This is a genomic window from Kitasatospora sp. NPDC051984 (assembly GCF_044593455.1).
GTDB lineage: Bacteria > Actinomycetota > Actinomycetes > Streptomycetales > Streptomycetaceae > Kitasatospora.
Window position 1 is genome coordinate 54,572 of the sequence record NZ_JBIUCB010000019.1, and the last position, 57,671, is coordinate 112,242.

Sequence of the window (57,671 nt, forward strand, 5' to 3'; positions counted from 1 at the left end):
GTGTCCCGTAATTTTGAGGTGGTATCAGATTGACGAGCCGTCAACCAGCTGTCGGGTCCGCCGCTTTCCGCGCCCCGCGTGTTCATCCGTACGGGCGAGGGCGGAGAGCCTGCGAGGCCGTTCACGTGAGCGGCGCGGCTCCGCTCAGAGGCTCAGCCTGAAGCCCTCGTGGTGAACCAGCCCGCACCCACACCGCTCGGCCCGCTCGACCGCCAGCCCCATCAACTCCCGCCCATGGGGGCCGACCCCAGTGCGTCCAGGGTGCCCTTGATCACTGAGTCGCCGACTCGCACCGCTCGAGCCACTCGAGGTACCAGGTGCCAAAGGTGTGGCGGTTTCCCGCCGCGTCGACGCACGGCTCGAAGGGCGGGTTGATGGCCTGCTCCCGGTCGCGGAGTTCCCCGCGATGCGGGCCGACGACGATGAGCCAGCCGGTTGCCCCACACCCGTCGTTGCTGATGTGGATCGCACCCCGCCCGCGCTCCCGGTACCGGCGTTCGTCGCCGGCCCTGCCGAAGGCCCTGCGGAAGTCGGAGCCGTCGTCTGCGCCTTGGGGCGTGGGCTCGTATCCGGCGGCTCGAAGGATTTCCGCCTGGCGGGTCGGCCAGTCCTCGGTCTCGACGAACGGCCCGCTGGAGTCCAGCAGCCAGCGCAAGGTCTCGTCGTCGTCCCAGACCCACCCCCACCTGCCGTCGACTCGGCGCAACGAGGTGAGCTCGAACCACGGACCTGGGCCGTTCACCCCGACCTCGGCCAGGAACGAGCGGTAGTCGGCGGGGAGTTCGACACCGCACTGCGCCTCGACCTCCGCGATCTCGTCGGGAGTCAGGACGGGTTCGAACGTCGGATGCCGAGAGGGCGCGAGGCCACGCGCACGCCGATCCGCCTCCTCCACGGCGATGACCCGCTCCCGGACTGACGACCAGTCGATCCTGCTGTTCACGACGCTCCTTCTCGACGACGGGCGGACTGTAGCGCCCGCCACCGACACACTGGGCGGACGTACCGAGGCTGTAACAACGATTGCGCAGGTCCGGGTGCGCGCCGCACCGTCGGCCGGGTGCCGTGCCCTGGGGGAGGTGAGGGCGTTAAGCAGGGCAGCTGGATCAGCGTGAGTAGGAGGACTCCTTGATTGCACCTCAGGTCCGCAGGGTTGCCCTGGCGGCGGCTGCGGCGGCCGTGGCGATGATGACGGTGATGCAGCCCGCGACGGCTGCCGGTCCGGTGCGGCGTGCGTTCGCCGACCGGACGGACAACGGGTTCCAGAGCGACTGCCTCACGGCCATCAACGCGTACCGGGCCAAGCACCAGGCGCCTCCGCTCGCAATCGATCCGGAGATCGTGGAGTACGCCAAGTCCCGCGCACAGAAGATCTCCCAGCCGGGCGGCTTCCAGCACGACGGCCTGGCCCGTGCGTATGGCGAGACCCTGAGCTGGAGCTCGTTCGCCGGCGACAACCCCGAAGGCGGCTACACGCCGGACGGTTGCAAGGACGCGGTGGACTCCTGGTACGCGGGGGCCGCGTCCTACGACTACAGCAAGCCCGGTTTCTCCCGCGAGACCGGCAACTTCACCCAGCTGGTGTGGAAGTCCACCACGAAGATCGGCTGCGCCCGGGTGGGCGGACTGCGTGCCGGCGGCCCCGACAAGGACGGTTACTTCTGGTTCGACACGTACATCGCGTGCGACTTCGCACCGCGCGGGAACTCCGCGGCGGATCCGAAGGACCCGGGCAAGTCGTACCGGGAGAACGTCCTGCCGGTGGTGAGGTCGTAGGGCGGTCGTCAGAGCTGAATTCCGGCCGAGAACCAGGGCGGTGTTCAGCCGTCCCGCAGGATGCTGTGGGCGATCGGCGGGTGCACGCGCAGCAGCGCCAGCAGGGCGCGGGAGGCGCCACCGCGACGACGGGGCGGCCACGTTCGATGCCCCGGACGGTCGCGGTGGCGGCCTCGGCGGCCGAAAGCTTGCGGACCGCGCCCGTCCGGCCCGCCGTCATCGCCGTGTCGACCAGGGCAACACCACCTCCTGCACCCGCACGGACGGCGTGTCGGCCTGCACCTGGTAGCGCCGCGACTGCACCAGCGTGTGCACGGCGGCCTTGGGTGCGTACCCCCGTGCTCGAACACCTGCACCGCGAACTGCTCGCCCACCTCCACCGCGCCGGCTGCCCGACGGCGCTCGCCGCCGCCCGCCGGCCGTGGACGCCGAGACCGGACGGCGGCTGTGGGAGCTGTGGGAGCTGTCGGAGCGGCTGACCGGCGTCCGGTTCGACGTCTGAACCACCGGGGCCGTCAGCCCGACAGCTCCGCGCGGAGGGTGTGGGCGGCGGCGACCAGGCTGTGGAGCGCGGTGCGGGTCTCGGGCCAGCCGCGGGTCTTCAGGCCGCAGTCGGGGTTGACCCACAGGCGCTCGGCGGGGACGGCGGTGAGCGCCAGGCGCAGCAGCAGGACGGTCTCGGCGGGGAACGGAACGCGCGGCGAGTGGATGTCCCACACGCCCGGGCCGACCTCGGCCGATCAGTCGGCGGCGGCCAGCTCGTGGGCGACCCGCGTGTGCGAGCGGGCCGCCTCCAGGGAGATCACGTCCGCGTCCAACTCGCCGATGGCGCCCAGGATTTCGCCGAACTCGGCGTAGCACATGTGGGTGTGTGGATCTGGGTGTCGGAGCGCACCGGCGAGGTGGCCAGCCGGAACGCCCCGGTCGCCCAGTCCAGGTACCCGGGCCACCCGGCCCGGCGCAGCGGCAGCGCCTCGCGCAGCGCCGGCTCGTCCACCTGGATCACCGCCGCGCCCGCCGCCTCCAGGTCGGCGACCTCGTCGCGCAGCACCAGCGCGACCTGCCGGGCGGTGTCGGCGAGCGGCTGGTCGTCGCGGACGAACGACCAGGCCGGCATGGTGACCGGTCCGGTCAGCATGCCCTTGACCGGGCGGTCCGTCAGGTTCTATGCGAACGCGTACCAGCCGACGGCATCGGGGACGGGCGGGAGATGTCACCGGCCAGCACCGGCGGCCGCACGTACCGGGTGCCGTAGGACTGCACCCAGCCGTGCCGGGTGGTCAGGTAGCCGGTGAGCTGTTCGGCGAAGTACTGCACCATGTCGCTGCGCTCGGGTTCGCCGTGCACGAGCACGTCCAGGCCGGCCTGTTCCTGGCAGGCGATCACCTCGCGGATCTCGTCGGCCATCCGCGCGCGGTAGTCCGCCTCCTCCAGCAGTCCGGCGTTCAACTCGGCGCGGGCGGTGCGCAGTTCGTCGGTCTGCGGGAACGAGCCGATGGTGGTGGTGGGCAGCGGCGGCAACTGGAGCCGGGCCCGCTGGGCGGCGGCGCGGACGAGGTGCTGGTCGGCGCGGCGGGTGTCGGCGTCGGTGACGGCGGCGGCGCGGGCCCGGACGGCCGGGTCGCGGGTGATCGGGGATGCCGCGCGGGACGCCAAGTCGGCCCGGTTGGCGGCGAGTTGGGCGACAATGGCGGAGGTCCCCGCGCGCAGGGCGCGGGCCAGCAGGGCCGTCTCGACGGCTTTCTGCCGGGCGAACGCCAGCCAGCGGCCGATCTGCTGGTCCAGGTCGCGCTCGGCGACCACGTCCAGTGGGACGTGCAGCAGCGAGCAGGACGGGGCGACGTCCACCCGGTCGGCCAGGCCGAGCAGGGTGGAGAGGGTGGCCAGCGACTTCTCCAGGTCGTTGATCCACACGTTGCGGCCGTCCACGACGCCCGCGACCAGCCGCTTGCCGGGCAGGCCGCCGACCGCGGCGAGATCGGCGAGGTTGCCGGCGGCCGGTCCGGTGAAGTCCAGCGCCAGACCCTCGACCGGGGATTCGGCAAGTACCGGCAGGGCCTCGCCGAGGCGGTCGAAGTGCGAGGCGACCAGCAGTTTCGGACGGTCCGTCAGCGCGCCGAGGTCGCGGAACGCGCGGGCGGCGGCGTTCAGTTCGGCCGGGGTGTGGTCCTGGACGAGCGCCGGTTCGTCCAGGAAGCGGACGGGTGGGGGAGTTGGGCTCCGCACCCGTCCGCTCGATGGGGTGTGCGGGGTCAGTCCTCGGTGCGGCGCAGCAGGTAGCTGTCCATGATCCAGCCCTTGCGTTCGCGCGCCTGCTCGCGCAACTCCGCGATCCGGTCCGCCTGTTCGGCGAGCGGACCGGAGGCCAGGATCTCGTCCTCGGTGCCCAGGTAGGCGCCGTAGTGGATGTGCACGCCCGCCGGGTCGATCTTGGTGAACGCGGCCTGCCCGTCCAGCATCACCACCGCGTCCTCCGAGCCCGGCCCGAAGCCTTCGGCGGCGAGGCGGCGCCCCGTGGTGATCCGCACCGGCCGCGCGGTGCGGGTCAGGGTGGTGCGGTGACGGGCGGCCAGGACCGAGATGCTGCTGATGCCGGGGATGACGGTGTACTCGAACTCGGTGCGGCCGCGCGCCAGGATCCGGTCCAGCACGGCGGTCACACTGTCGTACAGCGCCGGGTCGCCCCAGACCAGCAGGGCACCGGTCTCGCCGTCCGCCAGCTCCTCCATCACCGCCTGCTCGACCAGATCGGCCCGCCGCTCCCGCCACTCCTCGACGGCCTCCCGGTACGCCGCAGTGCTCCGGTCGCGCGCGGGGTCGATCAGCTCGACCACCCGGTGCCCGGGCCGCCCGTGCTCGGCGATCATCTGTCGCCGCAACCGGATCAGGTCCTGGCGCTCCTCGGGCTTGTCCAGGAGCAGGAACGCATCCGTGCGGCCGATCGCCTTGACCGCCTCCAGAGTGAGGTGGTCGGGATCGCCCGCGCCGATGCCGATGACGAGAAGGGTACGCATGACGCCGATTCTGCCTGGTCCCTCCCGCGCAGCCGCAGGTGGGAGGCACGTTGGGGAACGGATGCCCCGTCAACCAGCTGCCGCCTTCGAACTCGGCCGGGTGTCGTCCTTCCGCGGGGGCCGATCCCGAGGGGCGCGGTGGACCACGGCGGTGCAGGGGTGGGCGAACGGTTTTCGGCCCCGATCCGGCGGTAACGCCGCAGGTGGGACGCGGTCTGTTCACGGACCCGGCGGCCTGCCAGGCTCACCGCGCCGGACACCGACCAAGAGGGGCAACGGAGATGACAGGACTTCGGCAGACACTGACCAGATGGATCGCGGTGATGGCCGTCCTGCTGGGCGCCGTCACGCTTGTGAGCGCGCCGACGGCGCAGGCCGCCACGGCAGTGGCACAGGGTGCTCCGGCGGTGGCACAGGCCGCTCCGGCAGTGGCGCAGGGAGCGACGACCACCATCTGCGGGTACACCCCCGTCCCCGCAGGCTGGGTGATCACCAGCGAGAACTGGGCCGGGTGCAGCGGCTACGGGCTGTTCACCATCACGGAGTTGGGCGACGCCACCACCATCCAGGCCTGCTCCAACTCGCCCGTCCCCGACCACTGGGTGATCACGGCGATGCAGACCGGCCCGACCTGCGGCAGCAGTTACCCGCTGTACTCGCTGCTGAAGGTCACCACCCAGACCACGCTCCAGGACTGCGCGCAGTCCGCGATCCTCCCCGGCTGGGTGATCACCGCGGTCCAGACCGTCTCGCCCGCCTGCGGTACCTACGGGACGTACACCGTGACGCTGATCCCGCCCACGGCGACCTCGTACCAGGCCTGCGCGATGTCGCCGATCCAGGACGGCTGGGTGATCACCTCCTCGCAGAACGGCGCCGGCTGCGGCAACTACCCGCAGTACTCCCTGCTGAAGGTCACCACCCAGACCACGCTCCAGGACTGCGGCCAGTCCGCGATCCTCCCCGGCTGGGTGACCACCGCGATCCAGCCCAACTCGCCCGCCTGCGGCACCTACGGGACGTACACGGTGACGCTGGTGACCACCCAGACCTCGCTCCAGGTGTGCTCCAACTCCCGCATCCCCGACGGCTGGGTGATCACCACGATGCAGAGCGGCGCCGGCTGCGGCAGCTACCCCAGGTACTCGCTGGTCAAGGTCGCCGACCAGACGACGCTCCAGGTCTGCGGCCAGTCCGCGATCCCGGCCGGATACGTCATCACCCAGGTGCAGAGCAACAATTCGGCCTGCGGCACCTACAACGTCAACACCCTGACGAAGGTCACCACCCAGACCAGCCTGACCGTCTGCGGACAGTCGCCGATCCCCGCCGCCTGGGTGATCACCCAGGCGTTCGGCAACTCCGGGCTGTGCGGGGTCTACACCGTGTACACGCTGACGAAGGTCACCACCCAGACCAGCATGGTGGTCTGCGGCCCGTCCCCGATCCCGGCCGGCTGGGTGGTCAGCAACCAGGTCAACGGCTCCCAGTGCGGGACGTACACCGTGCTGCTCATCACCAAGACCTCCTGACCCTCCGCCCCGCGCGCCGGGCTCTCACCTGCGGGGCCGGCGCGCGGGCTCCACGGTTCCCACAGCGGGAACGGGTTTCAGCGGGCATGAGTGGAACGGCTTCGGCTCGCCGGAGTGAACGGGACGGGCGGACCCGGGTCCTGGTACGCGGTCGGCGGTCGGCAGACGGCTGGTGCTGACGTCCGCGCATGTCGTCGTCGACCGTGTGGAGCCGCTGTTCGCCTGCGCCGAGGGGTTGGCGGTGCGGCGGGGGCTGTGCCGGCATGGGTGGTGACGGCGGTCAGTGGCAGGTCGGGTCCTGCTGGTTGCAGATCCTGAGGTTGCTGACGCCCGGCAGGCCGGCGACGGCCCGCCGTAGTTCGGCGAGGTCGGCAGCCGGAGTGCGGGGGGCGAAACGGACGTGGAGTGTGCCGCCCGGCGCCCCGCCGGTCTCGGTCAGGTAGACGCTGACGGCGCCGTGGCCGAAGTCCGAGGGGACCGGGGTGCTGTGGCCCCTCTTCAGGAGGGGGCTGCCCTCCTGGACGGTGGCGAGGAGAACGTCCGGCTCGAGGAAGAACGGGGTGCCGAGCGCCCAGCCGGCGAAGCCCAGGGTTGCTGCCGACACCACGATGCCGTACGTCATCGGCAACCGTGGGGGCCGGGGACGGGCCTGGCTTGCCGCGATGAGAAGGACGAAGCTCGCCGGCATCAGCACGAACAGCGCGAAGAGGAAGCCGAGAACGGAGACGGCGAACAGTGCCCAACCGGTGATCAGGCAGCTTGTCCGGAAGGCGGCCGCGTCCCGCGTGAACAACGGCGCGGTGGTGGCCGCGGCTCCGAGCCCCACCATGCCGTCGAAGGGCGCCCCGGGGACGTAGACCACTATCCAGAACACGGCAGGTGCGGCGCACAGCACCGCCAGCGCCGCCAGGATCCGCCCCGATCGAGGTACCCGGTCCGACTGCTCCACAGTGTCGACGGCTTCCATGTTCCCCCCGCTATTGAACGCGTTCAAATCCGATGGCGGGACGGTATCAGACCCGTCCCGCCGCCGACAGCGGCACCGGACCGCCGAGGGCTGAGGGGGCGTCAGTTGACGGTGTCGGCTGCCGAGTGGCGTGGACCTCGGCCTGACGCTGGAGCAGTTCCGGCGGGGGGAGACGGTGACGGAGGGGCGGCTTGTCGAGCGTCCGGCGGGGCCGATGCCGCGGGAAGCGGGTCGGCGAGCGTCTTGAGGGTTTCCCGGAGGCGGTTCACTGACGGGGCGTCGGGCGGGTGGCGCCGCCGCCACCGCCCGTCCCCGACCGTTCATCGCCTGGCGTCCTCGTCGCGGTGATTCCGTAGTACCGCGGGCGGGCGGACGTTGCGGCGCAGCAGGTAGATGCCGGAGGCGGCCGCCAGGGCGGCCATGCAGGCGGCGAAGACCAGGCCGGCGTGGGTGAGGCCGAGCGGGCCGCTGAGCAGGCCGATGCCGATCACCGGTACCGAGATGCCGAAGTACGCCACCACGAACAGCGCCGACAGCACCCCGCCGCGCTCCTCGGCGGGGGCCGCGTCCGCCACTTCGCCGACGGCTCCGCGCAGCCCCATGCCCTGGCCGGTGCCGCCCACCAGCGCGGCCAGGACGAGTGGCGTCAGGGTGTCGGTGGCGAGGGACAGGGCGAGCAGGCCGAGTCCGGCGATCAGCACCAGGCAGCCCAGCGGGATCGCCCGGGCCGCGCCGAGTCGGGGCACCAGCAGCTGGCCGCCGGTGGACGCGAAGAACGCCAGGCAGACGATCGCGCCGACCGCGGCGTGGTTGTGCACGTCCAGGTCTTCGGCGAGGAACGCCGGGCTGACCGAGGTGAACACCCCGAGCAGCGAGAACCCGGCGAACGCGGCGATCCCGGCCGGCACGAACACCCCGCGCACCTGCGGCGGCAGACTCGGCCGGCGCGGGCGCGCCGCGCGCAGCGGTTCGGCGTCCGGCACCGTCTCGGGCAGCGGCCAGGTGACGGCGAACGAGGCGGCCAGCAGCGCCAGATGGACCAGGTACGGCAGCGTCAGCGGGTGGGAGGTGTACTCGGCGAGCAGCCCTGACAGCAGCGGGCCGAGGCCGAGGCCGCCCATGTTCGCGGCGGTGGCCACGAACCCGGCGCGGGCCCGGCGGCCGGGCGGGGCGAGTTCCAGCACGTACGCGGTGGCGGTGCCGGTGAACAGGCCCGCCGACAGTCCGGACAGCAGCCGGCCCAGGAAGAGCAGCGGCAGACCCCCCTCCGCCAGGAATGCCACCGCGGCCGCCGCCGCGCAGCCGAGCCCGACCAGCAGCACCGGGCGCCGCCCCACCGCGTCCGAGACGTTGCCGACCAGCAGCAGCACGCCGATCACCCCGAACGCGTAGACGGCGAACACCACCGTCACCATCAGCTCGGAGAAGCCGATCTGCTCCTGGTACAGCCCGTACAGCGGCGTGGGCAGCGTGGTGCCCGCCATGCAGACGGCGAACGCGCCCGCCGCCCCCAGGTACCCCGAACGCTGACGACCGGTCATGCGCCCCACGTAACCACGGGCCCGCCGCCCCCGCTCCCGGGCGGAGCGAAGGCACAGGTCAGGGGTGTCGGTGACGCACTGTTGAATGGGCGCCATGACTGTTCGTGAACTGGTGTCCCTGCTGCCCGAACCCGCTGTGCTGCGCGACCGCTGCCGGGCGATCGCCATGCTCGACGTGATCCTCGACGGGTACGAACTCGTGCACACGTTCGTGCCCGGCTGGCGGGAGGGCGTGGATCTGGCGCGGATGGAGAACGGCGGGGGCGACCTGTACGCGATCGTGTTCGACCCGGCCGGGGTGTTCCTCTACGGCTTCGACCACGAGAGCGACGCGACGCCGTGGCGGGAGGAGGACCGCGCGCACTGGCCCGGGTTGCTCGACGGGCTGCCCGCTTCGCTCGCCCGCTACGCGAAGGAGCCGGAGTTCCAGTTCGAGGGGTTCTTCGACGCCTCGGTGTGCGCGTGGCGCGAGGCCGGTGACAGCGCCTGGCGGTGCGGGCCGGTGGAGTTCGGCCCCCACGAGTCGGACGGCGGCGGCTGGCTGTTCGACCTCGTCGTGGACGGGAGCCCGGACGCCTTCGTGGGTTTCGCCGAGTACTACTACGAGCGGCCCGTCGATCGGGACGCGGTGGCAGCCGTCCTGGCGGGCGCCCCGCTGACCCCGGCCGTCGTCGCGTCACTCCGGGCCTCGGCGGACTTCGACATCGTCGCCGGGCAGGCCCGCAAGCTGGGTTGGGCCGTCGTGGGGGAGGCTGCCGCCGGGTGAGTGAGACTCGGGGATTCGGGGCCCGGCCTGCGGGGGAGTGGGTGGGGCGGGTGGCAGAGTGGCCGGGTTCCGATCATCCGATGGATGTGCGGCGGCCGGTGGGTTCAGGGGGCCCGACCGGTCAGTGGTGCGTCCGGTGCAGTTGAACGAGGGCGGTGGACTCTCATGTCCCGTGGCACCTCCCGGTCCTGGCGAGCGACAGTGCTGGCGCTGGTCGTGGCGCTGCTGCTGACGATTGCCGCACCCGCGGTCGCCGAGCCGCTGCCCGTTCCGGACAACGAGACCGTCCAGGAGGCGGCCGACGGCGAGACGGCGGGCGAGCAGGCCGGCGAGGAGGCCGGCCAGTCGGTGGGGGAGGAGGTGGCCGGTGGCGAGGCAGCGGGGGAGGAGGTGGCCGGTCAGCCGGCCGGGGCGGCGCTCGACCAGTTGGGCAAGGACCTCGCCGAGGTCCGGCACGAGGCCGAGACGGCGGAGCAGCGTTCCACCGCAGCGGGCGTCCAACTCGAGCGCAGGAAGAAGGAGTCGGCGGACGCGGCAGCCGAGGCCGACCATCAGCGGGCCAGGGTCGAGGAGGCGGAGACGCAGGCCGCGCGGCTGGTCGCCGAGCAGTACCGCAACGGTCCGCTCGGGTCGCTCGGCCCGCTGGCCCGGCTGTTCCTCTCCGAGCGGGCCGAGGATTTCCTCGGCCACCAGCACCAGGCGTTCGAACGGTCCCACAGCGCCGCCGACGTGCTGAACGAAGTGCGCGAGGCCCGCGGACGGCTGGTGCTGGCGGCCGAGCAGGCACGGCAGGCCGAGGAGGCGGCGGCCGCCGCCGCGCAGGACTCCCAGCAGGCCGTGGAGCGGGCCCGCACTGCCGCCGCCCGGACCGCCCAGCTGCTCGACTCCACCCCCGCCGACCAGCTCGAACTGCTGGAGCAGCTGGACTACGACCGCGCCGACGAGTCCCGTCAGCAGATGCTCGCCGCAGGGGTGTTCGGCCCCGGTGGCAGCGCGTCCGAGGCCGGGCGCAAGGCCATCGCCTTCGCGCTCGGCCAGCGCGGCAAGCCGTACTTGTGGGGCGGCACCGGCCCCGACGCGTTCGACTGCTCCGGCCTCACCTCGCAGGCCTGGCTGGCGGCCGGCGTCCCCGTCCCGCGCACCAGCCAGGAGCAGTGGGCGGCGCTGCACCGGATCCCGCTGCGCGACCTGCGGCCCGGCGACCTGATCATCTACCAGAACGACGCCAGCCACGTCGCGCTCTACGTGGGCGGCGGCACCGTCGTGCACGCCCCGCACCCGGGGACGGTGATCAAGCTCGCGCCCATCACCATGCTCCCCATCCTCGGCGCGGTCCGTCCGGACCCCGAGTCCTCGTCCGCGTCCTGACCGGCTGCGGGCTCAGCGGGTGGCGGTGACCGGACGGACCTGGGTGTCCGGCTGGGTGGTGGTGCGGTGGTCCTGCGGGTTGGCGCCCTCCCAGTGGACGGTGAGGCTGCCGGTGTCGTTCGGCGGGGTCAGCACCATCGAGGTGACCTTGAACTCGGACTGGCCGCGCTGCCCGCGACCCCGGTACGGCTGGTAGTCGATCAGCACGTACGCCGTCCCGCCGGGCGGCAGCGTCACCTGCCGGGCCTGCGTCGAACGGGAGCGCGGCAGGCTCCAGGTCGTCCCGTCGCTCACCAGGTCGACGCCTGGGAAGCCCTGCATGGTGCAGGTGGCGGCGCTGCGGTTGGCCAGCTCGATCCGCTCCACCGCGGGCCGGTCCGCGGCCGACACCACCGAGCCCGCCGCCACCGTCGCCCGCAGGTCCGCCGCCGTGCACGGGCGCGTCCCCTTCGTGGCGGGCGTGGCGGGCGTGCTGGGCGTGGCGGGCGTGCTGGGCGCGTTCGCCAGGACGGGCGACACCGGGAGTTCCGCCGAGACGGGCGCCACCGGGGCGGTGGGCCCGGCGGGCGCGGCCGGGGCGACGGGGCCGGACGGCCGGTCGTCGGCGCACGCGGCGAGGGACACACCCAGGGCCGCCACCACGGCGGCGACGGAGAGCTGACGGACACGCATGATCTGTTCCACCCGTGATCTCGGCGGCCCCGCAGCGGGGCCGCGCCGAAACTGATGGCCGATCACCACTCGAACCCACCCCCGGGACCGGCACGTCCCCCATGCTGGCCCCCGCCGATCAACAACGGATCAACAGCGATCGGACGCCCGGCCCGGGAAGAATCGAACGGCTGCCACCGGCCGTTCGCGGCAAGGGACTTGCGGCCCGGCCGAGCCCGCCGAGAGGGGCCGGAAGGCCCGGGGCGCGGGGACGTACGGGACCTGCGGCGGCGCGGGCGGGGTTCGTAGCGTGGAGGCACGACCGTGCGTGGGGTCCGTCGGCCCCGGGGCGCGAGGCAAGAGTCCAGGAGGACCGCATGTTCTGCTACCAGTGCGAGCAGACCGACCGTACCGGGACGGTTCCCGGCTGCGCGGCCGCGATCGGCAACTGCGGCAAGGACGCCGCCACGTCCGATCTGCAGGATCTGCTGATCCACGCGGCGAAGGGCATCGCCCAGTACGCCGTGGAGGCTCGCACCCTCGGGGCGGCGGACGACGAGGCGTCGCGGTTCGTGCTGTACGCGATGTTCACCACGCTCACCAACGTGAACTTCAACCCGTCGCGGTTCGGCGCGCTGATCCAGCAGGCCGTCGCCCACCGCGAACGCGCCCGCGCCGCCTACGAGGAGGCCGCCCGGGCCGCCGGACAGGAACCGCGCGAACTCACCGGCCCCGCCGCCTGGCAGCCCGCCGACGACCCGGACGCGCTGCTGCGGCAGGCCGCCGAGGTGGGCGTGGACGCCGGCCTGGCCCTGGTCGGACCGGACGTGGTCGGCCTGCGCGCGCTGCACCTGTACGCGCTGAAGGGCATCTGCGCGTACGCCCACCACGCGCACGTCCTCGGCAAGGAGAGCGCCGAGGTGTTCGGCGGCGTGGAGAGCGCCCTCGCCCACCTCGCGGGCGAACCCACCGACGTCGCCGACCTGGTGGAGCGCGCCGTCGGCCTGGGCCGGCTCAACCTGGCCACCATCGAGCTGCTCGACGCCGCCAACACCGGCGCGTACGGCGCCCAGCAGCCCACCGCGGTGCGCACCACGCCTGTCGCGGGCAAGGCCATCCTGGTCAGCGGCCACGACCTGCACGACCTGGAGCAGCTGCTCAAGCAGACCGCCGACCAGGGCATCAACGTGTACACCCACGGCGAGATGCTGCCCGCGCACGCCTACCCGCTGCTGAAGGCCTACCCGCACCTGGTCGGCAACTACGGCGGCGCCTGGCAGGACCAGCAGCGCGAGTTCGCCGCGTTCCCCGGCCCGATCCTGATGACCTCCAACTGCATCATCGAACCGCACGGCAGCTACCGGCGGCGGATCTTCACCACCGGCCCCGTCGGCTGGCCCGGCGTGCGCCACCTCGCCCAGGGCGACTTCGGCCCCGTCCTGCAGGCCGCCCGCGCACTGCCCGGCTTCCCCGCCTCGCCGGAGGAGGAGCCCGAGCGGATGCTCACCGTCGGCTTCGGCGCCGACGCCGTGCTCGCCGTCGCCGACCGGGTCACCGCCGCCGTACGCAGCGGCGCCATCCGCCACTTCTTCGTGGTCGGCGGCTGCGACGGGCCCACCCCCGGACGCGACTACTACACCGACTTCGCGGTCGGCGCGCCCGCCGACAGCGTGGTACTCACCCTCGGCTGCGCCAAGTACCGTTTCAACGGGCATGACTTCGGCGACATCGACGGCATCCCGCGGCTGCTCGACCTCGGCCAGTGCAACGACACCCACTCGGCGATCCGGATCGCCGCCGCCCTCGCCGAGGCCTTCGACTGCGAGCTCAACGACCTGCCACTGACTCTGGTCCTCTCCTGGACCGAGCAGAAGGCCGTCGCCGTACTGCTCGCCCTGCTCGCCCTCGGCATCCGCAACATCCACCTCGGCCCGACGCTGCCCGGCTTCCTCACCCCGAACCTGGTGGACGCGCTGGTCCAGCGCTTCGACCTGCGGCTGATCGGCGACCCGGCAGCCGACCTCGCCGCCGCGCTGGAACCGGCCGCGAAGTGACCGATCAGCAAGTGGTGCTGACCACCACCGACGGCGCCCGGCTGGAGCTGAACTGCCCACCCGGCGGCACCGTCCTGGATGCGGCCGCCGAGGCCGGGGCCGCACTGCCCGCCTCCTGCAAGCAGGGCACCTGCGGCTCCTGCCACGCCACCGTCACCTCCGGCGAGTACGACCTTGGCCCGCACAGCGACCAGGCCCTCCCGCCCGACCAACTCGCCTGCCGCGGCGTCCTGTTGTGCCGCACCGTCCCACGCGGGCCGCTCACCGCCGAACTCCCGTACCCGCAGTCGCGGATCCTGTACGGCGGCGTACCGGAACGGCTGGCCGAGGTGGCGTCGATCACCACCGTCGCCCGGGACACCGTCCGGCTCGAGGTCACCCTCACCGACAGCCCCGACTGCCAGTTCGACGCCGGCCAGTTCGCCGAACTCGAACTGCCCGGCACCGGCGTCAAACGCGCCTACTCGCTCGCCAACACCGGCAACTGGGAAGGCCGGATGGAGTTCTACATCCGGCTCCGCCCCGACGGCGCGTTCTCCGGACCACTCGCCGAACGCGTCCGCCCCGGCGACCCGCTGACGGTCCACGGCCCGCAAGGCGCCTTCGGCCTCCACGAGACCGGGCTGCGCCCCCGCTGGCTGCTGGCCGGCGGCACCGGCCTCGCCCCCCTCCTCGCCATGGCCCGGCAGATGGCCGAGTGGCAGGACCCGCAGCCGGCCCGGCTGTTCCTCGGCGCCAACACGCCCGAGGAGCTCTTCGGGGAGGACGAGCTCAAGGCAGTGGCCGCCGAACTCCCAGCGTTCCGCCACGAGTTCTGCGTCCGCGAGCCCGACCCCACCTGGACCGGCCCGGTCGGCACCCCCGCCGACCTGCTCGCCGCCGCCCTCGCCGAACACACCGGCCCCGCCCCCGACCTCTACGTCTGCGGCCCCCCACCCATGGTCGACGCGGTCCGCCGCGCCGCCCCCGACTGCCAGGTCTTCCACGAACGCTTCCTGGCCACCTGAAAGCCCGCGGCCACCTGACGGGCCCGGCACCCACAGCCCGGGCCGTCAGGTGGCCGCAGGCACTCCAGGGCAGTCTCATCGTCGAGGGAGCAACGCCGACGAGCGCGGGGATGGCTGCCCGGCCGGTCCGGCTGGGAGGTGATCGGCCTGCTGCACCACGACTACGTTGCCGGACGCGGGGCGACGACCACCCACTTGGCATGGATGGCGAGGAGCTACGTCGGTCGGTCCGGCAGGCTGACCTGTCGTGGAATGCCGGCTCCCGGCTGCCGTTGGCGCGTTGAGCTGGAACAGGTCGCAGAAGGGGGAGCCTGGCAATGGCGGAGATTGAGATTCCCGGGCCGAAACGGGAGTGGGAGCCGGCCGTTCGGGGCCCCTACCCGGGCAGGAATCCGGCGCTCCAGCAGAGCCTGCTGGTCCTCGCCTCCCGGAACTACCGGCTCGTGGCGTGCTTGCGCGTGCCGATGGAGGCAGTCGTCCAGCGCCTGCGGCTGACGCTGGAACACGGCTGGGACGACCTCGGCGAGGTGGAGGGCGCCGGCTTCGGGATCAAGGGCGTCAAGTTCATGGTCAGCCGCTTGATGTATCCCGACCAGCTTGTCGAGCTCGCGGTGGAGCGCTCGTACGAGGACGTCGACGGCGCGGTCGATCTCTTTCTGGGTGTGCTCGGCGCCGACCGCCGTGCACTGTCCTACCTGATGGACCTGGAGACCGGCTGCCTGGAGCCGGTCGCCGGTCGCCGGTCCTCGCTGACCGCGCCGGTGCACGTCCGGCCTGCGCGGTTGGCGGACGGCCCGGGCGTCGGGCCCGGGGCGGTCCGACTCGTGAGTCAGGGAGTGGTGCAGACAGCGAAGGCGCGGATGGACTCGGTCTGGGAGCTGGTGTTGGTGCCCGCCACGATCCAGGAGTCGCCGTTCGGGTGGGAGTCGGTGAGGAAGATGTCGATGTCGCTGGTCGCGGCGCCACCGCCGATGGGTACCTCGCCGGGCGGGCAGGTCGCGGTGGCGAATGCGTTCCCGTGGGAGCCGGCCACGTCGACGAAGTCGCTGACGACCTGGTCGTACGTGGCCTGGGCCGAGCGATCCCCGGCGGCCGGGGCGTCGGGGGCGGCAATGGCGGGTTTGCCGGCAGGCTTGTCGACGGCCCCGGCGACGGCGGCGGTCGCGGCGCCTGCGGCCAGGACGCCGAGGGCGGCGAGGGCGATCAGGACGCGGGGCTTGGTGCGGGCCATGGCGGCCTCCTGAGGTTCTGGGTGGGGTGTGTCGGACGGGGACGGTCCCCGTCGAGCCCGATGCGTACCCGGAAGCCCGCCCGGCTGCGAGGACGGCCGCGGCGGTGACTCGGTCGGTGGAACACCGCTGCCTGGCCGGGCTAACAGGGCTGACGGCCAGTTGTGGTGGGGACAGCGGCGCGCGGTCGGCAGCCCGCGCCGCAGTAAGAGAGGCGAAGTGCGGACAGTGGCGGGCCTCGTGGTATTCGGGGTACCCCCGAGGGCCCGCCACTGTCCCCTGTCGGGCAGTTACCGGCTCAGGCCCCTGAAGCGCCGCACCGCGAGCGGGAGGAAGACTGCCGCCAGGGCCAACGGCCAGGCCACCGCCAGCAGTTCGGCGTGGGTCGTGGCCCAGGAGCCGTCCGTTCCGGGCGGGGTGCGAACAGGGTGCGGACTGCGGTGGCCGTGGCGGACATGGGGTTCCATTCGACGGTTGCGCCCAGCCAGGCCGGCATCGAGTCGGGGGAGGCGATGGCGTTGGAGAGGAAGCTGACGGGCCAGACCAGGATCTGGACGGCCTGTACCAGTTCGGGGCGGCCGGCGAGCATGGCCAGCTGGATGCCGATCCAGAGCATGGCGAAGCGGAGGAGCAGGAGGAGGCCCACCGCGCCCAGGGACGAGGCGGGGGTGCTGTGCGGGCGCCAGCCGATCGCGTAGCCGACGGCGAGCATGACGGTCAGGCCGAGGGCGGACTGGAGCATGTCCGCGATGCTGCGGCCGATCAGGACGGCGCCGGGCGTCATCGGCATGGAGCGGAAGCGGTCGATGATGCCCTTGCCGAGGTCCTGGGTGACGGAGAGCATGGTGGATTCGAGGCCGAAGGCCATGGTCATGGTGAGCATGCCGGGCAGCAGGTAGTTCTTGAACTCGCCCTCGACACCCCGGCCGCCGCCGATCAGGTAGTGGAACATCAGCAGCATCATCACCGGGAAGGCCAACCCGACGACCACCCGCACGGGTTGGCGTGCCCAGTGGGCGAGTTCGCGCCTGGTCATGGTCCAGGAGTCGGCGGTGGCCCAGTGGAGGTTCGTTACCGTGCTCATGCTGTCTCCGTCTTGGTCAGGTGGAGGAAGACTTCGTCGAGTGTCGGCCGCCGTACTGCGATGTCCTCGGCGACGATGCCGGCAGCTTCCAGGGCGCGCACGGCCTCGGTCAGGGCGGCCATCCGGTCGCGGACCGGGGCGCTGAGCAGGCGGCGGTCCTCGTCGACGGTGGTCTCGCCGGGCAACAGGGCGGCGGCGAGGGCGAGTTGGCCGGGGTCGCGGAGGACTACGTCGATGCGGTCGCCGCCGGTCGCGGTCTTCAGTTCGTCCGGGGTGCCCTGGGCGATGACCTTTCCGTGGTCGATCACCGCGATGCGGTCGGCGAGTTGGTCGGCCTCCTCGAGGTACTGGGTGGTCAGCAGGACGGTCGTGCCGCCGTCGACCAGGGAGCGGACCGCGTTCCACACCTCGGTGCGGCCGCGGGGGTCGAGGCCGGTGGTGGGTTCGTCGAGGAAGAGCACCTGGGGGTCGCGGATGAGGGAGGCGGCCAGGTCGAGGCGGCGTCGCATTCCGCCGCTGTAGTGCTTGACGGCCTTCGGGCCGGTGTCGGTGAGTTCGAACCGGGTGAGGAGTTCTGCCGCGCGGGCGGCGGCGCGGCGGGTGCCGAGGTGGTGGAGGCGGCCGAACATCTCCAGGTTCTGCCGGCCGCTGAGTTCCTCGTCGACGGCGGTGTACTGGCCGAGCAGGCCGATTCGCGAGCGGACCTCGGCGGCGCGGGTCAGGGCGTCGATTCCCGCCACCTGGACCCGGCCCGTGTCGGGGCGCAGCAGGGTGGACATGATGCGGACGGCGGTGGTCTTGCCGGCGCCGTTCGGGCCGAGGATGCCCTGGACGGTGCCCCGGTGGACGGTGAGGTCGAGGCCGTCGAGGGCCTGCTTGCGTCCGTACTTCTTCCGTAGGTCCTCGACGGCGATCGCCGGGTCGTGGTCGTTCAAAGCGTTCCCCTCCCGCAAGTGATCCAGGCAGTAGTGCAGTAATCAAACTTGACTAGCCTGGGACGGTAATCTGTTGCGCGCAGCTGGTCAAATTTGATTAGTCTGATCCCGGCAAGGTCTTGGCGAGTAAGGAGCCACTCATGTCCGCCATCCGGCTACTGGTGCTCGGCGCGGTCCGTCAGCACGGACGGGCGCACGGCTACCAGGTGCGCAACGACCTGGAGTTCTGGGGGGCGCACGAGTGGTCGAGCGCCAAGCCGGGCTCGATCTACCACGCGCTCAAGCAGATGGCGAAGCAGGGGCTGCTGGTCGCGCACGAGGTCGCGCCGAGCGCCGTCGGCGGACCGCCGCGGGTCGAGTACGAGATGACCGAGCAGGGCACCGCCGAGTACTTCGAGCTGCTGCGTGAGGCGCTGACCTCGTACGACCAGAAGCTCGACGTACTCTCGGCCGCCATCGGGTTCATCGTCGACCTGCCACGGGACGAGGCCGTCGCGCTGCTCCGGGAGCGGATCGCGGGGCTGGAGCGGTGGCGGGCCGAGGTCACCGGGTACTACGTGCCGCAGGACGGGCCCGAACAGCTCGGGCACATCGGCGAAATCATGAACATGTGGGTGCACTCGGCCGACAGCGAAGCGGAATGGACGCACGGCCTGATCGGGCGGATCGAGGGCGGCGCGTACACCTTCGCGGGGGAGGGCGAACCGTTAGTGGGGGTGCTCGCCGAGGGCGAGCCGAACCCGTACATGACCGGGCCGCACCCCGAGGATCCCCAGTAAGGGGCTTGAGGGCAACGGGAGTTGAGATCAGGGCAATGCAGGGGGCGGAACAGATGACGGGAATGCCGCGCGAGCAGGCGGAGCTGCTGGCGAAGTGCGCGGTGGCCTTCGAGCCGGGCGATCCGGCGCGCACCGGGAGGCTCGTGTACCGGTACGCGGGTGCGCGGCCGACGTTCGGCGAGCCCGGCGAGGCCGACCTGGTCACCGCCGACGGCGGCGCGCTCGCGGTGCGCCGCTGCCCGGTGCTGCGCCTGACCGTCGCCGAGGCGCTGCCCGCGCTCACCCTGGCCCGCCGGCTGCACCGCGAATCCAGCACGCCCAGCGCCGCGTTCTGGGGCGCCGCCACCGCCCTCGCCCTGCACCTCGCCGCGCGCGAACGGCTGCTGCCCGGCGTGTCCGAAGCCGGCTACGACACCTGGCGGGTCGGCCCGCTCGACCCGGAGGACGTCCGGCGCCTGCGCGAACTGGCCGCGGCGGCACCGGCGGAGGTGCTCGCCGTTCCGCTGCCCGTGCCGCCCGGTGGGCCGCTGCTGCTGCCCGACGTCGACGGGCTGCTGCGGTCCTTCGTCGACGCGGTCGCCGACACTCTGCCGCGCACCGCCGACGCACCCGCGCTGGCCGGCCGCCAGGCGTTTGCCGCCGTCGAACCGCAGTACGTGCCCCAACTGCGCGGCTGGGCCGAGGAGATCTCCGCCGGCCTCGACTCGGGAATCCGGCTGACGCTGCGCCTGGACGTGGTGTCCGGCGGCGGGGAGACCGGCCTGCGGCCGGTGCCGCAGGTGGCCAGCCTGGCGGAGACCGGCCTGCGGGTGGTGCCGCAGGTGTCCAGCCTGGCCGATCCGACCGTCCGCGCCGACGTGCACGAGCTGTTCACCGGGGTCGGGGCGGCCGGGTTCGGGCCCCGGGCGCAGGCCGACACCGTGCTCGCCCTGCGGCGGGCCGCCGACATCTGGCAGCCGCTCGCCCGCCTGCTGCCGGTGCCCTCCGCCGTGGAGTTCGCCGACCACGAGGTGCAGGAGCTGCTCGGCGACACCGCCGACCGGCTCGCCGCCCACGGCGTCGAGGTGCAGTGGCCCGAGCACGCCGTCCGCTCCCTCACCGCCCGTGCCGTCCTCGGCGGCGAGCGGGCCGCGCCCACCGACCCGCGAGGCTTCTTCGGCGGTGACGGCACGGTCGATCTGCGCTGGCAGTTCGACCTCGACGGAGAACCCCTCACCGAGCAGGAGACGGCCGAACTCGCCACCAACGAACGGCCGTTGGCCGTGCTGCGCGGCCAGTGCGTACTCATCGACGCCGACCTCGCCCGCAAGCTCCGCGAACGCGAGCTACCGCCGCTCACCGCCGTCGAGGCACTCGCCGTCGCCCTCACCGGGTACACCGAGATCGGCGGCACGCAGGTGCGGATCGCGTCCAGCCCCTGGCTGCTCGCGCTGCGCCGACGGCTGGCCGAACCCGACGGCGGCACCGAGCCGGTCGAGCCGCCCGCCGCGCTCGCCGCCACCCTGCGCGACTACCAACTGCGCGGCCTGCGCTGGCTGGACCGCCTCACCTCGCTCGGCCTCGGCGGCTGCCTCGCCGACGACATGGGCCTCGGCAAGACCGTCCAGCTGATCTCGCTGCACCTGCTGCGCCAGCAGCACCCGGACAGCGCCGGCCCCACCCTCGTGGTCTGCCCGGCCTCCCTGCTGGGCAACTGGCAGCGCGAGGTGGAGAAGTTCGCGCCCGGCACGCCCGTCCGCCGCTACCACGGCCCCGACCGGACGCTGGACGGCGCCGACTCGGGCTTCGTCCTGACCACCTACGGCACGATGCGCCTGGACGCCGGGCGGCTCGCCGCGCACCGCTGGAGCGCGGTCGTCGCGGACGAGGCCCAGCACGTCAAGAACCCGCACTCCGACACCGCGAAGGCGCTGCGGCTGATCCCCGGTGGCGCACGGATCGCGCTGACGGGCACCCCGGTCGAGAACAACCTCTCCGAACTCTGGGCCGTCCTCGACTGGACCACCCCCGGACTCCTCGGCGCCCACGGCCAGTTCCGCCGGCGCTGGATCGCCGCCATCGACGCCGAACGCGCGAAGTGCCAGGCGGAGTCGGGGGAGTGCCAGGCAGAGCCGGGGGAGTACCAGGCACAGTCGGGGGAGTACGGGCCCACCGCCGAGCGGCTGGCCGAACTGGTCCGGCCGTTCCTGCTCCGCCGGAAGAAGTCGGACCCGGGCATCGCCCCCGAACTCCCGCCGAAGACCGAGACCGACCGCCCGGTCGCCCTCACCCCCGAGCAGCGGACCCTGTACCAGACCCAGGTCCGCGAGGTCATGGCACAGATCGCGGCCACCGACGGCATCGCCCGGAGCGGACTGGTGCTCAAACTGCTCACCGGCCTGAAACAGATCTGCAACCACCCCGCGCAGTTCCTCAAGGAACCGGCCGGCACCCCACTGGCCGGCCGTTCCGGAAAGCTGGAACTGCTCGACGAACTGCTCGACGCCATCATCTCCGAGGGCGGAGCAGCGCTCGTCTTCACCCAGTACGTCACCATGGCGCGGCTGCTGGAGGCACACCTGCGCGAGCGCGGCGTTCCCACGCTGCTGCTGCACGGCGGCACCCCGGTGCCGCGGCGGGAGGAGATGGTCCGCCGGTTCCAGGACGGCGAAGTGCCGGTCTTCCTGCTCTCCCTCAAGGCCGCCGGCACCGGACTCAACCTCACCCGCGCCGACCACGTCGTGCACTACGACCGCTGGTGGAACCCGGCCGTGGAGGCGCAGGCCACCGACCGCGCCCACCGCATCGGGCAGACCCGCCCCGTCCAGGTCCACCGGATGATCGCCGAGGACACCGTCGAGGACCGGATCGCCGCCCTGCTCGAAGCGAAGAAGGGCCTGGCGGACGCGGTACTCGGCGCCGGGGAACAGTCATTGACGCAGCTGACCAACGAAGAGCTGGCCGACCTGGTCGAACTGAGGAGTGCGGGATGAGCGGGAACGACACGGGCGCACGGGGCTTCCCGGCCTTCACCGCGCGCCGGGGCAGCCAGGTACGCGGCCAGTCCTGGTGGGGCAGGGCCTGGGCGGACGCGCTGGAGGACACCTCCCTCGGAGAACGCACGTTGAAGAAGGGCCGGGCCTGCGCGCGGACCGGCCGGCTCGGACCGATCACCGTCAGCCCCGGGCGCCTCTCCACCACCGGCCACGAGGGCGACACCCCGTTCACGACGGTGCTCACCCTGGAGCAACTCGACGAGGACGACTGGGAGTTGCTCTGGGAGAAGGCCGCCGACCGGCCGGACGTCATCGAGCAGCTGCTCGCCGGAGACCTGCCGCCCGACCTGCTGGAAGCCGCCGAGGACGCCCGGGTCCGGCTGCTGCCCGGCTACGGCGACCTGGAAGCGGACTGCGACTGCGACGCGTTCGACCACCCCTGCGAGCACACGGCCGCGCTCTGCTACCAGCTGTCCTGGCTGCTGGACGACGACCCGACGCTGCTGCTCCTGCTGCGCGGGCGCGGCGCGCAGCAGGTGCGGGAGGAAGTCCGGGCCGCCGTGCTGATGCAGGCGATCGTCGGCAGCCTGGGGGAGGAAGAGGCGGAGGTCGAGCTGCCGGACGGCACGCCGGCCGAGGAGGTGTTCGGCCGCCGGCCGGCACCGCTGCCCGACCTGCCGCCGCTGCCCGCCCCGCCCGCCCGGCAGGACGCGGCCGACCCGCTGGAGCGGCTGGTCGCCGACGCGGCGGTGCGGGCCCGCGAACTGCTGGCGTACGCCCACGGGTTGGACGACCAGGCCGGTGCCCCCGGGTGACTACGGCCGGGGCGCTTCAGTTGCCCACTCCAGGTCGTGGACGGCCGTCAGCCCGCCCGGCGCAGGTGGCGGGGGCCGGCCGGGCGGGGTTGCGGACAGCGTCGGCGGCGCCGACAGCACGGACCGCTCTCGCCGATCGCGTTCAACGGCAGGACCATCACGACCACTGCGGACGGCTGTTCGTCCCCCTCCCCGGCGGCCGGGGTCTCGTGACGGCTCCCGTCCGGCTGATCGAGCCCGCTGCCGGGAACGGCTCGTGCGGCGCGGAGGAACCATTCCAATCGCGAGGACCCCAGGCCGAGCGCCTCCGCGAGCTGCTGGACGGAGCGGCGCTGCGGTCGGCGTACCCGGCCCCGCTCGATGTCGCTGATCGTCCTCACACTCACCCGGGAACGCCGGGCGAGTTCCTCATGTGTGAATCCCACTTCACGACGGAGCGCCCTCAGCATGCCCCCGAATGCCGAATCCCCTTGTTGTGCCTTCGACACGTCACCCCCCAGAATCTTGGTGATGCATGGGAGCGATCCCACACGGATCGGGAGCGTAGCAGCACCTAATGTCCAGGTCAGCCGCGACACGCGCCACTGGTTCAGCAAGGAACAACGGGACGTGACGGCCTCTCAGCAACGGTGAGAGCGCTCCCACCGGCGCTTCCGCGGACCCGGCCCGCCGGCCGGTCGGGAAGGTGCCCGACCGGTCGGCGGGACCGGCGGTCACAGGGGCATGGCCTGCCAGCCGCCGAGGCTGGTGGGCGTCGTGCCCGTGCGGTAGTAGACGCGGCCGTCCGTGCCGATGGCGAAGACGTACAGGACACCGGCGCCGTCGACGAGGGCGGTCGGGTAGTCGAGGACGGTGCCGCCGAGGTCCTGCCAGGCGCCGTAGCCGGCGTTCGGGGCGGTCTGGGCGGTGGTGCTCACGCCGCCGCCGCCGTTGCGTTCGAACAGGACGACCCGCCCGCCGAGGTTGGCCATCGCCGGCTCGCCCACGCCCTGGTGGCCGCCGAGGCTGGTCGGGGACTGGCTCCACGGTCCGCCGGGCTGGGTCTGGTAGCTGACGAGCATCGCGCCGGTGCCGGCCTCGCGGTAGGCGAGTTCGATGCGGCCGTCCTGGTCGAGCGCGGCCCTGGGCGGGCTGGCCGGCCGGGAGTTCGGGATCGGGCCCGGGCCGTTGAAGGCGTCGTTCGGAGCGGTCTGCCACCAGTTGACGACCCCGTCGCGGGTGCTGGCGAAGACCTCGATCCTCCCGACGCCGTTGCGGATCGCGGTGACCGGGTCCTGGATGTCGGTGCCGTGCAGGTCGTCCCAAGTGGTCGTCCAGGCGCCGTTCGGGCTGGTCTGCCGGATCGCGCTGAGGCCGCCGCCGCCGTTCTTGACGAAGAGCTCCAGCCGGCCGTCCTGGGAGGCGACCACCGCGGGGACGCCGACCTGGCCCGCGTTGCTGAGCCCGGCGTTGGGGTTGCCGAGGTCGGCCCAGCTGTCCCGCCACACGCCGTTGGGCGTGGTCTGTGGGACGGAGACGATGTGGTGGTCGGTCAGGCGGCGGGCGAAGACCTCCATCCGGCCGTCCGCGTTGGTGCCGACGGCGATGCCCGGCGCCAGCCGCCCGCCCGGGTCGGCGAACCGCGCCGGGCCGCCCCAACTGCCGTCTCCCTGGCGCCAGTACGTGTAGAGGGAGCCCGCCCGGACGACGAAGACCTGCGGCCGGCCGTCCTGGTTCAGCCCGGCCCAGGAGGTGCCCCGCGACCAGCGGTAGTACATCCGGGAGAACCAGGCGGTCTCGTAGTTCCCCGAGTGGTCGTGGCTGGCGTACTCGGAGACGAACACTCCCTTGGCGCCGACCGTCGCCGGGTCGAGGTTCACCGGGCAGTCGCTGATGTTGTAGTCCCGGTAGTTCACCTGGATCAGCGAGCCGCCGTACTGGCTCGCCGCCATGCCTGCGAACTTCGCGGCGGAGACGTGGTCCGAGTGGTCGTCCTTGTAGCGGGTGTCCGGGAGTTCGTCCTGGGCCCGGAGCACGGTCGGCTGGTACGTCACCATGATCTGACGCAGCACCTCGACGACGTCCGCCGCCGTGTAGGCCGACGGCCCGGACAGCGGGCTGTCCTTCGGGACGACCGTGGTGTCGGTGCCGCCGTTCAGCACGTTGGCGAGCCCGGCGTCGTGCAGGTTGAGGAAGATCAGGTGAACCGACCGGTCCCTGAGCATGTACCGCTCGACCTGCTTGCCCGCGACCGTCCACGCCTCGACCACCCAGTGCCCGATCTCGTCGGTCGCCGGGTCGTTGTCGCCGACCCCGCTCATCCGGGAGTAGGCGTTGACGGCGCCCATCTGGCGGTTCCAGGTGCGCAGCGGGTCGCCGGCCGGGTCCCAGCAGCCGCCCGCGCACGGGTCGCCGGTGATGTTCCCTGCGGTGACGAACACCGTGACGGACGGCGTGCCGTTGGCGAGGGCGTTGGACAGGTCCGGGTTCATGAACAGGATGTCGTCGTCCTCGTGGGCGACGACCTGCATGAACAGCGGCCCGGAGCCGGCGGCCATCCGCGCGGCCGTACCCGTGCCCGTGCCCGTGTCCGTGGCCGTGGCCGCGGAGGCGCGGGTCGTGTTCCCCTTGGCCAGGACGGGTGCGGCGAGGGCGGTCAGCGCGACGGAGGTGAGGAGTTGCCGTCGTCCGATTGCCATGTGATTTCCCCTCATTCGAGATTCGAGGTCGGCAGGTGATCACGCCAGGACGAGATTGGCGGATTGCCGGGCAGGAAGTGCCCGGGACGGTATATCGCAAATCCCGTCAGGCGCGACAGTCGACTGACGTACGATCAAGCCACTCCGGCTGTTTCTCGCCGATCTTGCCTGTTCAGTGCGTCTTCTGCTGGAACTTCCCCATGGTTTCCGCCTGATGTTCCTCCTGGCGGAATGCGGGCCGAAGGTGATTGCATGGCGGATGGCGAGCGGGCTCCGAGATTTCTCGGCGCATTCCCGGGCCTCCTCCTCCGGGAAACGGGTCGCCGTCATTTTCTTCGTCACGCGAACCATGCGGGCAAAGGGTTTCTCCGCGCCCGGCGAAAGGACTCCTGCGCACGTCGCCCACCGCCCGCCGGGGGGCTGCCGAGGTAGCCGCCGCCGACCCGGACCAGCGCCAGCAGGTGGTGCGCGGCGGCGACTCGGCCGAGCAGCACCCGGGCGGCGGCGCGGTCGCCGATGTCCGCCGCGGTGACCATCACCCCCAGCGGCAGGCCGAGGGTTTCGACCATCGCGTGCCGCTTGCGGCCGTTGACCCGTTTGCCGCCGTCGAGGCCGCGGCTGTCAGGGCCGACGACGGCGTCCGCCTTGGCCGACCGGGAGGCGATCACGCCCGCGCTCGGCTCCGGATCCTGCTCGGCCCGCGCACCCCGGCAACGGCAGCAGCGGCCTCTGCATCCGACACCTCCTCCTGGCACCCACCAACGAAGGCTGGTACGTCCCCGCCGAACTTGAGACACGAGTACGACAGACGACGTGTGTCTCAAGCTCGTCGGGTGCGCGTGACGCGGACCGTCGGCCCCCGACGAACTCGCGGGTGGTGGAGGGCCTCGTAGCCGACGACGAACCGGCGGACCGTGCGCAGGCTCGGCTCCCGGGGCGGGCGCGGGGCGCGGTCTTCGGCGGGCGATGGCGCCGGCTTCTCGGCCTACCGAACCTCGGTGGGCGGCTGCTGAAGCTCCTCCTCGGCGGTGGTCGTGGTCATGGCAATCTTCCCGGGGTGTTGGTCGAGAGGGTGGTGGGGTGTCACCGCGTGGTCAGTTCGGTGAGGTCGGCGATCACCTCGGAGGCGATCACCGGGTCGAGCTCGGCGAAGGTCGGGAAGGTGCGGTTGTGGGTCCGGTAGTCGCCCGGGCGCCTGTCGAGCCACACCGTTTCCAGTCGCTGCTCGGGGTAGGAGTCGTGGGTGCCGACGGCGATGCCCTCGTCCGGGGCGATCACTACGTAGAGGTCGGGCCCGATCCGGCGGGACAGCCAGCGTTCGATGCCGTTGTCCTGAGGCTCGCCGCGGCGCCAGCCGCGCCGTTCCATGCCGACCAGGCGGGCGGTGGGCAGCACCGGGCCGTTCTCGAAGCGGGTCAGGCGGTGGCCGGCCCGCTCCTCGTCGGTCAGCGCGTACACCGGGCGGCCGAGCTGACGGAACGGCTGCCGGATCTCGTGGTGGGCGAACAGCTCCGACCAGTCGGCGAGGCCGTCGCCGAGCAGGAGCGGGTGCGCCAGCCGGACGGAGGCCGTGGCCGTCAGCGCGAACGCCTCGTTCCGGACGTCCGCCAGGGTGCGGTCCTCGGCGAGGCGGAACGCCGTCACCCTGCCGTCCGTCTCGGACAGCCACACCAGGCGGCGCACCAGGTGCCACAGCAGCGGATGCCCGATGTAGAGCTGGTCGAACTCCTGTGCCGTCCAGGACCGCCCGGTGACCATCGCCTCCTCCAGGCGCCGGATCTGGTCCCCCGCCACCGTGCGGACGTCCTTCTTGAGCGCGGCGAAGCGCTTGCGCTCGGCGGGCGCCAGCTCGGCGTCGTCCCGCGCCCCCGGGGCGGGCAGGTCCTTGCGGCGGGTGCCGGCCGCGTCGAGCACGTACGGCTTGAGCTGCTCGTCGAAGCCGACCGTGAACGTCCGGGTGCCGTAGTCGATGACGGTGGTCCCGTCGGCGTCCAGCCCGAAGTCCGGGACCAGGCGGTCGGACAGCTGCTCCCCGGTCAGGCCGAGCCCGGCCGCCACCTCGGAGATCTTCTCCTGGGCCCGGGTCTTGAGCGCCTTGAACTTCACCCGCTGCGCGATGCCGTGCAGATGCAGCAGAGCCACGTCGGTGCCGATGGCGGCCAGCACCTCCAGGCCGTCCACCGCACGGTGGTGGGCCCCCTCGCCCGGCCAGGCGCGGAGCACCGGCGTCAGCCGGCGGACCGTCCCGTCGTCACCGAACCGGCCGAGCACGTGCAGCGCCCAGCCATCCTGGGCGGGCATGCCGGCCAGCCGCCACTGCTCGAACACCGCCCAGCAGAACTCCGTCAACGACTGCGGCTCGCACAGCCCGGCCACCTCGTCGAGGCCGGGGTAGAACGCCTTGGGGCCGGACAGCGCGAGCATGGTGAGCACGTGCCGCACCGCCTCGGCGGGCAGGGCGCCCTCGCCGCCACGCAGCAGCAGCTGCGGCAGCGTCACCGGCTCCGCCCAGTCGCAGGGCGGGGGCAGCTTCGCCGGGAGCGCCGTCACCAGCGGGTCGGCCGACAGCAGCGTGCCCACGGCCTCCTCCGCCTTCGGCCCGAACTCGCCGGCCACCGCCCGCACCGCCGCCGCGCCGTGCGCCTCGGCGATCACCCGCAGGGCCTGCTCGGCGCCGAGCCGGGCTGCCCCGGCCTTCCCGAACGCGGCGGGCACCAGCAGCCGGGCCGCGTCCACGCCGTGCCGGACGAACCAGGAACTCGCGGTGTTTCCGGCCGACTTGAGGCGCACCAGCCAGTCCGCCATGGTCTCGGCCACCCGGGCGTCCAGGTACGGAAGCAGCAGGGGCGCGAGCGTGGCCGGGTTCCTCATCGCCGCGGCCAGGATCGGTTCGAGAGCGTCCGTCCCGAAGCGGGCGGCGACCCGGCGCAGGTCGTCCCCGGCGTACCCGACGCGCTCACCGACGCTCCAGTGCGCGATCAGGGGCCGGGCCAACTCCTCCTTGCCGTGCACGAACAGCCCGAGCTCGGCGTACTGTTCGCCGTGCAGCCGCAGGGTCTCGGGCTGCCCGATCCTGGCCCGGATCGTGGCCGCGACCCGCTGCCAGTCGTCGTCCGACCAGTGCGTGTACCCGGGCCTGGAGATCACCGCCCACGCCTCGCGCTCACCCGGCAGCCACCGCATCTGCGGTTCCTGCGGCGTGGCGAGGCCGGTCAGCGCGCGGGGCTTGCCGGCGGAGCGCGGCCGCGTCCACGGCGGGCTGGCGAACAGCTCCGGCAGCGAGTCGGGGCCGACCTCCGGCACCCGCTCGCCGAGGTCGGTGAGCGGCTCGACCAGGGCCGCCTGCTCCGGCGTCAGCTCCGGCAGCAGTTCGAGCGCGGTCGCGCGGTGAACCGCGACGTGGCCGGTGAGGAGCTGCCGGGCGAGCTGCTGCGTGGCCGGGTCGGTGGAGGCCACCGCGGCCTCGGCGAGCAGGCGCAGGGCACGCCGGGGGAAGCGGCGGACGCCGGCCAGCAGGGCGGCGCGGGTGGACTTGATGCCGTCCTGCTGGGCCAGCAGCCCCCGGAAGCCCTCGTCGGAGGGGAGCTCGGCGAGCGCGTCCAGGATCCGCTTCCTGCCGTCCTTGTGGTGGTAGCTGGTGGTCAGGTCGTGCAGCATCACCGGTGCTACGCCGCCGCCGAGGCCCTCCACCACGGTCGCGATGATCTCGGTGGACCAACCGTCATAGCCCAGGCTCGGCAGCGGGGGGAGCTTCTCCAACGGTTCCGCCGAGGAGAGCGAGCACAGCAGCATCGACCACTCGACGCCGTCCAGTCGGGAGCCCGACGCGACGCACTCCTCGACCCAGGCGGTCTCGGACGGCACCAGGTACGCCGCCACCACCAGGCGGGTCAGGTCGTTCCGGCAGCCCGTCAGGGCCTCGACCGCCGCGCGGTGGGTCTCCTCGTCACAGTCCGCCAGCAGCGACCGGACCCGGTCCGCGGCGGGACGGTACCTGCCGCGCCTCTGGTCGGCCCCGCGCCGGGCGCGGGGGTGGACGGACATCTGGTTGTTCCAGTCGGTCTCGACAGCCGTCGTGAACAGCTCGACGGTGGCCCTGGCCGCGAACGGCAGGCCGAACTCCGCCACCCAGGCGTCCACGGCCACGCCGACCTCGTTGCAGCGGGGATACGAGAACATGGCGGCGAGCACTGCCGCACCGAGCGGGTCCCGGCTGCCGGACCGGTGGGCGCGGGCGGCCGCGACCAGCTCCGGGTCACTGTGCTCCGAGGTGAGCGCCTGCTCCAGCCAGTCCCCCCTCTGCCGCAGCCCGTCGCGGTACGAGGTCACCGGGCTCTGCCCCGGCGCGGCCGGCTTCCGGGGAATGCCGCCCCGGCGCGGGATCAGGGCCCGACGCCAGGCGTCCGGCATGACGAAGACGTCCTCGTCCTCGGGGCCGACGGCCTTGTCCGAGCCGCCCTCGACGAACTCCGAGCGCCGCACAGCCACGCCCCTCTCCTCGAACTGATGATCAGGAGACGAACGCTAGCGAGTTCCACCGACAAGCCCCTGGCCGACTGCCCCCGAAGGCCAGGCGGTTCGGTCGCGGATGTGGTCGAACTCCTCGACCTCGCCGGACAGGACGTCGAAGTGGGGGAGTGGGGCCCACAGGGTCCGTTCCCCGATGACGTAGAGGCGGTGTTTGGCGCGGCTGGCGGCGACATTGAGCAGGTGTGGGGTGCGGGCGGCCCAGCCCCGGGCGCCGGGCCGGCCGCCGCCGAGGACGAGGATGACGACGTCGGCTTCCTTGCCCTGGGCCCGGTGGACGGTGGCGCAGCGTTCGTCGAGGACCTCGAAGGTCCAGCCGGGGCGATCGCCGCAGATCTTCTTGCACTCGGAGACGAGTGAGCGGAAGGGGGCGATGATGCGCAGCCGGGTGAGGTCGATGCCGTGCTGGTGCAGGCGGTCGAGGACGAACTCGAAGGCACGGCGGTCGCGTTCTCCCCAGGGGGCGTCCGGTGGCCGGGTGGGGTCGTCGGTGTTGAGCCAGCGGCTCGGCAGCAGGCCGTCGCGTTCCTCGTCGGGGAAGGCCTTGCGTGGCGTGCCGTAGACCATGAGGCCGCCATAGGCGACCTCGTTGCTGATGGTGAACATCGGCTCTCCGCAACGGCGGTGGACGCGCAAGGGTGAGCCGACCCAGACGTGTTCGTCGTCGCCGTCAGGAGCGGGCAGATAGGTGCCGTAACGGTTGGTCCGGTCGGCGACGGCCTGGGCGGAGGTGGCCGAGGGCAGCCACTGGTCGTCGACGCCGTAGGCACCGAGCAGCCGGCGTTGCAGGACGGTGGGCATGGTGACGACGGGTTCGAGCTGGAGGGGGTCGCCGACGAGGACAGCGCGGCGGGCGCGCCACAGGGCGCCGACGGCGGCCTGCGGGGTGGCCTGGCCGGCTTCGTCGACGAGGACCCAGCCGATGGTGCCCTGGCCGAGACGGGCGAACATGCTGCCGATCGAGGAGAAGGTGGTGGAGACGACCGGGATCAGGAGGAAGAGGGTCTGCCAGGCGCGCTCGACCTCCTCGTCGGGGATCGGCCCGTTGGTGTTCGTCATCAGCTCCATGAGGACCTGGAGGTTCCCGTGGACCTGCTTGGCTGCCCCGGCGACGAGGGCGCGGTGCAGGTCGAGGGCACGCAGGAACAGGTCACTGCGGGCGGTCGACCAGGCCTCGTCTGACCATGGCGAGCCGAGTTCCTGCTCGGGCTCGTCGAGGTGGAGCCAGTCGAGCGGCAGGGAGGGCAAGGTCGATGCGGCATCCCGCAGTTGGCGGTGGCGGACGCTGAGGTCGGCGACGGCGGCGTCCAGGTCGCGCCGGGCCGCCGTCGCGGCGGTGCGGGCGGCCGCGAGGTCGGCGGTGGCCGCGTTCTCCCGGGCGAGGGCGGCCTGCTCGCGGGTCTGTGCGTTGGCGAGTGCGGTCGCGGCGTCGGCGACCACACGGTCGGCGTCGGCGTGGAGCCCGACGGCCAGGGCTTCGGAGCGGACGGCGTCGGCGACCTGCTCCACGGCGTCGTCGAGGGCGCGGCGCTGCTGGACGAGCAGGTCCAGGATCTCGGCCTGGGTGCGGTCGCGATGCTGCTCGGCGGCCTGCCGGTCGGCCGTGCTCTGCAGCAGTCGGCGCAGACCGCCGCGCACACCGCGTTCGACGGTCGGGGGAGCGTCGTAGCGGGTGGTCAGCGCGTCCACGTACTCGCGGTGGTGGGCGGCCCGTTCCCGCGCGCCGGACAGCCGTGCGCGGGCGGCTGCCAGCTCCTGGCGGGCTGCGGGTACCAGTCCGCCGGCCGCGCGGAGCTCGGCCTCGGCCGTCGCGGTGGCGGCACGGGCGGAGGCGACGGCGGCGTTGGCCGCAGCCAGGCGGGTCACGGAGGTGGCCACCCGTTCGTCGGCCGGCGCGATCGCGGCGTCCAGATCCGTGATCCGCTGCCGGGCGCGCGGGGATTCGACGGCCTCCAACTCGGTGGCCAGGCGGGTTCGTTGACCGCGCAGGCGCTCCACCTCGGCCTCGGCCACGCGGAACGCGGCGACGGCCTCGCTCCACGACGGTACGGGCCGGGCCGGGGCTGCGGTCGTGGTCGGGGCCGCGGTCGCGGCAGCGCCGGCCCCAGCGGCCGGGCGCTGTCCGGGGGTTGGCGAGTTCGGCGGGATCCAGCTGCTGAGGATTGCCTTCATGCCGCTGAGCGGCGGCAGTCCGGCAGCGGTGCGGGCGTCGGATTCGTTCTCCGGCAGGCGGCCCCACCAGAACCGCTCGCCGAACTCCTTGCGGTTGGTCTTGTTGCCGAGTACGGCTGCCACCAGGCCCCATGCCGGAGCGCCGCGGAGGAGTGCCGAGGCGAGATCGGAGAAGTGGTCCGGGCCGCCCCGCCAGGGCTCGGCGAGCGCGTCCAGCCCCGGCAATTCCGCAGTGATGTTCTCCACCGCGCCGTTGTTGGAAGAGGTGACCACGATCTCGAACCCGGTCAGCCGCGGGTCCAGCCGGGCGACGTAACGCCGGTGCTTGCCCTGCCGGTCCAGGCCCCGCCAGGCACGGCCGGTGAATGCTTGCCCGGGTCGGTCGAAGCCGGCCATCACCGTTGCACGCTCGACCACCAGGGCGGCCACCAGGTCGCGCAGCATCGTGGTCTTGCCGGTGCCCGGCGGACCGTTCACCGAGAACAGCCCGCCCTCGGTGCCGTCGCGGTCGGCGAGCATCCGGTCCACGGCGAACTGCTGGCTCAACGCGAGAGGAAAACGAGCCGGTGAGGGCCACCGCCCGGCCGGAACCAGAGCCGGAGCCACCCCGGCCAGGACGGCCTCGCGCACCTGCCGTACATCGGTGCGCGCCGCCATGTCCACCGAGCCCTGTTCGGTCAGGTAGGCGTCCAGCGCAGGCCCGAGCCCCTGGCCGGCCGCCGCGCGCACCCGGGCCAGGTCGGGCGGAAGAAGGCTGTTCAGGAACGGCGCGGCGGCGGCGACCTTTGCCCGCGGATCACGCGGACGGTGGACCAGTCGGCTACGCACGCGGATCACCCGGGGACGCAGGTGTGCTTCCACCCCGCACAGGTCCGCGATCTGCGCGGTCAGTGCCACCAGGTCGGCAAGACCCACAGGCCGGGGACCCGGCGCATCCTCCCCGGCTGACGGGCCAGGGGCGGGTGCCGCAGGGGCGGGTGCCGCAGGCACGACGGAGGAGCCGCGCTCGGTCTGGCCCGGTCGGCCGTCGTCCGCGCACTCCGGTGCGACACGGCGGGCAGCAGCCCAGTCGGCGGCGCGCCGTACCAGCGGCTCGGTCGCGCCCTTCAGCGCGGCGCCGGCGACCTCGCCGAACAGTGCCCCCACCGCGCCCACGGCGGCGCCACCCAGGATCTTGGCCAGCAACTCCCGCCATCCGGAGGCCGTCGACGCCGGTGCGGGAGCCGCCGGGGCTTGCGGGTCGGGCTGGTGCTCAGGCACCGGTCCGGAGCCCGAGGTGTAGGGAACCGGGGTGGCGGCCAGCGTGTCGATCGCGCTGCCGAAGGCGTCATTCAGGTCCTCGAAGCCGTCCAGCCACTCCGGCACGGACGGTCCGGGATCGAAGAGTCGACCGGTCGCCCACGCGCACGCGGAGATCACCGAGGTGTCTTCGATCGGCCGGCCCTCTTCGTCCAGGACCAACGCGAACATCGCACTCTGCCCCGGCAACACCAGCTCGGCCTGCGGTACCCCGGGATCCGGGTCGGTTCCTTCGGGCAGCATCGCGATCATTGCCTGGCGCAGCAGCTCCAGGTCGAAGACGCCCCCGTACACCTCGTGGCGCCACATCTTGCCGTACGGGGCCCGGCGCTTGGCGGTGTCCGGGTGCTGCGGATCCCACGGCAACGGCAGCCGTTCCCGGCCCGGTTGCGGATTCGTGTCGACGACGTACTCGTCCGCGGGTCCGGAGCGTGCAGCGCGGCGCCGGCGCGGCGGCGCAGGGATGGCCGGCGGGCTGAACAGCTCGATCGCTCGCCAGCACTCCAGCAGGGCCTCCCGGCGACGGTCCTGCGCGTGTCCGCTCCGCACCCACTGCCCCCGCGTTGAACGTGCGGCATGTGGCCGCCCCTGTGTCGATCAGCTGCTTGCCGAATCTACCGGACGGTCACTGGGCCGATCGTCGCGTGTGGGCCGTTGGTCCACCGTGCGAGGGCCTGCTCTCGTCGCCGGCCGCACCCCTGCCCGCCGAACGACTGCCAGTCCTGTGCCCCGACCGGCGCTCCGCGTGGGTGGCGGCGCGTTCGACGCGGGCCTCGACGGAGCAGGGGGGCGAGGGCGGGGGTGGCCAGCCGGTAGTCGATGCGGCAGCGGACAGAACAGCTCGTCGGATCGTTCGAGGATCTGGACGCGTCGGCGGAGATCACGCCATGGAAGCGTCCGGGCCCGGGGCCGTGGCTGACCGATCGGCAGGGCGAGTGGGACGCGATGGTGTGGGCGAAGGTCGACCGGGCGTTCAGGTAGGCGAAGGACTTCGCGGACGTGGCGCATTGGACGGAGGAGAACCGGCGAAGAAATCGGGTCGATCCTGGGCGTTCGGCGACATGCGCCCACCTCTTGACAGGCACTGCCGATGCTGGATTACTTGGCCGAAATCGAGACGGGTAACCGAATGTTCGGTCGGGCGACAAGAGTGGTGAAACGCATATGAATCGACCACCCGACGGCACGGTCGCGGCAGGACCCGCCCAGCTGATGTTCGCCGCGGACACGGCGTCCCGGAGCCTGGGAATCCAGCTCCTGGCCGCCGCCGACGGAACGGCCTCGGCGACCATGACGGTGACCCCGCAGATGGTCAACGGCCACGGCATCGCGCACGGCGGCTACCTGTTCCTGCTGGCCGACACCACCTTCGCCTGCGCCTGCAACAGCCACGGTCCGGTCACCGTCGCGGCGGGCGCCGACATCACCTTCGTCGCCCCGGCACGCGAAGGCGACGTGCTCGTGGCGACGGCACACGAGCGCACCAGATTCGGCCGCAGCGGCATCTACGACATCACCGTCCTGCGCGGCGACGAGGTGATCGCGGAGTTCCGCGGCCGCAGCCGCAGCCTCAAGGACGTGAAGGAGACACGATGAGCACGACCACCGGCACGACGCGTCCCGTCGGCGGGCCCCGGCGACTGGGCGACGCACTCCCGACCGGTCTGCGGGACAAGGGCGAGCGCCTGGACCCCGAGGAGCTGAAGGCACTCCAGCTCACCCGGCTCCGGAGCACCCTGGAACACGCCTACCGGAACGTCGATTTCTACCGCCGCAAGTTCGACGAGGCCGGCGTCCGGCCCGAGGACTGCCGCACACTCGCCGACCTCGTCCGCTTCCCGTTCACCACCAAGGCCGACCTGCGCGACAACTACCCCTTCGGCATGTTCGCCGTCCCGAGGGAGGACGTCCGCCGGATCCACGCCTCCAGCGGCACCACCGGCCGCCCCACCGTGGTCGGCTACACCGCGAACGACCTGTCGATGTGGGCGGACATGGTGGCCCGGTGCATCCGCGGGGCCGGCGGCCGCCCCGGCGACATCCTGCACAACTCCTACGGCTACGGACTGTTCACCGGTGGCCTCGGCGCCCACTACGGCGCCGAACGCGCGGGCTGCACCGTCATACCGGCTTCCGGCGGCATGACCGCCCGCCAGGTCCAGATCATCCAGGACTTCCGGCCCAGGATCATCATGGTCACCCCCTCCTACATGCTGACGCTCCTCGACGAGTTCGAGCGCCAGGGCATCGACCCGCGCACCAGTTCCCTGGAGATCGGCATCTTCGGCGCCGAGCCGTGGACCGAGGAGATGCGCCGCGAGATCGAGGAGCGCCTGGACATCCACGCCGTCGACATCTACGGCCTGTCCGAGGTGATCGGCCCGGGGGTGGCCGGCGAGTGCGTCGAGACCAAGGACGGCCTCCACATCTGGGAGGACCACTTCTACCCCGAGGTCGTCGACCCCCTCTCCGACGAGGCGCTGCCCGAAGGCGACAGCGGCGAGCTGGTCTTCACCTCCCTCACCAAGGAGGCCCTGCCGATCATCCGCTACCGCACCCGCGACCTCACCCGGCTGCTGCCCGGCACCGCGCGGCCCGCCTTCCGCCGCATGGAGAAGGTCACCGGCCGCTGCGACGACATGATCATCCTGCGCGGCGTCAACGTCTTCCCCACCCAGATCGAGGAGATCGTCCTGCGCATCCCCGCCCTCGCCCCGCACTTCCAGCTGGAACTGACCCGGCGCGGACGCATGGACCACATGACCGTGCGTGTCGAAGCACGGCCGGACGCGACCGCCGACGAGCGCGGGGCCGCCGCCGCAGCCCTCGCCAAGGGCGTCAAGGACGGCGTCGGCATGACCGTCGGCGTTGATGTCGTCGACCAGGACACCCTGGAACGCTCGCTCGGCAAGCTGCGCCGGGTCGTCGACTCACGGAAGTCGTGATCACACGTCCGGGACCCTGATGGCATGACCCGTCCTCCGTCCGACGGCGTCCCCCGGCCCGGCGCCCCCGTCCCCGACCGGACCCCCACCGAGGCCCGGCGACGGGGCCCGCCGGGTCGCTCGGCGGGGCGCGGGCCGCACCCTGTGCTGGGCGCGGGCCGCACCCCGTGCTGGGCGCCATGACACCCGGACCCCGCCGCGCTGAGGACTCAGCCCGGCGGATCCACCGGAAGCGTTCGGGTGGCTCCGCCGGGCCGTGGGGCTCAGCTGGTCTGGATCGCGGTGTCGTCGATCACGAAGGAGGTCTGCAGCGAGGCGTCCTCGACGGCGTTGAACTTCACCGTCACCGACTGGCCGGCGTAGGCCGACAGGTCGATGGTCTTCTGGGTGTAGCCGGTGTTCTTGTCGAGGTTGGAGTACGTGGCGACCGAGGTGCCGTTCGCCGTGACGGTGAGCTTGTCGTACGCGCTCGAGGTGGTGGTCTCGGCGGTGTCGATGTGGAGCCAGAAGCTCAGCGACGCCTTGCAGCCGGCCGGGATGGTGACGGTCTGCGAGATGCTGTCGGTGTGGCTGGAGCCGTAGCCGTCCATCCACGCCTTCCACGAACCGCTGTGCGCGGCCTGCGAGGCGGAGCTGTCGACCACACCGGAGGTGGTGGTCCACGGGGCCGCGGTGCCGGTCTCGAAGCCCGCGTTGCCGAGGAGCTGCGCCGGGGTGCAGGTGCCCTGGTTCGTGGTGACCGTCCAGGAGAACGTGACGGAGGCGGTCTTGTTGGCCGCGTCCTTGACGGTGACGGTCACCGAGGAGCCGCCCGCAGTGGTGGCGGTCCCGCTGATCAGGCCGGTGGAGGCGTTGATCGACAGGCCGGCGGGCAGGCCGGTGGCCGAGTAGCTCAGCGGCGCGGTGCCGCCGGATGCCTGGATCTGCAGGTTGACCGAACCGTTGACCGCAGTGGACTGGTTACCCGGGTTGGTCACCGACACGGCCGCGCCGGCCGGCTTGGTCAGCAGGCAGCCGCTGACGTTCAGGTCGATGACCCGGCCGGTGCCCAGGCAGGTGGTGAACCAGTACGTCTCCTCACCGTAGCTCTGGCCCTTGGTGACGGTCGTGGTGCCGTCCGCGGCCACCTCGCACGGGTTGTTCATGGTGCACATCGCACCGTCGTCGTTGCCGGTGTTGTTGATGCCGACGACCTTCCTGCTGGCGGCGTCGACAATGGGCGAACCGGACGTGCCGTGCGTGGTGTTGCAGCCCGCGCTGTAACGCAGCGAGTCGTGCCAGGTCCACTGGTCCTCGCGCAGGGTTCCGACGAACCCGTTGATCGAGCAGTTCCACACCTGCTTCCAGTACGAGGACGGTATGTACATCGAGGACCCGTCGACCGGGTGGGTGTCGCTGATCGTCAGCGCAGTCGCCCCGTACTTGGAGGTGACGGCGGCGAAGGTGTCGGTGAGCTGGTACAGCGCGACGTCGGTACCGGTCATCGTCGCGTACAGCACCTTGTCCGCCTGGACGGTGCCGAGCGAGGTGCCGGCGGAGTTGAGCAGGGTGCCGCTGCGGCTGGCGCTCGCGTTCTGGATGACCTGGCCGGCCGACGGCATGGTCGGCAGGCAGTGGCCGTTGGTCAGCATCATCGCCCGGTCGGTGTCCACCGAACTCGGGTAGCGGACCAGCGAGGCGGAGCAGTTGCTCAGCGCGATGGTGGAGGTCAGGTCGCCCGCCTGAACGGCCTGCGCGGGAGCGGCACCGAAGGTCAGGGCACCCGCAACGACCGCGCCCGCGCCGAGCGCGGCGGCGAATCTCTTGAACATGGCTCTCCTCGTGGGGGATTGCGGACGTGCGGCCGGTTGGTGCACGTCTGCGCCGCACGAAAATGCCATGGCCACTTCAATGCGGTCAACCATGTCGACGGAACTCGCAATCGAAGCCCTCCGCAGACGCCCCCGTCGGGCCGGACTTCTGACGCACCATCAAATCGCGCATGACCGAAACCCGTGGCCGCGCGCCGAACAGCGGGTGGTCGTCGCCGTCGACGACAGCACCCGGCAGGTGGTCGGCGTGCACGTCGTCCGCAGCTACCCGCACCGCCGGGAGATCGGCTACATCCACGACACCTCGGTGCTCGCCGCGCACCGCGGGCACGGCCTGGGCCTGGGGGTGAAGGTCCGTCAGACGTGGCTGATCGCCGCCGAACGGCCGGACCTGGAGCTGATCTGCACCACCACCAGCACCCACATGACCGGCATCAACCACGCGCTCGGCTACGAGACGGCCCGGACGATGAACTGGGTCGAGACCACGGCGGCGGGGCCAGCCGGGAAGCCGGCCTGAACGACCGGGTCACAGGCGGTGGATGGTGGACGCGTCCTCCGCCCAGAGCCAATTCACCGGCTGGTAGCGCTTCTTGGCGGCGTTGCGGGCCTTGGCGATGCCGGACAGCGCGGCCTCGACGGCGGCGGGGAGGTCGGCGAGGTCGGCTGGGACGGGGACGCGCAGTACGAAGTGCTGCTTGCGGTGGGCCAGGAGGAGTTCGCCGGCAGGGGTGCAGTCGAGCAGGGTGAAGTGCACCAGCGGCTTGAACGGCTTGTCGGCGGTGGACACCCGGGCCCGCAGCGCTCCGTCGGCGGTCCAGGCGTACAGGCCGTAGCGGTTGAGGTGGAAGGCGCGGGCGCGGTACGGGTCGGCGGCGACGGTGAAGTCGAAACCGGTGAACGGGCTGTCGTTGTGGAGATGCAGGCCGCCGAGGCGGCCGCGGACCGTGCCCCGGTCGTCGAGCAGCGCGAAGCTGAATTCCTGGCCGCGGCTGCCGGAGCGGAAGGTGTGGCCGTACACCGGGACGACGAACAGGTCGTCGCCGAGCGCGGACGGCCGGGTCATGAACGACCGGTCGTAGCCGTAGAGGCTGCGGTGCGTCCCGGTGAGCTCGGTGAGGGCCTCGGCCAGCGACGGCGACGGGCGGTTGGCCCCCAGCACCGGCGCGTCCCCGAACACGACGTGCGGCTGGGCGTCGGCACCGGTCTGACGGGGCGTCCGGGAGGTCAGCGTGGCGATCGCGCGCAGCCGCGGCTTGTGCCCGGGGGCGAGCACGTCGCCGGGCTCGGTGACGGCGACCAGGTTGAGGATCGCGCCCGCCCAGTTGTCCACCTTGTACTCGGAGGTCGTGCACAGCAGCCGCCCGCCGGGCGTGACCGCGACCGACGCAGCGAACGGGTCGCCCGCCGGCCCGTCCGCGAGCACGCCCGCCGTGGGCATCGGCCAGCCGGCCCGCACCTCGTCCAGCCCGGGGGAGATCAGGTGGGTGCTGCCGGGCCTGGTGCTGACCGCCAGCGAGCCGTCCGGGAGCACCGCCAGGTTCGCGTCACTGCCCCAGCCGACGGCCCCCACCCGGCCGTCCGAGTGCTGCCCCAGCACGGCGGTGGCGACGGGCGTCCCGTCGGCGTCGTAACGGGTGATCATCCGCTCGCTGAAGCGGGGCACCGCCGGATCGCGGGGGTACCGGTCGTGCCGCCACAGGATGCTCAGCACGTAGGTGTCCCCGGCGGGGGTCGCCACCGCGTGCTCCGCCTTCATGCCCCAGTCGTGGGCCTCCGGGTCGAGGGCGTGGCGTCGGACCAGCGAGGCGGGCGCGGTGACGGGAAGCAGTGTCATGCCGGACATCCTTTCGGATGCCGCCGACAAACCTTCTTCGTTCTCACCTACGCAGCCACCCACACGCCCTCCTGCGCGGTGAGGGCGGTGGACCGAGGCAGGCTCATCCGAGTTTTTTACAGATCGAGTCGTTTCCCTTGCCGGTGTCCGGCCCGTCGGGTGTGAACTGTGCGACCTCCGCTGTGTGGTCTGCGGTGGGGTGATGGGCAGGCGAGCGCCCTGGTTCTGCCCCGGTCGGATGTGGCTGTGGCCGAGGGGCCTCACCAGGGCGCTCGCCATCTGCCGTCAGCGCTACGGGAGTTGGCCGAAGTCGAAGACTGTGGTGACGGGTGCGTGGTCGGACCAGCGTTCGGCGTGGGAGGCGGCGCGCTCGACGTACGCCTCGGTGCAGGTGGCCGCGAGTTTCTGACTGGCCATCAGATAATCAATCCTCCAGCGGAACGACGCGTTTTCCAAAAGAGTCCACCCGTTCGAGTGGGGGTGGTTCGTATGCGTCGGCTGGCGTGGGCGGTTGGGGGCTACCCGTGGGCAGTATGACGACTTTGGCGCCGGTTCGGGCGGTGGTTGGTTCGCGTGTCTCGGACACGCACGGGCAGGACGGGAAGGTCTCTCACCTGATCCAGGCGGAGTCGGCGGCGCGGCATGCCCTGTCAAAGGAGTGGGAGATCGTCGGGTCGTTCGAGGATCTGGACGTGTCGGCGGAGGTCACGCCATGGAAGCGCCCTGATCTGGGCCCCTGGCTGGGTGGGCCGGCTGACCCCCGCTCGCGCGGGGAAGACTAGGTGCCGAGGTGGCGGTCGACGCGGTACCGCGGGTGACCCCCGCTCGCGCGGGGAAGACCGGTCACAGGCCGGCCTCGATCGCGTGGATGCCGGGTGACCCCCGCTCGCGCGGGGAAGACCGCAGGAACTTCGCGAGGTCCGCCGGGGACTGCGGGTGACCCCCGCTCGCGCAGGGAAGACAACGACGCCTGCGAGACGAGTCCGGCGGTGGCCGGGTGACCCCCGCTCGCGCGGGGAAGACCCACCGGACAGCATGGCGAACACGCCTGGATACGGGTGACCCCCGCTCGCGCGGGGAAGACGCGGGCGGCCTGGAGGACGCGCCCGACTCCGACGGGTGACCCCCGCTCGCGCGGGGAAGACAAGCCCTGGAACAGGGCCTGCTGGACGTCGAACGGGTGACCCCCGCTCGCGCGGGGAAGACGCCGGCCTCGTGGGCGCGATTGTCTGGGGGGGAGGGTGACCCCCGCTCGCGCGGGGAAGACGGTGTTGGAGTTGGTGCTCATCGGGTGACCTCCGGGTGACCCCCGCTCGCGCGGGGAAGACGATCACGAAGCGGGAGCGGGGCGACTGGACCCCGGGTGACCCCCGCCCGCGCGGGGAAGACCGGACCGACAGCCGAACCGTCCCAGGGTGTGGCGGGTGACCCCCGCTCGCGCGGGGAAGACGCTTGACACGGCACCGAAACCTGGACCGGAACCGGGTGACCCCTGCTCGCGCGGGGAAGACGTTGAAGGCCTCCCACAGGCTGTCGGCGACGGCGGGTGACCCCCGCTCGCGCGGGGAAGACAGGTCGCCGACCGCGTCGTTGATGACGGCGAGCGGGTGACCCCCGCTCGCGCGGGGAAGACGTCGTCGTGTGGCGGCAGTCGAAGGCCCAGACCGGGTGACCCCCGCTCGCGCGGGGAAGACATATCCGACTTGAACCGTTGCCAGAACGGGGTCGGGTGACCCCCGCTCGCGCGGGGAAGACTGGAACGCCGAGTGCCAGTTGCCGTCCGCGTCCGGGTGACCCCCGCTCGCGCGGGGAAGACCTGCGGATCACCGACGACTGGTACCCCGAGGGCGGGTGACCCCCGCTCGCGCGGGGAAGACGCAGCACCACCGCTATGCCCGGACCGGGATCGCGGGTGACCCCCGCTCGCGCGGGGAAGACATGACCGTCCGCTCGTGAATGGCCCTGATCGGCGGGTGACCCCCGCTCGCGCGGGGAAGACTCGACGGCCGGGAGGGTATCCCAGCCGTCGACCGGGTGACCCCCGCTCGCGCGGGGAAGACGACACCGGGGCGGACCTCTATCCGGGGCTCGACGGGTGACCCCCGCTCGCGCGGGGAAGACGCGGTCGTCTCCCCGGTGGGCAGGACGTCGGGCGGGTGACCCCCGCTCGCGCGGGGAAGACGTGCCCAGCGAGTCCGTCCGCCCCGCGGAGTTCGGGTGACCCCCGCTCGCGCGGGGAAGACCAGATGACGTACGGCACGTGATCCGGTGCCGGTGGGTGACCCCCGCTCGCGCGGGGAAGACGTCCGCCTGTGCCATCACGAGCGGGTCGATGCCGGGTGACCCCCGCTCGCGCGGGGAAGACGCTTCGCGACCTGCAGCGTTATGACGGCTTTGCAGTTTCTTTGCCATGTCCGGCCACTGGTGGAGCTTCAGGTATCAAGGAGCGGCATAGGCCCCTGCTCGCGCGGGGAGGACCGGCTGTGGGCGAACGCCGATTTCAGCAGAGGCGGCCGACCCCCGCTCACGCGAGGAGGAGATGGTGCCCACGCCGGCGACTGCCCCTCGCTCGCGCGGGGAAGACAAGGTCAGCGACGTAATGCGCAACGCCCACAACGGCAGACCCCCGCTCGCGCAGGGAGGAGCGACGCCCCCGAGTTAGTGACCTGCCCCGCCACCTTCCAGGACCCGGCCTTCCGCGCCCCGGCACCCGCCGAAACGGCCCGCGTCCACCGCGAACTCGGTGCCGCGCCCGCCGTCCTGGTCGCCTTCACGGCCGATGCAGGCGGCCCCGCCCCGGCCGACGGGCTGATCGCCGGGGGAGGGTGGCGCCTCGTCCGAGGCATTGTCTACCGGTACTGGCGCGGCGAGTTGGGCGCGGGGGAGCGCCACACACCATGGGTGCGGCCGCTGGAGTGGCCGTGCACGGGGGCGGGAATCGGGCCGCGCCCTGGACGGACGTTGGGCGGACGTTGAACGGACTCCGGATCAACTCTCGGCGTCGAACCAGTCGTTGCCCGCGGCCCAGCCGGCGAAGCCCGGAGCGGCCGTGGTCACGCCGAAGGGTGCGCCGAACGGGTGGGCGCCCTCGCCGGTGACGAGCCAGATGTGACTGCGGTGCCGGCCGGTGACGACCAGGTGCCAGTACATGCAGCAGCCCTCGGTGCCGAGCACGATCGAGCCGCGGTCGAAAACCTGCTCGATCGCCTCGTCGAGGTCCTCCTCCGGAGTGCTCTCGTCGTCCTCCCGCGGCCAGGCTTCAGTGAGCGGGAACGGCCGGGACAGCACCCGCTCCGGTCGGCCCTTCCCCCAGTCGCGGCAGCTCGGCGAGCGGCACCAGCCCGTAGTGCGGCGGCCCGAGGCGCGAGCCGTCCGCGATCTCGGCGACGAAAGTGCGGTAGGGCTCCGGCAGGGCGACGCCGTGTTCCGCCTCGAAGGCGTGCACTCCCGCCCAGCCGAGAGCGGAGTCCTCGGTCGTGGCGAAGGCTTCGCGGAGGGCAGCGAGTTCGGCCGCGTCAGGGTGTTCAGCGTGCACGCGCCCATGCATAGCAGCAGGGGCGCGTGCACGCTGAACACCCGGGCACCGCTCACACGGGGAGGACGCTTGCTGCCGTGCGGCGGTGGCGGCCGGTTGCGGCTGACCCCCGCTTGCGCGGGGAAGACCGGCTGGTTTTCTGGTAGGCGGTGTAGGAGAGCGGCTGACCCCCGCTCGCGCTGGGAGGGTACGCCCCAGGACGTGCAGGCGATGGCACAGCACGGCTGACCCACGCTCGCGCGGGGAGGATTCCGGCGCGGGCCCCTGACCGTCCGGACTCGGCGGCTGACCCACGCTCGCGCGGGGAGGATCTTCGCGACCTGCAGCGTTACGGCGGCTTTGTATTTTCTTTGCTGTGCGTAGTTGTTGAGGGAGGTTCAGATGTCAAGGGGCGGCCGGATGCATCGTGTCACGGCGGTACGACGATGCCGCCGGTGCGGACCTCGAGGCCTGCGCCGGCTGACCCCGCTCGCGCTGGGAGGACAGGACGCCAACACTGCCATACGCCGCGCCAGCGGCTGACCTCAGCTCGCGCTGGGAGGACCGGGATATGTCGCTCCAGGCGCCTGATAGCGAGGCGGTCTCCGGTACGAGCAGAGTGAGCGCGCCGCGAGTGGGCTCGCCGGGGCGCTCGATCTTCCCGACGCGAGCCGGGTGCGAGCGAGGCCAGTGTGGTCGCATCCGGCGGAGCGGAGGCGGCCGGGCCGAACTCGGCCTGTTCAAATGAGCTTCATGCGCGCGAACCTATCGACGCGACCGTTTGTGGTGGCAGGGCGTGCCAGAGCACCCGGGCGCGCGCGAAGCCCGTCACGGGGACGGGCGCAGCACTCGCGCCGTCCAGCCGGAGGGAAAGGCAGCCACGCCCCGGGGATTGGCTGATCCTCGCTGGCACCGAGAGGATGCGACGGCGAGGTCTTGCGGGGGCTGTGCGCCTGCCTGCCCCCGCTCACGCAGCGAGGCCCCGGCCGCGTCCCCTACACACTGCCGGCCGACCTTCGCGCGCGTGGGGAGGTATTTCCGGAGTTGAAGAGAAGTCCACTACCTGACGCGCAAGCGGCGGTAGAGGTAGGGGGAGCAGGACCATGGGCAGAGTGCCTGGCATGGAAACCGTTGATGACGACACGGCAGTAGTCCGCCAACTCATCTCCCGCGCACCGCAGGTGGGCTGGGACTGCGACCAGATCCCCAAGGAATCGCGTTGGCTGACAGGCCGTCGGTTCGGGTGGCGGCAGGGAAGCTTTACGGGACCTTCGTTGGGCACCCCCTGGAAGGACGCACCATCGTCAGAGCGCTCAACTTGGCGCTGCCGTGGCGCGTATCTCAACGACGAGCCGGTGTTTGAGGTCGACTACCGCACTTGCACTCGATGTCGCCTCGGCTGGGTCGAACAGCCATACACTCAGCAACGGTATCGACGGCTCGGCCTCGCCGCTGCATGCCTGGCCCAACTGCGCGACGAGAACCCGGCGCTGTCCTGGCACACGCTCGGCGGCCATACCCATGGCCCAGGGGTTCTGGGAATCGGTGGGTACAGGAGTGGCCGGCAGTTACGCACAGAGCAGAGTGTGCCGCCATGTGACGTCCGGATCAGTCAACTCGTCCCTGCACGGTGACCATAAGCCGGGCCTTCTCCTCGCCGTTCAGCTACTGCTGTACGCACCTGCCGGCGTGAACAGGATGGGCACCGGTGTGGACGTGTTCACTCAAGAGGGTGGCCGAGTTATGAAGTTGGTTGACCTCCGCTTGCGCGGAGAGAACGCACCTTGAACCGCTCCTGCTCCGCACAGAACGGGCAGACCCACGCGTGAGCGAAGATGATGGCAGGTTATCGCAGTCACAAGGTTCTGTGCGCCGAAGGTGCGGTAAAGCCCATTTCCGCCAAGGGACAACAAGGGGATCGCTCGTGTGAGAGGAACGGTTCCGGGCGTATGGTCAGGAACGACTGATAGCCGGGTCGCGCAGCCCCAGCGAACAACCTGCATCGGGCGTCGGCGATAGGCCCGAGGGGTGCCGTTTTTGTTGAATCTGAAGGGCGGCACCCCTCGGGGGGCTCACTGAAGGTGATGGAGCACCGTCTCAGTGACGCGCATCAGGTAGTACGTGGCGGCCACCACCGGGTACCCGGTGGTGGCCGCCCTTCGGACCACCTCCCACAGGCGCCTGAACCAATTGGTCATGGCACCCTCCTCTCCCCTGTCGCCGTTTTTCTGTCTGATGCGACGGCAGGCTCATCTTTAGGGCGAGGATCAACCGGAGGTTACGACGCTGGCGGCCGCAGCCAGCGGCCCGGTAATAATATTTTCGAGCTTGCATTCGACGATCGGGTGAGTGTTTGAATTCGTCCGATCTTCTACTGCAGCAGCAACTCTGCGCCGCCGCGGGGCGGTTGGAGGACGGAGTTGCTCTCGCCAAGGTGTCGCCGCGATAATTTGCCCCCAGGTGACTCTCCGGCGATTCACCCTCTCCCGGTGGTGCGCAAGTTGACGACGGCGCGGAGTCAGGAAGCGAAATGGGCGTAGATGCAGCCACCCCTGAGGATCGACGATCGCCTTGGCTGTGCACTGCGACACGCAGGAGCTAGGCGCGGATTGGAGGTCTCGGTGCATCGACATCGGCGGTAATTCTGACTGCAATCGCGCAAGCTTGATCAGATTTGACAATTTATGATCGATTTCTATGAGTGGCTCGCGGTTTGTCAGTGGGGGCTGATACCTCCTTCGGCATGAGCAATGAGTTCGAGGCCCGCCCGTTCTGCGGTATCGACATTTTGTTGTGGGGGAAGGAAGACGGGCTGGATAAGGCGTATCCGCTGATCTGCCACCTTCTCGACACCGCCGCGGTGGCGGGCGCGGTGTGGGATGCGGTGCTGGGGGCTCCGCTGCGGGTTCGTCTGGCCGAGGAGCTGGGGGTCGAGGAGGCCGAGGCGCGCCGGTTGGTGATGGTGTGGGCGGGGTTGCACGACATGGGGAAGATCAGCCCGTCATTCCAGGCGCTGGTCGAGGAGGAGTTCGCGAAGCTGGCATCCGACCCCCGCTATGCGGAGGCCTCGAGCCCGGCGTCTGTGCGGCACGAGGCGGCGACGCACTGGGGCTTGGTGGAGCTGCTGCAGGGGTGGGGTTACCCGGCAGAGGGACGTCGGGTGCGGTCGTGGCCGGCGCACCAGGTCGCGCAGCTGCTCGGTGGTCATCACGGCTGCTTCGAGCGGGCGCTGCAGCGCAAGGAGCTGGATCACCCGTCGGCGTACCTGCCCGGGCTGGGGACGGCGGAGCGGTGGGCGGAGCAGCGGGCGGCGCACGCGGAGGTGGTGCGGGGGATCGTCGGTGGTGGTGCGGTGCCGGTGGTGGGGTTGTCGGGATGGGCGGCGGTGGTGGTGCTGGGTCTGGTGGTGGTGGCGGACTGGTTGGTGAGCCAGGTCGAGGTGATCGAGGGTCGGATTCCGGTCGAGGGGTGGGTGGCGGACGAGGGGGCGTTGCGGGCGCACTTCGACGTGGCGGTTTCCGGTGCAAAGGGGTGGGTGGCGGAGGCCGGTCTGGGGCAGGCGGTATTCCCCGCTCGGGCGATCGAGGAGATGTTCGACTTCGAGAAGGCGAATCCTTTGCAGCAGAGTTTGGCGAGGGAGTTGCCGGCTCTGGTGTCGGGGCCGGGCCTGGTGCTGGTGACGGCGCCGACGGGTGACGGTAAGAGCGAGGCGGCGTTGTTCGCGGCGTCGGTGCTGGCGAGGGCGTCGGGGGCCGGGGGGCTGTACTTCGCGCTGCCGACGATGGCGACGGCGGATGCGATGTTCGGGCGGGTGCGGGATTTCGCGGACAGGAATCTCGAGGGTGATCGGGGGTTGATGCCGGTGCACGGGATGGCGCGCCTCAGCCCGCTGTTCAAGCCGGCGCAGGGGTCGAGGGAGGGCGAGGAGGAGGTTCGGGAGAGCAGGGGGATCTCCTCGCAGGAGGGCACGTCGACGGAGGCCGCGCAGTGGTTGTGGGCGGGGCGGCGGGGGTTGTTGGCGCCGTTGGCGGTGGGGACGGTCGACCAGGCGCTGACGGGTGTTCTGCCGGTGCGGTACGGGTTTCTGCGGCTGTTCGGGTTGGCGAACAAGGTGGTGGTGGTGGATGAGGCGCATGCGTACGGGCCGTGGATGCACAGCCTGTTGGTGCGGTTGCTGGAGTGGTTGGGGGCGTTGGGGGCGCCGGTGGTGCTGCTGTCGGCGACGTTGACGGGGCGAGCGGCGTCGTCGTTGGTGGAGGCGTACCGGCGCGGGGCGGGGTTCGAGGACCGGGCGGTGGTCGAGCCGTGCTACCCGGGCTGGTTGTTCGTGGACGCGGCCACGGGGCGGGTGAGCGAGCCGCGGGCGGTGGAGAGTGACCGGGCGCGGGAGCTGGTGGTGGAGCGGCGGCCGGTGCGGTGGGACGTGCACGAGGATGGCGCGCCGGCGGCGGGGTCGCGGCGGGCGGCGTTGGTGGAGCTGGTGGCGCCGGTGGTGGACGGCGGCGGGTGCGTGCTGGTGTGCTGCACGACCGTCGAGGAGGCGCAGCGGACGCTCTTGTTCCTGCGGGAGGAGTTTCCCGGGTTGGTGGGGCGTGCGGGGGGTCTGCGGCTGCTGCACTCGCGGTTTCCGGCGCTGGTACGGGAGCGGATTTCGGGGGAGTGCGAGGAGGCGTTCGGGAAGGGGAGCGGTGGGGGGGTGAGGGCGGGTTCGGTGTTGGTGGCGACGCAGGTGGTGGAGCAGTCGCTGGATCTGGACTTCGACCTGGTGGTGTCGGATCTGGCGCCGTTGGCGCAGTTGCTGCAGCGAGCGGGGCGCGGGTGGCGGCACAAGCGCGGTGAGCGGCCGGGGTGGGCTGGCGGGAAGCTGCGGCTGGTGGTGCTGGAGCCGGTGGGGGATCACGGTGGGGTGCGGGTGCCGGGGTCGTGGGGGTCGGTGTACGACGCGTCGTTGCTGGTGCGGACGAGCACGCTGCTGGCGGGTTTGGGCGGGCGGGCGGTGGCGGTGCCGGGGGATGTGCAGGGGCTGGTCGATGCGGTGTACGAGGAGGACTTCGGGCGGCGGTTGGAGGAGTCGGCGCGGCGGGAGTTCGAGCGGTGGGACGTGCGGCGCGAGGCGGGGGAGTTGGCGGAGGCGCAGCTCGCGGAGCTGGTGCGGATTCCGGCGCCGGGGGATGTGGACGGTGACTGGTCGGTGCTGACGGATGCTCCCGAGGGGGTGTCGGAGGAGTTGCTGGCGACGCGGTTGGGAGCTGAGACGGCGCGGGTGGTGTTCGTGTATGCGCGGTCGGGGGGTGGGGTGAGTCTGGATCGCGAGGGTCGGTTGCGGGTGCCGGGCTGGTCGCGGGGCCGGGGCGTTGGGCGGGCGGATGCGGTCGAGGTGCTGCGGCATTCGGTGCCGCTGCCGGCGGGCTGGGTGGCGGGGGAGTCGGAGGGCGACAGGCTCGTGGGGCCGTGGGCGAGGACGGCGATGCTCAAGGACCTGCGGGTGGTGGTGCTGCGCGAGGACCGCGAGGGCCGGTGGATCGGCCGGGTCGGGGGTCAGGAACTGCAGCTGTCCGATGTCGGGGTGACGCGGGGCTGGACGGTCGACGAGCCGCTACGGCGGGCCGCAGCGACCTTGCCGCGGATGGCTGCCGTGGCAGCTCCGCGTACGGCCGGGGAGCGGCCGCAAGCTGCTGCTGCGGCGGCGTCCCGGGACGGCGCCGCAGGACCAGAAGCACAGGAGGAGCGCGCGGCATCGCGGCGGGAGCCGGTGGTCGGCGAGAAGAAGAGGAAGGAGAGGGCTGTGACGGTGCCCGAGGCGCCAGCGGTGTTCAACCTGGTCGACGAGCCGTGGATCCCGGTGCGGTGGCTTGCGGGCTTGCCGCCGCTCGCGGAGGGCGGGGAGCGTCCCGCTGCGGTGGGTCTGCGGCGGCTGCTGGTGGACGCGCACGAGATCGAGGAGATCGCCGTCGGCCTGCCGCCGGCTCTCGCCGGACTGTACCGGGTGCTGGCGGCGATCACGGCGCGGGTGACGGGACTGGACGAGCGCGGGCCGGGGCTGTGGGGGGTCCGGCGCGAGCGGGTCCAGGACGGGGGGCGGTTCGATGTGGAGGCCGTCGGCGCGTATCTCGACCGGTACTGGCACCGGTTCGACGTGTTCGATGAGGTGCGGCCGTTCCTGCAGGACCCGCGGCTGGCGCAGCAGTGCGACGCGTCGAACACGGCGGGGGTGGACAAGCTGGTGACGACCAGGCCGTCGGGCAACAACCACGCCTGGTTCGAACATGTGGCGGCGGGCGCGCCGGTGCTGCCGGAGACGGCGGAGGCGGTGCTGCACCTGCTGGTGTGGCAGTACTTCGGGGCGTCGGGCCGGTGTTCGAGCCGGACGGTGGGCGCGGTGAAGGCCGCAGACGCGAAGGCCGGGCCGCTGCGCAGCACCCTGTCGTACCACCCGCAGGGGGCGAGCCTGTTCGAGACGCTGCTGGCGAATCTGGTGGAGCCGGGCGGGCAGGTGCGGCGGGAGGAAGACCTGTGCCCGTGGGAGCAGGCGGAGTTGAACGACCCGCTGGGGGTGCCGGCGCGGGTGCAGGGGCCGTGTTCGTCGTTGACGGGGCGCTCGCAGCATGCGCTGCTGCTGGTGCCGGACGGGGACGGGCGGCGGGTGCGGGATGCGTTCATCACATGGGCGTGGCGGGAGAAGGTTGCGCGGGAGGGCGATCCGTATCTGATCTGGCAGCTCTCCAAGGAGGGGAACTCCTATCCGCGGCCGGCGGATTCGGGCAGGGCGTTGTGGCGGGATGTGGACGCGCTGCTGCTGAGTGAGCTGCCGGGGGAGAGCCGGCCGCGGCGTCCGGAGGTGTTCCGGACGGCGCCGGAGGTCTCGGAGTGGCTGCGGGTGCGGGCGCTGGGGTTCGAGCAGGACGGCCAGGCGAAGGACGTCCAGTTCGTCGACGCCTCGACGCCGCCCGTGTTGGGGCTGTCGGAGCGCCGGGCACCGGACTCCGCCGCGCTGGTGAGCAAGTTGCGGGCGGTCGGAGAGATGTACGGGCGGCGGCTGGAGTTGGCGGTGAAGAAGGCGTGGCAGCAGTTCACCGACGCCCCGAAGCTGAAGGACTGCGCGTGGGCGGTGGACGCGGGTGCTCGGTACTGGCCGGCCGCGGAAGCGGAGTTCTGGGACCGGTTCGGGAGGCGGGACTTCGAGGGCGCGGGCGTGGTGTTCCGGCGGCTGGCGGAGGAGGCGTTCGAGGCGGTGACCGCGCGGGCGGTGGTGTCGGTGCGGGGCGCGCGGGCCTGTGAGGCGGCGCGGATCGAGTTGTACGGCGGCCGGCGCAAGAGCATCCCGGCCCCGGCGGTGGGCGGCTCTGCCCGTCGGGGTGCGAGCAAGGAGGTGGCGAGGTGAGCGAAGCGGTGAGGGTGGTCGAGCAGGAACTGCTGGTGACGCCAGCGGGGGGCGGCGTTCCCGCGCAGCGGGGCAGTCGCCGGCAGAGGGGGCCGGAGGCGGCGTTCACGGCGTGGGTGGAGCAGCGGTGTGCGGCGGATCCGGGGGTGCGGTCGGCGCTGCGGCGCGGTGCGGGCAAGGGCCTGGACCGGGTGCCGTCGATGCACCGGTTCGTGGCGCGCTGGCTTCCGGACGGTGCCGGGGACGACGTGCACCGGGCGTACTACACGGTGGCGGCGATGATCGCCGCGCAGCGGCGCAGCCAGTACACGGTGCCCGCGGGCGCAGAGGGCGAGGTCGTGGAGGCCAGGGCGGTCGGGGCGGCCGAGGCGGTCGAGGCGGTGCGGGACGCCGAGGGTGCGCCGCAGGGTGCCGCCGTGGCGGGGCCGGAGGACGGGGTGCCGGAAGCGCGATGGCGCCCCCGGCAGAGTCTGGGTCGGTCGTTCGCGCAGGCGGTCGCGTCCGGAGGGCTGCGGGAGAGTTCGGCGGAGACGCGGTTGAACCTGCTGTCGCGGCAGAGCGTGGACGGCCTGCACCGGCACCTTCCGGGGGCGGTGCGGCAGTTGCGGGAGGCCGGCGCGCCGGTGGACTGGGCGCTTCTGCTGCGGGATCTTTCCGGCTGGCGCCAGTACGGGGGCGAGGTGAAGCGGCGCTGGCTGCAGGACTTCTACCGCGAGCGGCACCGGTCGGGTGTGCGGGCGGCGCGGGAGGCGGACAACGCGGAAAACGTCGGCGGCGACAAGTAGCGGGTGCAGGGCCGGGTGCCGCCCGCCGGCGACACCCAACCGATGCAGGTTCATGAAAACGACTTGAGGGAGAAGAGCATGGTGGCGAAGTCGAACACGGGCGCGCGGTTCGTGGACGTGCACGTGGTGCAGAGCGTGCCGTTCGCGAACCTGAACCGGGACGACAACAACTCGGTGAAGACGGTCGCCTACGGCGGAACCGAACGGACACGTGTCAGCAGCCAGTCGTGGAAGCGCGCGGCCCGCACCTACTTCCAGGAGCAGATGGGCGACGCGGCGCTGCGTACGCGGCGGATCGGCGAGCGGGTGGCGCGGCTGCTGGAGGAGGAACGCGCCTGGCCGGGCGCCCTGGCGGCGCGGGCGGGGCAGCACGTGGCGGCGGGCAGCAGCATCAAGTTCGAGGTCGACGGCGACAGCGCGGCGGTGACGACGAACGCGATGGTGTACGTGCCGGGCAGCGCGGTCGCCGAACTCGCCGATCTCGCGGAGGAGTTTCGGGCCGGGCTGGAGGCGGCGAAGGACATCAAGAAGACGAGCGACAAGAGCGTCCTGCCCAAGGGCCGGGTGGATGCGGTGCTGCGTTCGCGCAACGGGGTGATCAACCTGTTCGGGCGGATGCTGGCGGAGGTCGACGACGCCGGAGTGGACGGGGCGGTCCAGGTCGCACACGCGCTGACCACTCACGGCACCGACATCGAGCTGGACTACTTCTCGGCCGTCGACGACGTGACCGACTTCTGGAACGACACCACGGGCAGTGCGCACATGGGGCACGCCGAGTTCTCTGCCGGCGTGTTCTACCGCTTTGCGACGATCGACCTGCAGGAGCTCGCGGGCAACCTCGGCGGCGACCTGGCCGCCGCCAGGGAGTTGGCGGCCGGCTTCGTGGAGGCGTTCGTCCTGTCGCTGCCACAGGCGAAGAAGACCGCGACCGCGCCGCACACTATCCCCGACCTGGTGCACATTGCGGTGCGCTCGGACCGGCCGCTGTCGTTCGCCGCCGCGTTCGAGGAGCCGGTGCGCGCCGGCCAGGAGGGCGGCTACTCGGCGCCCTCCCGCAACGCGCTGGCCGAGTACGCGGCGGCCGCGAACACGCTGCTCGGCAACCGCGGCATCGTCGCGTCCGGCTGGGCCGGCATCGACCCGAAGAGCCCGATGGAACTGGGCGAGCGCGCCGCATCGTTCCCCGCGCTGATCGACACCGCCATCGCCGCTGCCTACCCGCAGGCGGACCGGTGAGCGGTGAGGCGGGCCTGCTGCTGAGGCTGGCCGGCCCGCTGCAGTCCTGGGGCGAGCGCAGCAAGTTCAACGAACGCGACACCGCGCCCTTCCCCACCCGCTCCGGAGTGATCGGCCTGCTCGCCTGCGCGCTCGGCCGCCGCCGCGGCGAGGACATCGGCGACCTGGCCCGGCTGTCGCTGACGGTGCGCGCCGACCGACCGGGGGTGCGGCTGCGCGACCTGCACACCGTCGGCGGCGGCCTGCCCGCCCGGCACACGGTGACTACCGCGGAGGGCAAGAAGCGCCCTGCGGCCGCGGCGACGCTGCTCTCCCACCGCTACTACCTCGCGGACGCAGTGTTCACCGCGGCGCTCACCGGCCCCTCTGACATCCTCCAGGCGTGTGCCGCGGCGCTGCGCGAGCCGTTCTGGCCGCCGTACCTGGGCCGACGCTCCTGCCCGCCCGAAGGGCCAGTGCTACTGGGCGAGTTCGACGACGTCCAGCAGCACCTGCTGGAGCTGCCGCTGGCCCGCCCCCATCAGGGAGCGACGGGCACGGTGCCGGTGGTCTTCCACGGCGACCGGCCCCTCACCCATCTGGCAACGGTGACCGAGGGTTTTGACGGCAGCGACCCGGTGGGACAGGTCAACGACGACCCGCTGTCCTTCCACCCCCAGCGCCGCGCCCACCAGAGCCGCGCCCGCTACCAGCGCACCCTGCACTTGCCCGCCGACCGCTGTCAGGGCCTGGGCGCCGACTACCTCAAGGCCCTCGCCGCCCACCTCGCCCCCCGCCCGCCCCGTCCCGAAGGCTCGCCGGCATGACCTTGTGGCTGACCCGCATCATCCCCGACCAGCGCCACCGCGACGTCCACCGCGACAGCGCCGACGCCGTCAACCTCCACCACAGGATCATGTCGCTGTTCCCCGACGACATCCCCAGCACCGAACCCCGCCGTCACCTCGGCATCCTGTTCCGCACCGAGACCAGCCGCGACGGCGACCGGATCCTGTTGCAGAGCAACCGGGAGCCCGACCTCACCCAACTCCCCGCCGGCTACGGCCCCGCCGCCGCCAAACCCCTCACCCCGCTCCTCGACGCCCTGCGCAAAGGCCTGCCGGTGCGCTACCGCATCGTTGCCAACGCCGTCCGCAAGCCCGGCGCCACCACCCGCGCCCTCTACAGCCTCCCCGAAGTCGTCCCCCTCAACGGCCCTCACGCCGAAGAATGGTGGACCCGCCAGGCCGAAGCCGCCGGCCTCGCCCTCACCACCCTGCACTCGACCCCCCTGGACACCGCCGTCGGCAACCGCCGCCAGAACAACCAGCGCGTCCAACACGCCCGCACCCTCTTCGAAGGCACCGCCCGCATCGCCGACCCCGACCTCCTGCGCACCCGCATCCACGAAGGCATCGGCCGCGGCAAGGCCTACGGCTGCGGCATGCTCAGCGTCGCCCCCCGCAGGGAAGCCCCATGACACCCCCACGTCCACGCGCCGGCACATCGGCCGGCGCCCGGCGCAAACTCGCCGCACCCACCGTGGCGATGCTGCCCCGCATCGCCGACTCCCTCTCCTTCCTCTACCTCGACCTCGTTCGAATCGTCCAGGACGACACCGGTGTCTGCGCCGAGATCAACACCGCCCAGCGCGGCACCGAGACCGTCTACCTCCCCACCGCCGCCCTCAGCTGCGTCCTGCTCGGACCCGGTACCTCCATCACCGCCCGCGCCCTGGCCACCCTCGCCCGCCACGGCACCACCGTCCTCATCGCCGGATCCGGCGGCGTCCGCTGCTACGCCGCCACCCTCCCCGAATCGCTCAGCACCACCTGGCTCGAACGCCAGGCCCGCGCCTGGGCCGACGACCGCCGACGCCTCGACATCGCCGTCGCCATGTACCGCCAACGCTTCGGCGGCACCGACCTGCCCACCGACATCAACCTCGACAAACTCCGCGGCATGGAAGGCCAACGCGTCAAGGCCCACTACCGCCTCCTCGCCCAGCAACACCGCATCGGACGCTTCCGCCGCAACTACGACCCCGACTCCTGGGACACCCAAGACCCCGTCAACCTGGCCCTGTCCGCCGCCAACACCTGCCTCTACGGCATCGTCCACGCCGCGATCCTCGCCCTCGGCTGCTCACCCGCCCTCGGCTTCGTTCACAGCGGCAACCAGCAGGCCTTCGTCTACGACATCGCCGACCTCTACAAGGCCGAGCTGACCATCCCTCTGGCCTTCTCCCTCCACTCCTCCACCGAACCGGAAGCCGAAGCCCGCCGCGGCTTCCGGGAAGGGCTTCGCCTCTTCAAACTCCTGCCCAGGATCGTCACCGACGTCCAACGCCTGCTCGCGCCCGACACCGACATCGCCGTCCCGGACCCGGACGAGCAACTCGTCGACCTCTGGGACCCGGTGGTCGGAGCAGTCCCCGGCGGCGTCAATTACTCCACGGGAGAAGCTCTGTGAACTGTCCACAGATCGGTAGGGAGCCGCTGTGGCGTCCCTGACCGTCCTGTCGATGACCGCCGTCCCGGACCACCTCCGCGGGGCCCTGACGCGATGGCTGCTGGAAGTCACACCCCAGCTGTACGTCGGCACCATCTCCGCCAAGGTCCGGGAAGAACTCTGGACATCCGTCAGCCACTGCATCGCGGACGGAGTCGCCGTGCTCGTCCACCCCACCGACAACGAGCAGGGCTTCACGCTGCGAACAGCAGGCCCCCAACGACGCCAGCCCGTCGACTTCGACGGACTGCTGCTCATCGCCCAAGCGCGGGCCGCGCCAGCAGAAGGTCAAGAACTCGCAAAGGCGTAGAGAAAGCGCAGGTCAAAAAGGGTCCTCCCCGCGCGAGCGGGGGTCAGCCCACGCGGCCGGATCGGGCACGGCCGGGGCGGGAGTCCTCCCCGCGCGAGCGGGGGTCAGCCGCTCGGCCGCGGCCAGCGACAGGACGCCGAGTTGTCCTCCCCGCGCGAGCGGGGGTCAGCCGGCGTCGATGATGGCGGCGGCGGCGTAGTGGTCGTCCTCCCCGCGCGAGCGGGGGTCAGCCGGCGTTCGACAGCTCGGGCACCGCTGCGGGCATGTCCTCCCCGCGCGAGCGGGGGTCAGCCGTCGCCAGACCGACCATGATCGAGTTCTCAGATGTCCTCCCCGCGCGAGCGGGGGTCAGCCGTTCTCGCACTGCGAGAACTTCCCTCAGACCCTGTCCTCCCCGCGCGAGCGGGGGTCAGCCGCGGACCTGAGGCGCGAATACGGGCTGACCGCGGTCCTCCCCGCGCGAGCGGGGGTCAGCCGTCGAGGTTGACCTCGGCGAATTGCGTCGCAGGGTCCTCCCCGCGCGAGCGGGGGTCAGCCGGTGCACCTGTGCCCGACGTGCGGTCAGGAGATGTCCTCCCCGCGCGAGCGGGGGTCAGCCGAGCGACATCATCGCCGCGGCGGTGATCCGCTTGTCCTCCCCGCGCGAGCGGGGGTCAGCCTTCGGCGGGCCGTCGTCGGCGGGGCGGGGTTCGGTCCTCCCCGCGCGAGCGGGGGTCAGCCGCATGCCGACGATCGCGGCCAGGGTCTGGCTCGGTCCTCCCCGCGCGAGCGGGGGTCAGCCGCTGGTGCACGTCACCATCGCGTGCAAGGGAGGGTCCTCCCCGCGCGAGCGGGGGTCAGCCGATCGAGCTGTACCGGACCGCCGCCTGGTTCGGGTCCTCCCCGCGCGAGCGGGGGTCAGCCGGCGGATCTGACGCTCGCGGCGACGACGGACGTGTCCTCCCCGCGCGAGCGGGGGTCAGCCATGGGGCCGTCGGCGCCGGTGCTCACCCGGAGCGTCCTCCCCGCGCGAGCGGGGGTCAGCCGATGCGCTGGCGGAGGTCGGCCAGCTCGGGCTCGTCCTCCCCGCGCGAGCGGGGGTCAGCCGCGGTCGGTGGCGATGGCGAACAGGTGCTTGCCGTCCTCCCCGCGCGAGCGGGGGTCAGCCGGCGGCGGCGGCCGGTCCGGCACCGGCGGAGTCCTCCCCGCGCGAGCGGGGGTCAGCCGATTGCCGCGAAATTCAATCTCGGCATTTCGGGGTCCTCCCCGCGCGAGCGGGGGTCAGCCGGGCGTGGTGGAGAAGGCCAACCACTCGGCGGCGTCCTCCCCGCGCGAGCGGGGGTCAGCCGTCGGTCATGTCGGGGTCGGTGCAGCCGGGGTGGTCCTCCCCGCGCGAGCGGGGGTCAGCCGCTGGAGAGCGGGCATGAGTACCGCAAGGTCACGTCCTCCCCGCGCGAGCGGGGGTCAGCCGCGCTGGCAATGCTCGGGCAGCCGGAATCCTGGGTCCTCCCCGCGCGAGCGGGGGTCAGCCGCCGCGTTCGCGCAGGGCAGCCACCTCGTTGGGGTCCTCCCCGCGCGAGCGGGGGTCAGCCGTTGTCTGACGCGCCGAATATCGAGTCGGCGATGTCCTCCCCGCGCGAGCGGGGGTCAGCCGTTGGACGGCACGCTGACAGTTGCAGGAACCGCGTCCTCCCCGCGCGAGCGGGGGTCAGCCGTTGCCGGCTGGTACGCGGTCTCCGGGGTCGCCGTCCTCCCCGCGCGAGCGGGGGTCAGCCGCGCAAGGTAGAGATGCTGCGGACGGCCTCCTGGTCCTCCCCGCGCGAGCGGGGGTCAGCCGCTCCAGTACGACGATCTCGTTTACGGCTTCCGGTCCTCCCCGCGCGAGCGGGGGTCAGCCGGCGTCTTTCGTGGTCGGCGTTCGCTTCGCGCTGTCCTCCCCGCGCGAGCGGGGGTCAGCCGGCTCAACTCGCCTACGACGAGGCCGTCCAGAGGTCCTCCCCGCGCGAGCGGGGGTCAGCCGGCGAGGGGGTGACGCGCGTGGCGGGCGAACTCGTCCTCCCCGCGCGAGCGGGGGTCAGCCGTGCAACGGGAAGGGTCACGGCGTCGATTTCAAGTCCTCCCCGCGCGAGCGGGGGTCAGCCGCATTCTCTCGGGCGTCGAAGCCATGAATCCTCGTCCTCCCCGCGCGAGCGGGGGTCAGCCGATGAGCTT

General features: G+C 72.1%; 34 protein-coding genes, 6 pseudogenes and 2 CRISPR repeat arrays (1 of these 42 cut by a window edge). Of the genes and pseudogenes, 20 read left to right on the forward strand and 20 right to left on the reverse strand.

Annotated features, from left to right (window positions below; genetic code table 11):
• Nucleotides 1-271: 271 nt before the first annotated feature.
• Nucleotides 272-895, reverse strand: a complete 624-nt coding sequence (locus tag ACIHEI_RS28750) for an SMI1/KNR4 family protein (RefSeq protein WP_396608702.1) — start codon at nt 893-895, stop codon at nt 272-274.
• A gap of 233 nt (nt 896-1,128) precedes the next feature.
• Between ACIHEI_RS28750 and ACIHEI_RS28755 the strand changes: the two genes are divergently transcribed.
• Nucleotides 1,129-1,776: a CAP family protein gene (locus tag ACIHEI_RS28755; RefSeq protein ID WP_396608703.1), complete on the forward strand. Its 648-nt coding sequence runs from the start codon at nt 1,129-1,131 to the stop codon at nt 1,774-1,776.
• Nucleotides 1,777-2,291: 515 nt separating this feature from the next.
• On the opposite strand, the pseudogene metE reads toward ACIHEI_RS28755, so the two are convergent.
• Both metE and cobF read right to left on the reverse strand, forming a co-directional pair.
• Nucleotides 2,292-3,969: pseudogene (gene metE, locus ACIHEI_RS28760) on the reverse strand (5-methyltetrahydropteroyltriglutamate--homocysteine S-methyltransferase); the annotation flags it as partial.
• A gap of 59 nt (nt 3,970-4,028) precedes the next feature.
• Nucleotides 4,029-4,790, reverse strand: a complete 762-nt coding sequence (gene cobF / locus ACIHEI_RS28765) for a precorrin-6A synthase (deacetylating) (protein WP_396608704.1) — start codon at nt 4,788-4,790, stop codon at nt 4,029-4,031.
• A 281-nt stretch (nt 4,791-5,071) separates the two neighbouring features.
• Between cobF and ACIHEI_RS28770 the strand changes: the two genes are divergently transcribed.
• A complete protein-coding gene (locus ACIHEI_RS28770; protein ID WP_396608705.1) occupies nt 5,072-6,322 on the forward strand; it encodes a hypothetical protein in 1,251 nt (416 codons plus the stop codon).
• A 280-nt stretch (nt 6,323-6,602) separates the two neighbouring features.
• Here ACIHEI_RS28770 and ACIHEI_RS28775 read toward each other — a convergent pair whose 3' ends face one another.
• Nucleotides 6,603-7,289: a hypothetical protein gene (locus ACIHEI_RS28775; RefSeq protein WP_396608706.1), complete on the reverse strand. Its 687-nt coding sequence runs from the start codon at nt 7,287-7,289 to the stop codon at nt 6,603-6,605.
• Between the two features lie 320 nt (nt 7,290-7,609).
• On the reverse strand, nt 7,610-8,830 hold the full coding sequence (locus tag ACIHEI_RS28780) for an MFS transporter (RefSeq protein WP_396608707.1): 1,221 nt from the start codon (nt 8,828-8,830) through the stop codon (nt 7,610-7,612).
• A gap of 94 nt (nt 8,831-8,924) precedes the next feature.
• Between ACIHEI_RS28780 and ACIHEI_RS28785 the strand changes: the two genes are divergently transcribed.
• Nucleotides 8,925-9,596: a hypothetical protein gene (locus ACIHEI_RS28785; RefSeq protein WP_396608708.1), complete on the forward strand. Its 672-nt coding sequence runs from the start codon at nt 8,925-8,927 to the stop codon at nt 9,594-9,596.
• Between the two features lie 165 nt (nt 9,597-9,761).
• Nucleotides 9,762-10,964, forward strand: a complete 1,203-nt coding sequence (locus ACIHEI_RS28790) for a C40 family peptidase (protein WP_396608709.1) — start codon at nt 9,762-9,764, stop codon at nt 10,962-10,964.
• Between the two features lie 12 nt (nt 10,965-10,976).
• Here the strand turns inward: ACIHEI_RS28790 and ACIHEI_RS28795 are convergent, their stop codons facing one another.
• Complete coding sequence (locus tag ACIHEI_RS28795) at nt 10,977-11,636, reverse strand: DUF4232 domain-containing protein (RefSeq protein WP_396608710.1); 660 nt, start codon at nt 11,634-11,636, stop codon at nt 10,977-10,979.
• Between the two features lie 356 nt (nt 11,637-11,992).
• Here ACIHEI_RS28795 and hcp point away from each other — a divergent pair, with 356 nt between their 5' ends.
• A complete protein-coding gene (gene hcp, locus ACIHEI_RS28800; RefSeq protein ID WP_396608711.1) occupies nt 11,993-13,669 on the forward strand; it encodes a hydroxylamine reductase in 1,677 nt (558 codons plus the stop codon).
• Nucleotides 13,666-14,676 carry a 2Fe-2S iron-sulfur cluster-binding protein gene (locus tag ACIHEI_RS28805; protein ID WP_396608712.1) on the forward strand — a complete coding sequence of 337 codons (1,011 nt, stop codon included), beginning with the start codon at nt 13,666-13,668 and terminating at the stop codon, nt 14,674-14,676. The genes hcp and ACIHEI_RS28805 overlap by 4 nt, the downstream gene beginning before the upstream one ends.
• An 829-nt stretch (nt 14,677-15,505) precedes the next feature.
• On the opposite strand, the gene ACIHEI_RS28810 is transcribed toward ACIHEI_RS28805, so the two are convergent.
• From ACIHEI_RS28810 to ACIHEI_RS28820, 3 genes and pseudogenes are all read right to left on the reverse strand, one after another.
• Nucleotides 15,506-15,907 carry a hypothetical protein gene (locus ACIHEI_RS28810; protein WP_396608713.1) on the reverse strand — a complete coding sequence of 134 codons (402 nt, stop codon included), beginning with the start codon at nt 15,905-15,907 and terminating at the stop codon, nt 15,506-15,508.
• 288 nt (nt 15,908-16,195) lie between these two features.
• Nucleotides 16,196-16,989: pseudogene (locus ACIHEI_RS28815) on the reverse strand (ABC transporter permease).
• Nucleotides 16,986-17,924: an ATP-binding cassette domain-containing protein gene (locus ACIHEI_RS28820; RefSeq protein WP_396608714.1), complete on the reverse strand. Its 939-nt coding sequence runs from the start codon at nt 17,922-17,924 to the stop codon at nt 16,986-16,988. The pseudogene ACIHEI_RS28815 and the gene ACIHEI_RS28820 overlap by 4 nt, the downstream one beginning before the upstream one ends.
• Nucleotides 17,925-18,064: 140 nt before the next feature.
• Between ACIHEI_RS28820 and ACIHEI_RS28825 the strand changes: the two genes are divergently transcribed.
• The 3 genes from ACIHEI_RS28825 to ACIHEI_RS28835 are packed head-to-tail and all read left to right on the forward strand — an operon-like array spanning nt 18,065 to nt 22,493.
• Nucleotides 18,065-18,703, forward strand: a complete 639-nt coding sequence (locus ACIHEI_RS28825; protein WP_396608715.1) for a PadR family transcriptional regulator — start codon at nt 18,065-18,067, stop codon at nt 18,701-18,703.
• Nucleotides 18,704-18,756: 53 nt separating this feature from the next.
• The gene (locus ACIHEI_RS28830; protein WP_396608716.1) at nt 18,757-21,675 is read left to right on the forward strand and encodes a DEAD/DEAH box helicase; all 2,919 of its coding nucleotides are present in this window, start codon (nt 18,757-18,759) and stop codon (nt 21,673-21,675) included.
• Nucleotides 21,672-22,493 (forward strand): SWIM zinc finger family protein, encoded by an 822-nt coding sequence (locus ACIHEI_RS28835; RefSeq protein ID WP_396608717.1) that lies wholly within the window; start codon nt 21,672-21,674, stop codon nt 22,491-22,493. Before ACIHEI_RS28830 ends, ACIHEI_RS28835 begins: the two co-directional genes overlap by 4 nt.
• Nucleotides 22,494-22,540: 47 nt before the next feature.
• Here ACIHEI_RS28835 and ACIHEI_RS28840 read toward each other — a convergent pair whose 3' ends face one another.
• From ACIHEI_RS28840 to ACIHEI_RS28860, 5 genes are all read right to left on the reverse strand, one after another.
• Nucleotides 22,541-22,942: a helix-turn-helix domain-containing protein gene (locus ACIHEI_RS28840; protein ID WP_396608740.1), complete on the reverse strand. Its 402-nt coding sequence runs from the start codon at nt 22,940-22,942 to the stop codon at nt 22,541-22,543.
• A gap of 264 nt (nt 22,943-23,206) precedes the next feature.
• Nucleotides 23,207-25,171, reverse strand: coding sequence for a PIG-L family deacetylase (locus tag ACIHEI_RS28845; protein ID WP_396608718.1), 1,965 nt, complete (start codon nt 25,169-25,171; stop codon nt 23,207-23,209).
• A gap of 338 nt (nt 25,172-25,509) precedes the next feature.
• A complete protein-coding gene (locus ACIHEI_RS28850; RefSeq protein WP_396608719.1) occupies nt 25,510-25,839 on the reverse strand; it encodes a transposase in 330 nt (109 codons plus the stop codon).
• A 415-nt stretch (nt 25,840-26,254) separates the two neighbouring features.
• The gene (locus tag ACIHEI_RS28855; protein ID WP_396608720.1) at nt 26,255-29,659 is read right to left on the reverse strand and encodes a DUF4132 domain-containing protein; all 3,405 of its coding nucleotides are present in this window, start codon (nt 29,657-29,659) and stop codon (nt 26,255-26,257) included.
• Nucleotides 29,660-29,695: 36 nt separating this feature from the next.
• A complete protein-coding gene (locus ACIHEI_RS28860; RefSeq protein WP_396608721.1) occupies nt 29,696-33,718 on the reverse strand; it encodes an AAA domain-containing protein in 4,023 nt (1,340 codons plus the stop codon).
• 270 nt (nt 33,719-33,988) lie between these two features.
• On the opposite strand from ACIHEI_RS28860, the gene ACIHEI_RS28865 reads away from it, so the two are divergent.
• From ACIHEI_RS28865 to paaK, 3 genes are all read left to right on the forward strand, one after another.
• Entirely contained in the window at nt 33,989-34,150 is a 162-nt protein-coding gene (locus ACIHEI_RS28865) for a hypothetical protein (protein WP_396608722.1), read from the forward strand.
• Between the two features lie 183 nt (nt 34,151-34,333).
• Nucleotides 34,334-34,765: a hydroxyphenylacetyl-CoA thioesterase PaaI gene (gene paaI / locus ACIHEI_RS28870; RefSeq protein ID WP_396608723.1), complete on the forward strand. Its 432-nt coding sequence runs from the start codon at nt 34,334-34,336 to the stop codon at nt 34,763-34,765.
• The gene (paaK, locus tag ACIHEI_RS28875; protein WP_396608724.1) at nt 34,762-36,114 is read left to right on the forward strand and encodes a phenylacetate--CoA ligase PaaK; all 1,353 of its coding nucleotides are present in this window, start codon (nt 34,762-34,764) and stop codon (nt 36,112-36,114) included. Before paaI ends, paaK begins: the two co-directional genes overlap by 4 nt.
• 263 nt (nt 36,115-36,377) lie before the next feature.
• Here the strand turns inward: paaK and ACIHEI_RS28880 are convergent.
• Together ACIHEI_RS28880 and ACIHEI_RS28885 are read right to left on the reverse strand one after the other, a co-directional pair.
• A pseudogene (locus tag ACIHEI_RS28880) lies at nt 36,378-37,106 on the reverse strand (putative Ig domain-containing protein); the annotation flags it as partial.
• Between the two features lie 201 nt (nt 37,107-37,307).
• A pseudogene (locus ACIHEI_RS28885) lies at nt 37,308-38,018 on the reverse strand (serine protease); the annotation flags it as partial.
• Here ACIHEI_RS28885 and ACIHEI_RS28890 point away from each other — a divergent pair.
• Nucleotides 38,017-38,445 (forward strand): GNAT family N-acetyltransferase, encoded by a 429-nt coding sequence (locus tag ACIHEI_RS28890; protein ID WP_396608725.1) that lies wholly within the window; start codon nt 38,017-38,019, stop codon nt 38,443-38,445. The pseudogene ACIHEI_RS28885 and the gene ACIHEI_RS28890 sit on opposite strands and share 2 nt — an antisense overlap.
• Before the next feature lie 9 nt (nt 38,446-38,454).
• Here the strand turns inward: ACIHEI_RS28890 and ACIHEI_RS28895 are convergent, their stop codons facing one another.
• The 4 genes and pseudogenes from ACIHEI_RS28895 to ACIHEI_RS28910 all read right to left on the reverse strand — a co-directional run bounded on the left by ACIHEI_RS28895 (nt 38,455) and on the right by ACIHEI_RS28910 (nt 45,474).
• Nucleotides 38,455-39,762 (reverse strand): hypothetical protein, encoded by a 1,308-nt coding sequence (locus ACIHEI_RS28895; RefSeq protein ID WP_396608726.1) that lies wholly within the window; start codon nt 39,760-39,762, stop codon nt 38,455-38,457.
• Nucleotides 39,763-40,053: 291 nt separating this feature from the next.
• Nucleotides 40,054-40,197: pseudogene (locus ACIHEI_RS28900) on the reverse strand (exodeoxyribonuclease III); the annotation flags it as partial.
• A 315-nt stretch (nt 40,198-40,512) separates the two neighbouring features.
• A CRISPR array of direct repeats spans nt 40,513-42,127; the repeat unit is 25 nt; unit sequence TGACCCCCGCTCGCGCGGGGAAGAC.
• Between the two features lie 623 nt (nt 42,128-42,750).
• A pseudogene (locus ACIHEI_RS28905) lies at nt 42,751-43,309 on the reverse strand (SMI1/KNR4 family protein).
• A gap of 2,039 nt (nt 43,310-45,348) precedes the next feature.
• A complete protein-coding gene (locus ACIHEI_RS28910; protein ID WP_396608727.1) occupies nt 45,349-45,474 on the reverse strand; it encodes a hypothetical protein in 126 nt (41 codons plus the stop codon).
• 545 nt (nt 45,475-46,019) lie between these two features.
• On the opposite strand from ACIHEI_RS28910, the gene casA reads away from it, so the two are divergent.
• The 7 genes from casA (at nt 46,020) to cas2e (ending at nt 55,481) form a co-directional block, all read left to right on the forward strand.
• The gene (gene casA / locus ACIHEI_RS28915; RefSeq protein WP_396608728.1) at nt 46,020-50,657 is read left to right on the forward strand and encodes a type I-E CRISPR-associated protein Cse1/CasA; all 4,638 of its coding nucleotides are present in this window, start codon (nt 46,020-46,022) and stop codon (nt 50,655-50,657) included.
• Entirely contained in the window at nt 50,654-51,442 is a 789-nt protein-coding gene (gene casB, locus ACIHEI_RS28920; protein ID WP_396608729.1) for a type I-E CRISPR-associated protein Cse2/CasB, read from the forward strand. Before casA ends, casB begins: the two co-directional genes overlap by 4 nt.
• Nucleotides 51,443-51,520: 78 nt before the next feature.
• Entirely contained in the window at nt 51,521-52,681 is a 1,161-nt protein-coding gene (cas7e, locus tag ACIHEI_RS28925; protein WP_392951553.1) for a type I-E CRISPR-associated protein Cas7/Cse4/CasC, read from the forward strand.
• Entirely contained in the window at nt 52,678-53,487 is an 810-nt protein-coding gene (gene cas5e / locus ACIHEI_RS28930) for a type I-E CRISPR-associated protein Cas5/CasD (protein WP_396608730.1), read from the forward strand. Before cas7e ends, cas5e begins: the two co-directional genes overlap by 4 nt.
• Nucleotides 53,484-54,140 (forward strand): type I-E CRISPR-associated protein Cas6/Cse3/CasE, encoded by a 657-nt coding sequence (gene cas6e, locus ACIHEI_RS28935; RefSeq protein WP_396608731.1) that lies wholly within the window; start codon nt 53,484-53,486, stop codon nt 54,138-54,140. Before cas5e ends, cas6e begins: the two co-directional genes overlap by 4 nt.
• Nucleotides 54,137-55,132 (forward strand): type I-E CRISPR-associated endonuclease Cas1e, encoded by a 996-nt coding sequence (gene cas1e / locus ACIHEI_RS28940; protein ID WP_396608732.1) that lies wholly within the window; start codon nt 54,137-54,139, stop codon nt 55,130-55,132. Before cas6e ends, cas1e begins: the two co-directional genes overlap by 4 nt.
• Before the next feature lie 28 nt (nt 55,133-55,160).
• A complete protein-coding gene (gene cas2e / locus ACIHEI_RS28945; protein ID WP_396608733.1) occupies nt 55,161-55,481 on the forward strand; it encodes a type I-E CRISPR-associated endoribonuclease Cas2e in 321 nt (106 codons plus the stop codon).
• A 21-nt stretch (nt 55,482-55,502) separates the two neighbouring features.
• Nucleotides 55,503-57,671: a CRISPR direct-repeat array (repeat unit 29 nt; unit sequence GTCCTCCCCGCGCGAGCGGGGGTCAGCCG) (it continues 297 nt past the right edge of the window).

Coding starts and splice junctions, on each gene's coding strand:
- cobF (WP_396608704.1), bottom strand. CDS start 4,790: ATGCGTACCCTTCTCGTCATCGGCATCGGCGCGGGCGATCCCGACCAC.
- ACIHEI_RS28770 (WP_396608705.1), top strand. CDS start 5,072: ATGACAGGACTTCGGCAGACACTGACCAGATGGATCGCGGTGATGGCC.
- ACIHEI_RS28775 (WP_396608706.1), bottom strand. CDS start 7,289: ATGGAAGCCGTCGACACTGTGGAGCAGTCGGACCGGGTACCTCGATCG.
- ACIHEI_RS28780 (WP_396608707.1), bottom strand. CDS start 8,830: ATGACCGGTCGTCAGCGTTCGGGGTACCTGGGGGCGGCGGGCGCGTTC.
- ACIHEI_RS28785 (WP_396608708.1), top strand. CDS start 8,925: ATGACTGTTCGTGAACTGGTGTCCCTGCTGCCCGAACCCGCTGTGCTG.
- ACIHEI_RS28790 (WP_396608709.1), top strand. CDS start 9,762: ATGTCCCGTGGCACCTCCCGGTCCTGGCGAGCGACAGTGCTGGCGCTG.
- ACIHEI_RS28795 (WP_396608710.1), bottom strand. CDS start 11,636: ATGCGTGTCCGTCAGCTCTCCGTCGCCGCCGTGGTGGCGGCCCTGGGT.
- hcp (WP_396608711.1), top strand. CDS start 11,993: ATGTTCTGCTACCAGTGCGAGCAGACCGACCGTACCGGGACGGTTCCC.
- ACIHEI_RS28810 (WP_396608713.1), bottom strand. CDS start 15,907: ATGGCCCGCACCAAGCCCCGCGTCCTGATCGCCCTCGCCGCCCTCGGC.
- ACIHEI_RS28825 (WP_396608715.1), top strand. CDS start 18,065: ATGTCCGCCATCCGGCTACTGGTGCTCGGCGCGGTCCGTCAGCACGGA.
- ACIHEI_RS28830 (WP_396608716.1), top strand. CDS start 18,757: ATGACGGGAATGCCGCGCGAGCAGGCGGAGCTGCTGGCGAAGTGCGCG.
- ACIHEI_RS28835 (WP_396608717.1), top strand. CDS start 21,672: ATGAGCGGGAACGACACGGGCGCACGGGGCTTCCCGGCCTTCACCGCG.
- ACIHEI_RS28840 (WP_396608740.1), bottom strand. CDS start 22,942: ATGCTGAGGGCGCTCCGTCGTGAAGTGGGATTCACACATGAGGAACTC.
- ACIHEI_RS28845 (WP_396608718.1), bottom strand. CDS start 25,171: ATGGCAATCGGACGACGGCAACTCCTCACCTCCGTCGCGCTGACCGCC.
- ACIHEI_RS28865 (WP_396608722.1), top strand. CDS start 33,989: ATGCGGCAGCGGACAGAACAGCTCGTCGGATCGTTCGAGGATCTGGAC.
- paaI (WP_396608723.1), top strand. CDS start 34,334: ATGAATCGACCACCCGACGGCACGGTCGCGGCAGGACCCGCCCAGCTG.
- paaK (WP_396608724.1), top strand. CDS start 34,762: ATGAGCACGACCACCGGCACGACGCGTCCCGTCGGCGGGCCCCGGCGA.
- ACIHEI_RS28890 (WP_396608725.1), top strand. CDS start 38,017: ATGTCGACGGAACTCGCAATCGAAGCCCTCCGCAGACGCCCCCGTCGG.
- ACIHEI_RS28895 (WP_396608726.1), bottom strand. CDS start 39,762: ATGACACTGCTTCCCGTCACCGCGCCCGCCTCGCTGGTCCGACGCCAC.
- ACIHEI_RS28910 (WP_396608727.1), bottom strand. CDS start 45,474: ATGACCAATTGGTTCAGGCGCCTGTGGGAGGTGGTCCGAAGGGCGGCC.
- casA (WP_396608728.1), top strand. CDS start 46,020: ATGAGCAATGAGTTCGAGGCCCGCCCGTTCTGCGGTATCGACATTTTG.
- cas7e (WP_392951553.1), top strand. CDS start 51,521: ATGGTGGCGAAGTCGAACACGGGCGCGCGGTTCGTGGACGTGCACGTG.
- cas6e (WP_396608731.1), top strand. CDS start 53,484: ATGACCTTGTGGCTGACCCGCATCATCCCCGACCAGCGCCACCGCGAC.
- cas1e (WP_396608732.1), top strand. CDS start 54,137: ATGACACCCCCACGTCCACGCGCCGGCACATCGGCCGGCGCCCGGCGC.